Raw genomic sequence first — 57,671 nt, 5'->3', positions numbered from 1 at the left:
GCTTGAAGGAGAGCCGTTCTCGCGCGGAGCACGCAGCGGGCCCGAGCGGGCTACAGCCGAATGAAGTGAGCGCCGTATTGCATGTTGGCCCCGACGGCCGCAATCACTATCGGGTCGCCGGAGCCCAGGCCGATCACGCCGTTGCGCAGGTCCTCGGCGAGAAGGATGAGGACGCTGGCACCGGAGGTATTGCCGTAGCGGTCGACGTTGATCGACGTACGGTTCTCGGCAATACCGAGGGCGCCGATCAGCTGCTCGATGAGCCGGCGATTGGATTGATGCGGATACAGGCGTTGCAGGTCACCGACATTCCACTGCACCTCGGCCAGGACACGATCGATCGACTTCTGCATGACCGGCGTGTATGCATCCGCGACGCGCTTGCCGATGATGTGAACCGCATAGTCCGACAGCGCGGCACCGGGCAGTCCTGGCGGGCAGAGATTTCCGCCCGCGGGTTGGACGGCGATCTCGAAGTGTTCATTGACGGTTACCGCGGACACCAGCTCCGAACTGCTGTCGTCATCGGCAGCCTCGAGGATCACCGCGCCCGCACCATCGCCGAACAACAGGGCCGATAGGAAAGCCTCGCTCTCCTTGCCGTCGTACTCGATACCGCCGGTGAATACCTCGCGGTTGAGCAATGGCGAGGCAACTTGAACCATCACGACCGCGACGCGCTTGCGGACACCGCTGAGGATCATCTCCTTGGCCCACTGCAAACAGAACACCGCACCGCCACAGCCGATATCGGTCTGGAGTACTCCGGCGTCGGACCGCATCCCGAGCCGATGGTGGAGCAGCTGCGCATCGCTGCCGAAATGCAGCCGATCCGGGGTGCTGCCGCCGACGATCAGACCGTCGAGTTCGGTCGCATCGACGCCGGCGACGGTAAGAGCCTCTTGCAGTGCTGCTTCCGCCAGCACCCCTGCCGGGCCGGGCGCCTCACCGTATCCGGGCGGAAACAGCGGACGGCCGGTTTTGTCGTCGAGATCGAAGCTGAATCGCCGCTCGCGAATACCCGTCTTCTGCTCGAATTCCGCAGGCGTCCACGGCATCCTGCGCGGCCCCGGAAACATACCGAGGAGTCGCTCGTTGGTCATTACCAGCGGTGGGACCGACGCGCCTGCGCCGGTGATCCGTACTTTCATGATGTTCCATGCCTGTTCGCTGTTCCGACACGGTCGGAATACGCCCCGTCGACACCGCTGTCAGGTCACGCAGAACCGCCCGGAATCCGCTCGGGAACAGGCGTAGGTTCGTTGCGGCAGCGACGATGAGCCGAGTGGCAGTGCGACCGACGGATGAGAAACCTCATCTCGGCATATCGCCAGGTATCAGCCGCTCACATCCAGAGGTTTCTCAGGGGCACCGATCTCCGATCGGTCGCTTGGGTGGGATGTGCACGAGCGAACGATACCCACGGGTTTATTCGAGCCGGAACTCACAAACCCCCACAATTGGGAATATTCCACCTGAAAAGAACTGAGACTCGGACCGCTGTCGGTGGCGACCGATTTCAGGCGCGGCGGGCGTTTTCGGCCGCGGTGACGACGTGGCGCATCAGGAGGGCGGTGGTGACGGGGCCGACTCCGCCGGGGACGGGGCTGAGGGCAGCGGCCTTACCGCGCACGGAATCCGCTTCGACGTCGCCGACGATCTTGCCGTCGGGGGCTTCATTGGTGCCGACGTCAACGACCACCGCAGCTTCGCCGATGTGCTTGCCGGTGACGAGGTCGATGCGTCCCGCGGCGGCGACGACGATGTCGGCGGCAGAGGTCACCGAGGGGAGGTCGGTGGTGCGCGAGTGAGCAACGGTCACGGTGGCGTTTTCGGCGAGTAGCAGCTGCGCCAAGGGCTTGCCGACGATGTTGGAGCGGCCGACGACCGCGACATGTCGACCGGCGAGGGGGATTTCGTGATGCTTAAGCAGTTCGACGACGGCTTCGGATGTGGCGGGGACGAAACCGTCGAGATTGCTGGCGAGCAGGCCGAGCGACAGCGGGCTGACACCGTCGACGTCCTTGGTCGCGGCGATCGAGGAGCTGACGTCGTCGAGGCCGATACCGGCGGGCAGCGGTGTCTGCAGCATGATCGCGTCGGTGGCGGAGTCCGCGCTGCGCGCGTCGAGCTCGGCGCGGATTGCCTCGGCGCTCGCGTCGGCGCCGAGTTCGACGGTGTCGCACGTGATTCCGAGTCGCTCGGCAGCCTTGCGCAGCGAGTTCACATACCAGGCGCTCGCCGGGTCGTCGTTGGCGACGACCAGAGCCAGGCGCGGGGCGGGTCCGCCCGTAGCCAGCGTGGCGGCGCGCGCCTTGGTGTCGGCGTTGATGGCGGCGGCGAGTTCCTTGCCGGACAGCGAAACGGTATCCACGTTGTCACACCTTAATGGTCACGACGCGCGCACTGTCGCGCCGGTTGCGGCGGCCACCCGCAGCCGTGCCCGGTTTGCCCGGATGCCGGGAAGAAACCGCCGATTCGGCCTGGCAATTACGCGCATATGGCCTGTACCAGTCGTATTGTGATCAATGCTTGCCAACGGCTAACTGTCAGCTGACGTACCGAAAGCCCCGTTTTATGCGCGGAAAGGTGTCGACTGTAGTGAAGATCTCGAGGCATTGGAAAACCCTGATCGCGACCTTGTTCGCGGCCGTCACCATCACCGGTATCGCCAGCGCACCCGCCCAGGCCGCCCCGGACATCGACGCCCTCTACAACTCCGCCCAGCGCAACTTCACCGACGGCAACGACGCCGCAGGCCGTGCCGAGCTGCGCGAACTGCTCGGCGCGGCCCCCACCGACGCCGAGGCGCTGTCGTTGCAGGCCATCTGGTCCCACTACGCGGGAGATCTGCTCGCACTCGCCGACGCCATGGCACGCCTCTCCGCCGTGGATCCGGGGCTGGCGCAGGGCACCACCAACGTGCTCGGCGCGATCACCGCCGCCGTGGGCACCCTGCCGAATCCGCTGCCTGCCATTGTCGGCCCGCAAACCGGAATCGTCGCGCTCGGCTACGGCCTGCTGCCCGACGGCGCGTTGCGCCCCGAGCTGGTGAACCGGCTGATCGCGACCTGGTTGCAGGCCGTCGCCTCGCCGTTCTCACCGGTCATCGTCACCGGCGGCAACCCGCAGAACGGCATCACCGAAGCCGACGCGATGCGCAACTGGCTGGTCGGTAAGGGCTTGCCCGCGGACCGCGTCCATGTCGAAAGGCGGGCGGGCTCCACGGTGCAGAACGCCTTGTTCAGCACCACGATGCTGCGTGATCTCGGCGCGAGCAGCGCGGTGGTGGTGACCTCCCCCAATCACATTCGCCGCGCCGTCGCCGACTTCATCGTCGCTGGAACCCGCGTGGTCGGCGCCACCACCTCGCTGGAACAACTGGTTTCCCAACTACCGCCGCCCGCCAGGCAGGGTCAGCGCGGGATCTACCTCGACGCCACCCGCACGTTCCAGCTAGCGACCGCGCGCTAGCGCCGAAACGCCTGTCGGTCGGCACCGGCCGTGTACGACACGGCAGGATGTCCTGGTGATGTCAACGGAAAGTACCGACCTGGTGGTGCGGCTGCGGGCGGCCGGCTGCGTGTTCGCCGAGGAGGAGGCCGCGCTGCTTGCCGCGGCGGCCGCTGAGACAGGTGCGGACCTGGAGCGATTGGTCGCTCAACGGGTGTCGGGCATGCCGTTGGAGTATCTGCTCGGCTGGGCCGAATTCCATGGCCTGCGCGTCGCGGTGGCACCGGGGGTGTTCGTGCCTCGGCAACGCACCGGCTTCCTTGTCGACGAGGCCGTCGAGCTCGCTCGCGCACACGAGCGCCCCGTGGTCGTCGACTTGTGCTGCGGCTCCGGCGCGTTGGGGCTGGCGTTGGCGACAACACTGGCCGACGCGGGTCTGTCGATCGAACTTGCCGCCGCCGACATCGAGCCTGCCGCGGTCGAATGCGCCCGGCGCAACCTCGCACCGATCGGTGCGGCAGTGTACGAGGGCGACCTCTTCGAGCCACTCCCCCGCGAACTACGTGGCCGCATCGACATCCTGCTCGCGAACACCCCCTACGTCCCGTCCGAGAAGATTGCCCAGATGCCTCCCGAGGCACGCGACTACGAGCCACGCTCAGCACTCGACGGCGGCCCCGACGGCCTCGACATCTTCCGCCGCGTCGTCGAAGCCGCCGAATCGTGGCTGGCCCCCGGCGGCCACCTCCTCGTCGAATCCAGCGCAGCCCAAGCGCCGACTGCCACCGCCGTCCTGATCGATCACGGATTCGCCGCCCGCACAGCAGAATCCGAGGACTTCTACGCCACTGTCGTCATCGGCACCAGGCCATAGGAGGTCCGTTCGACGAACCGGACACAGTGGTGGGCGACTCGAGGTTTTGCCGCAGTCCGGCCCCGCTCGCCGAGCAGCGGATGAGGCCTCGGCCGGAGAGCCGTGTTACTTGTTGCGGCCGGTGAATTCATCCATGGAGTGGTACACACCAACGGTGTTGAGGAACAGGTCGCGCAATTTGATCGGCAGCAGACCGGAGATCGCCTTGTTGAGCCGAGAGGTCCACGGGAGGATTACCAACGGGTTGCCCGCCTTCATCTCACGCCACGAGGTGTCGACCACCTCGTCTTGCTCGAGGATCGGCGTGAACAGGAACCCTTTTGCGCCGTCGAACATTCCGGTGTTGATGTAAGTCGGACAGACCGTCGTGACCTTCACGTGCTCGTGACCTGCCTGCTCGAGCTCGATGCGCACCGAGTCCGACCAGCCGAGTGCGGCCCACTTGGACGCGGCGTAGACGCTCATCCGCGGGTTCGACACCAGTCCCGCCGACGAGGCGATATTCAACACCCGTGCCTGGCCCTTGCCCCCGACCATCGCGGGCAAGAACTCGAGCGTGATGTACATGGGGGCAAGGGAATTGATCGCCATCGTCTTGTCGATGTCGGCGCGATTCGTGGTTTCCCAGAAGTAGCTGTTGCCGCGGACAATGCCTGCATTGTTGACCAGGATGTCGATATCGCCGACCTCGTTGCGCACCACGGCGGCGGCTTCGCCGATGGCATCCTCGGAGGCCACATCGACGACGTACTGGTGGACATTGCCGCCGAGCACAGTCAGTTCGGCGGCGGTGTCCTTCAACCCGAGCTCGTTGACATCCCACAGCACCACCGCCGCAGCGCCCTCCCGGACGGCTCGCTCGGCGAACAGCTTGCCGAGGCCCATCGCCGCACCCGTGACGAGAACCTTCTTACCTGCGACCGTGTCCAATTTCATCCTTGCCTCTGTGTCGTCTCTCGTGAAAATTGTTGCCGGCGCAGTGGTTACTTCTGGCGCAGTGTTTTCATGACCCCGAAGTAGAGCGTCATCGTCTTCGCCCACAACTCTTCGGACATGCCGGGCAGCGGCGCGATGGGCAGCACCCGCTGCACAGCGATGGTTTGGGTATCGATGTACTTCAGCAAGCCCTCCGGGCCGTGCCTGCGGCCGGTCCCGGAGATACCGAGCCCGCCCGAAGGTGCATCGGCGCTGCCCCATGCCGCGATGAAACCTTCGTTGACATTCACCGATCCGGCATTGATGCGCGCGGCGACCTGTCGGCCGCGGGCGGCGTCCCTGGTCCACACGCTGGCGTTGAGACCGTAGGCGGTGTCGTTGGCCTGCTCGACGGCCTCGTCGTCACTGCCGACCCGATAGATCGAGACGACGGGGCCGAAGGTCTCCTCTCGGTACACGGTCATGCCGGGGCGGACATCGGCGAGCACGGTCGGCTCGTAGAAGTAAGGGCCGAGATCCGGCCGCGCGCGGCCACCTGCAAGCACCGTCGCACCTTTGGCCACTGCGTCGTCGACGTGCGCACTGACGGTGTCCAATTGACGCTGGAAGGTCAAGGAGCCCATGTCGCTGCCGAAGTTCAGATCCGCGCCGAGCTCGAGCGCGCGGACGTGCTCGACGAACTCCGTCACGAATTGGTCGTAGACCTTGTCGTGCACGTAGATTCGCTCCATTGATTCACACAGCTGCCCCGCCGAGGCGAAGCAGGCCCGAATCGCGATCTTGGCGGCCCGGGAGACATCGGCGTCGGCGAGCACCAGCAGCGGGTTCTTGCCGCCGAGCTCGAGGGAGTAACCGATCAGCCGTTCACCCGCCTGCTTGGCGATGGTGCGTCCGGTCGTACTGGAACCGGTGTAATCGACGTAGTCGGCGCGTGCGATCACCTCGCCGCCGATCACCGAGCCACGGCCGAGCACAGCTTGCCAGAGCCCGCTCGGCAGACCGGCCCGCTCGGCGGCATCGATGGCCCACAGCGCAGTGAGCGCGGTCTGGTTGTCCGGACGCGCGACCACGGCATTACCCGCGACGAGGGCCGGGAGTGCATCGGAGGCGGCCAAGGCCAAGGGATAGTTCCAGGGCGAGATCACAGCGACGACGCCCTTGGGACGGTGCCGCACATCGACCTGTGTCAGGACCGGAAGCACACCGCGCGGCTTGCGGTTGGCCAGCAGCTTCGCGGCAACCGATGCGTAATACCGGGCGTTCACCGCGACGTCGCCGACCTCGTCGAAGGCATGCGCACGGGACTTGCCCGCCTCCGTCTGCACGATGTCGAGGATGGTGCTCTGCTCCGCGAGCACGATGTCGTGGAAGCGGCGCAGCACCGCGATCCGCTCGCGCACCGGGCGCTGCGCCCACCCGCGCTGAGCCTCGCGGGCCGTTGCGAACGCGGTCTCGATATCGGCGGTGGAGGACTGCGGCAGATCGGCGATCTTGCGGCCGGTGGCGGGTGCGAACACCTCGACCGAGGGCGCACCGCCCGCGGCGGCACGTGCGAGCAATGGCTGTACCAGCGACTCCGGCAGCGCATCGGCGGGAGCCAGCTGTGGGGCGGTCGTCATTGTCGGACCTCTCATGGGACGGTCGGAGGCGGCGAATCACCTGCACGCATTAACTGAACACTAGTGTTAGATTAATAGGTATGCAGTGTCCCGTGTCAAGCTCTCCGGTGTGGACCACAGGCATGTCAGGCTCGCCGATGTGAGGCATCACCATGTCCACTGACGCCGCAGCCGCACGGCGAGGCCGACCGCCGCAGACCCAGGAGCAGGCCGAGGAGGTCCGCGCGCGGATCGTCCTCGCGACTGCGGAAGTGTTCACCCGCAACGGTTCGCGTGGTCTGAGCGTCGCCCAGATCATCGAGCAGGCGGGCCTGGCCCGCCCCACCTTCTATCGCTACTTCGGCAATGCGACCGAACCACTGCACGTACTGCTCGACGCCTCCAACGACGGCCTGGTCGGTGGCATCCGCACCGCGTTGACCAACACCGACAAACCCGTCGAGCTCGGTATCCGACTCATCGACGCCTATCTCGACTGGGCCAACGGCCATGGCGCGATGCTGCGCCCGCTCTTCGCGGAACTGCACGACCCGGCCTCACCGGTGTCGGCTTATCGGGAGCGCGCCCTCGACGACATTCGTGCTCTCGTTGCCCAGAAATTCACCGAACTCGGCCGCCCCGTCCCGACCCCGCTCGACCTCGATGCCGCACTGCACGTCTGCGAATATGTCGTCTACCGCATCTCCTCAGGGGCCGCTCCTGGCACCGAGCCCGATTCGGAAACCGTTGCTGCCGCACGTCTTACGATGATCCGCGTCCTGCTGACCACGCTCGGCACCCGCGTCGATCTCGAATATGCGATGGAGCTGCCGGGCATATTCCCGCCCGTGCCATGACCGAGTCGCGACACCACGGCCCGTCGAGCCACAATCGGGTCGATATCGGTGTCCCGCGCAACCGGCGGCACACACCGCTGCGGCACCGACACGCAGCTCTTCGGAAATAGGCGGGCGACAGCCACCGCAGTACCCGCCCTCGCTGTGCGGCACCCGCCCCATAGCGGGTACCGCACCAGCCGCGTCGTCGCTAGCGCGGCACCGGGCTCGGCTGCCGCCGCTCGACCTGCCGCTGTTCCACCCGATTGAGCAGGGCACGAACCCGCTCGTCGTCGGCGAGCAATTGATCGAGCACGACATTGACCGCACCGCGAAGCAAGGCGTACGGCTCCCACTGGGCGGGGGCCAGTGTCCGCGGGGCCCGGCGAGCAATGCCCTGTGCGATGGATTCGGCCGCGTCGCTGACGGAAATTCGACGATTGAGCGGCCACGGCAGCAATGCGGCGACTTCCTCGCCGAGCTCATCGTCGTCGAGCGTGCCACGGGTCATGGCGGTATCGACGATGCCGAAATAGGCGACGCCCGCGGTGGCGCCCACCGCGGCCAATTCCACTCGCAGCGCACGACCGAGCTGTTCGACCGCGGCCTTGCTCACCATGTACGGCGATCCCGCCAGGCCCGGCGCGAATGCGGCGGCAGAGGACACCACCACGACATGACCGCCGACCGCGACAATGTCGTCGAGCGCCGGATGCACCGTATTGAAGACCCCGGTGAGGTTGATGCCGATGACCCGGTCGAAATCGGCGGGTTTCATCGTCCTGATGGTCGCCGGTTCCGGGGCTACTCCGGCATTGGCGACCACGACGTCGATGCGACCGAACCGTTCGCGGACCCGGGACACGGCCTCCCGCATGCCGATTCGATCGGAGACGTCGGCGCGCACCACCAGCGCCCGCTCCCCCATCGATCGGGCGACCCGCGCTGCGGCGTTCTGATCGATGTCGATCAGCGCGACCAATGCGCCCGTGCGATAGAGCTTTTCGGCAAGGGCACGCCCGATACCGGCGCCGGCACCGGTGATCATGACGACCCGATCCCGCACATTCAGCTCGGCGACCGGGCTGGTCGAGAACGCCACCAGTTGACGGGCAAGACCCAACACAAAACTACTCATCAAACCCCCGCCTCATACGACTCAACGCCGAATTCCTTTCTCGGCGGGCCTCGTTGCCCGCCGAGCTCACGGATGCGGCCGGTTGCGGATACCGTCCCGGCCGACCGGTCGAACCGGGTTACATCTCCAGTGCGAGTTCGCTACCGCGCGCGCGTGATACGCAGGTCAGCATCGTATTGTTGCGTTCGCCGTCGAGCAGGAGCCGGTCGCGGTGGTCGACCTCGCCGGCGAGCACCCCCGTCCGGCAGGTTCCGCAGAAACCCTGTTGGCAGGAGTACGCGACACCGGGCAGCACCCGCCGGATCGCCGCGAGCGTGGATTCGTCGGCGGCAACGTTGAGGTGAATCCCGCTGCGCCGCAACCACAGATGAAACGGATCGCCGTCGCGGACCGGAATCGCGGAGAACCGCTCGGTGTGCAGCGACGCGGACGGATCGTGCATCGACAACACCTCACGCGCCGCCTCGGCCAACGCAGGCGGACCACAGACATAGACCGAGGCGCCGGTGGGCGTCTGCTCGAAAATCATCCGCGGGTTCGGCACTCCGAACTCGTCGTCCGGCCTCACCACCACGTCACCGCCGGTGAGCTGGGCCAACTCGCACAGGAACGGCATCCGCGAACGGGACCGACCCAGGTACATCAGCCGCCACGGGGTGCCCGCGCGCTCGGCGGCGGTCACCATCGGCAGGATCGCCGTGATCCCGATACCACTGGCGACGAACAGGTACTCCGAGGCCGCGACGAGCGGGAACGCATTGCGCGGACCACGCACCGACAGCCGGTCACCGGCGCGCAGGCGCTCATGGATCTCCCGGGAGCCGCCTTCGCCATTCGCCATGTAGCGCACCGCAATCCGATACGCACCTCGATCGGTGGGGTCACCGGTGAGCGAGTACTGCCGCTGTCGCCCCGAAGGCAGGAACACATCGATGTGGGCGCCCGGTGTCCACATGGGCAGCGGCCCGCCGTCCGGGTCATGCAGCGTCACGCTAACCACTCCGTCGGCTTCCTGCTCGATCCGATCGATCATCACATCGAAGTCGAACCCGGCGTGCCGCACCGGCTGGGGCCGGGAAAGCAGCTGCGCGGCTTCACCTTCTGCGAAGACGCGCCGATACGCGTCGACCGCAGACGCCAGCATCCGCAGGCCGGTGCCCGGTCGGAATTGGGCACCCAACTGCGCGGTCATGCGCCCGCCGCCCGCGCCGCGGGCGACTGTGCGAGGTAGCGCAGCGCGTTGTCCATCGGGCCGAGCTGTGAGGGGTGGAAGCCGGGCTCGAGGTAGCGCGGGATCTCGGTGAAGAAGGTGGTGAAGTTCGGTACGACGCCGCGGAGCGACGCGCTGGCCAGCTGTAGCGGCCAGAATCTCCCCTTGTTCCGCGAAGGGTCGCGCCGAAACAGGTAGCCGCTCGAAATGACGAACAGCGCAAGCAATCCCGTGCTCGCGATGATCGCCTGCCGCGCTTTGCGGGCATATCCGCCGTCGACGTACATGTACGCGTCATAGACCACGCTGCGATGCTCGACCTCTTCGGCGCCGTGCCAGCGGATGAGATCCAGCATCGCCGGATGCATCCCTTTGGCCTCGAGTTTGTCGTTGGTCAGCAGCCATTCCCCGATGACGGCGGTGTAATGCTCCATCCCTGCGAACAACGCCAGTCGCTCACACAGCCATTCGCGCTTGGCGCGGCCGGCCAGCCCATGATCGCCGAGCAACCGATCGACCAGCCAGCCGACCCGTTCCACCATCGGTGCGACATCGAGGCCGAGCCGTTCGAGCTGGTTGCGCGCCTTCTCGTGCGAGCTCGCGTGCATCGTCTCCTGGCCGATGAAGCCGCGGACCTCCTCGCGTAATCGCTCGTCATCGATCAGCGGTAAGGCTTCGGCGAGCGCCTGCGCCATCGCGCGCTCGCCCTCGGGCAATACCAGGTGCATCACGTTGATGATGTGCGTCGCCATGACCTCACCGGGGATGTAGTGCATTGGCACCGTGTCGAAATCGAAGTCGACGTCCCGCGCGTTGATGGCGTGCGCCTGATCGGCGTAGACAGAGCTCATCTGGGTGGTCCTCACGTCTCGGTCCTGCAAAACCGCACTATTAATGTATTTCTGCCATCAAGTGATGTCAACATCACATGATGTCAACTTCTCGGTCGTGCGAGGATCGACTCATGGACGACGAATCCGACGGATCGATACCGGGCATGCGCCGCTGGCGCGGCCGCCCGCCCGCCGACCGGATCGCCGCGCGCCGCGCGCAGCTCATCGAGGCCGCCATCGAGCTGATGGCGTCCGTCGGCGCATCGGAGACCTCCATGCGCGGCGTCTGCAGGCAGGCCGGGTTGACCGAGCGCTACTTCTACGAGAGCTTCCCCAACCTCGACACCCTCTTCACTACCGCGCTCGAGACAGTGGTCGTCGGCGCCCGCGACCGACTACTCGCCGCATTGGCCACCGCACCGCCCGAACCCGAAAAGCTATTCCGCCACGCCATTTCGGCGTTTACCGACTACCTGGTGGAAGATCGGCGACGCGGTCGGATCATGTTCGTCGAATCGCAAGCCAGGCGGGTGCTCGGCGAGCGAGGCAACGAGCTGATCGAGCAGTTCACCACCCCGATCGCCTGGACGATCGGACCGGGCACCGACGGACAGCCCGCGCCGGATTCCTTGGACAATGCCCTGAACTCGAACGCCATCTTCGGAGCGATGGCCTACATGTACCGCCCATGGCTGGACGGGACCATCGACATGCCGCAGAAACGGTTCGACGACCATGCGACCAGCGTGATTCGCAACATCGCTGCCGCCAGATCCTCGGCCGCGGTGTCCGATCCCTCCGCGAACTGACCTGACTACCCCTCGGTGGACACCACATCCAGCCGCTGCGCCCTGGCAAAGCTCATGGCGCTGTCGGTGATCTTGCCGTGCCGAAGGGCAACCACGTCACGCAGATAGTTCATCCGGAGCCGCCACGGCGCCCTGGTCCCTTGGATCGGAAACTGGCTTGCCGCGCGCTGCACATAGCCTGGGTTGAAGTTCACGAACAGCGGCGCGGCGCCGACCGACGGATCGCGCACCGGCATACATCTCGTGTAGCCGCTGGTGTCCATGTGACGTAGTAGGCGTACGACGTATTCGCAGACCAGGTCCGCCTTGAGCGTCCACGAGGCGTTGGTGTAGCCGATGATGTAGGCGAAGTTCGGCACATCCGACAGCATCATCGCTTTGTACGCCATGTGGTCCGACAGCGTCACCGGGCGGTCGTCCACCACCAGATCCATTCCGCCGAAGGCGAGCAAATTGAGCCCGGTCGCGGTGATGACGATGTCGGCGTCCAGGGTCGCGCCCGAGGCGAGCGTCAGGCCGGTCTCGGTGAAGGTGTCGACCCGATCGGTGACGACGTCGAGCTCACCGTTGCGGATGGCACGGAAGAAATCGCCGTTGGGAGCCAGGCACAGTCGTTGATCCCACGGGTTGTAGCTCGGGGTGAAGTGGGTGTCGATGTCGTAACCGGGGGGCAGCCAACGTTGCTGCCACCCTCGGATCCGTTTGCGCATGACCTTCGGATATCGTTGGCACAGTTGATAAATCGCCGTCGACAGCGCGATGTTCTTGCCGCGCGCGACCGCATAGGCGGCACGGGCGGGCAGGTATTTGCGCACCCGGACGGCCAGATCGTCGCGTGCGGGCGCGGAGAGGATGTAGCTCGGCGAGCGCTGCAGCATGGTCACGTGCGCGCCCTGCGCGGCGAGCGCGGGAGCGAGGGTGACGGCGGTGGCGCCGCTGCCGATCAGCACGATCCGCTTGCCTGCCACATCGAGTGTGTCGGGCCAGTGCTGCGGGTGGACGACCGGGCCCGGGAAGCGTTCGACGCCCGCGAAATCCGGCGTGTAGGCCTCGTCGTAGCGGTAGTAGCCGGAGCAGCACATCAGGAACCCGGCGGTGAACGTGACGATTTCCCGGGTGTCGGTGTGTTCGGCCTGCACCGTCCAGTGGTTGTCGGTCGAGGACCATTCGGCGCGGACCGCCCGATGACCGAACCTGATGTGCCGATCGATTCCGGCCTCGGTGGCGGTGTCGCGCACATAGTGGAGGATGTCGTCGCCGTCGGCGATCGCCTGCTCCCCCAGCCACGGCCGGAACCGGTAGCCGAGGGTGTACATATCCGAATCGGAGCGAATTCCCGGATAGCGGAACAGATCCCAGGTGCCGCCGATCGCGTCACGGCTCTCCAGGACGGTGTAGGTCCGTCGCGGAAATGCCTGCTGCAGATGGTGAGCTGCGCCGATGCCGGACAACCCGGCACCGACAATGAGCACATCGACGTGCTCGCCCGCGATCGTCATCGATCTCGTCCTCCGTCATCGGCGGTTCCGGCGCTACGCCCCGGCGCGCGCCGACAGTATTTCCAGCCTACGGCTGGACCGGCATCTTCGGATCAGTCGGCCCTGGGCGGAAACTCCCATCGTCCCAGACTCACTCCAGAAAGCAGTGGCGCCGACGCACAAGGGTGCCACTGCGCTTTTGCGCGCATGCGAGGGGGTCGGAGTTGGGTCCCGGAGGACCGCCTGCGCCGGTGCGGCGACGGGTTGGCTTCGGCCACAACGTAGTTGATGATTGAACAGCTGGGCAGTCGACCGAAACCGATCGGTCCGGATGTCGAGGACCCGTAGTGAAGTCACTCACAGTCGCCCCGCTACCACTCTCGTCGGACACCGCGAACACCCGACGAAACAGGCATTAGCCAACCGTTCGCCACCAAGTCCGGAGCGGAGCGGAATTCGCCCGATGCGTCAGCACACGCAGGCTCGAATGACGCGACGATCACCACGGTTCGCCATAGCCAGTTGAACGACAGTTGATGATACTTCAGGGTACAGACACTCTCAAAAACATACTGTCCCAGAAGGATTCGCGCACGGTGCAGATACCCATCGATAGTTACCGTCGGGTAATGTTCCGCAGCACCGAAGATCAGAGAAGATCCGGAACGTATCTGTCAACGATTTCCAGGAGCGCAAGTGTCGCATTCTCGGTTCGAATCCATAGGCGCGTATCTCCCTTCGAATATCGTCACAACCAAGGAGCTGATCTCACGGCTGAAGGAGCCACCTTCGTTCGATCTCGAAAAAATCACGGGAGTCAAAGAACGTCGCGTGCACGACACTCGACCGGAGAGCTATGAGGACTCCTTCACCATTGCCCTTAATGCCGTAGAAGACTGTCTTTCCAGGTCACAGCACTCTGCAGCGGACCTCGACATCATCATCTCGACGTCGATCACCCGTAGCAAGAACGCCACCCGCATGTACATGGAGCCATCGTTCGCCTCGGCGATAGGCAAGGGAATCGGCGCGAAGAAAGCGATTACTTTCGACGTTTCGAATGCCTGCGCCGGAATGCTCACCGGAACCTACATACTCGATCGAATGATCCGTTCCGGTGCCGTCCGAAATGGCATGGTGGTAAGTGGCGAGGCGATTACTCCCATCTCCGATACTGCGGTCGCCGAGATTTCCGAGAAATACGATCTGCAGTTCGCTTCGCTCTCGGTCGGCGATTCCGGCGCCGCCATCGTGCTGGACCAGGCGGTCGACGACGCCGACAAGATCCACTACATCGAGCTGATGACGGCCTCGGAATACTCACATCTGTGCCTCGGCATGCCGAGCGACAAGAGCCAGGGTGTCGCCCTGTACACCGACAACCGCAAGATGCACAACGAGGATCGGTTCCTGCTCGGCACCGACAGCCAGCGCAACTACCTCGAATCCCAGGGCCGCACCTTCGCCGACGAGAACTTCGACTACGTCATCCACCATCAGTTCGGCGCTGCCGCGATTCCGTGGATGAACGCGATCTGCGAGCGCGAGTTCGGGCACCCGATGCCACCGGATCTGCGGGTCATCGAGAAGTACGGAAATACTTCCACCACTTCGCACTTCATCGTGCTGCACGACCAGCTGAGCGAGCAGAACATCCCGGCGGGCACGAAGCTGCTGATGTTCCCCGCTGCCTCCGGCATCGTGACCGGCTTCCTGTCCACCACCATCTCCTCCTTGAAGGTCTGAGGTCAGCCATGGGCGTGCGCATTAAATCCACCGGAATCAGCCGGGCGGCCGACACCCACAGCATTGTGGAGAACAGCGGTCGCGCCGCGAAGCAGAGCCTCGAGCGGGTGGGGGTTCGGCCCGATCAGGTCGGCGTGCTCATCAATGCCGGCATTTTCCGTGACTCCAACACGGTGGAACCGGCGGTCTCCGCGTTGATCCAGAAGGCCGCAGGTATCGGCCTGGAATACGGCAAAGACGATCCGCGGACATTCTCCTTCGACCTGATGAACGGCGCCGTCGGCGTGCTCAACGCCGTCCAGGTGGCGAGCTCCATCCTGGAGTCCGGCAGCGCCGAACACGTGCTGATCGTCTCGGGCGACACGCACCCGTCTCAGACCAGATCGATCGCCGACGACGAATTCCCCTACGCCACCGCAGGCGCGGCGCTGCTGCTCGAGCACACCGACGAGCCCGACGGGTTCGGCCCGGTGCACACCGCCATGGGTGTGGGCGCCCCGGCCGTCGAGGCCTATGTGGACACCGCGACCATGGGCTCGGTCGGCCGCGGCCTGATGACGGTTGTGCGGGAGGAAGGTTTCGAGGATCGACTGCTCGAGACGGCGCTGGAGGCCGCGCGGTCCGCGCTGACCGAGGCCGGGCTCACCGATCTTTCCGGCATGGCACTCATCGCATCGACGCCGAGCGCGACTTTCCCGCTGCGCATCGCCGAAGACCTCGGTATCGCGGCGGATTCCGTACGGAGACCAGATCTCACCGATGGTGACCCGCATACCGCGGCACTACCGCTGGCCTACGACAAGGCCGTCGCCGAGGACACGCTGCGCGGATATACGTATCTGTTGTTCGTTGCGGCGGGCGCAGGCCCATCGGCAGCAGCGACGCTGTACCGGTTGCCCGCGCTGGTGGGGGCGCCCGCGTGACAATGGCGACCTATTGGGAAGCCATCGACCGGTTCCGTGCGTTTGCGCGCACGGAACCGGATCGTGAAGCGGTGATCTACCCCGACGGGCAGAATCCCGATGGCTTGCCCGCCTATCGGCACCTCACCTACCGTGAGCTCGACGACTGGTCCGACGCGATCGCCGAACGGCTGACCGTGGCGGGTGTCACGCACGGCACCCGCACCATCGTGCTGGTGCTACCGAGTCCCGAGTTGTACGCGATCCTGTTCGGACTGTTGAAGATCGGTGCAGTCCCGGTGGTGATCGATCCCGGCATGGGTGTGCGAAAGATGTTGCGGTGCTTGCGCGCGGTCGACGCCGAGGCGTTCATCGGCATTCCGCAGGCACAGGCCTTGCGTGTGTTGTTCCGGCGCAGCTTCCGGCGGGTACGTACCACCCTGACCGTCGGCAAGCGCTGGTTCTGGGGCGGCCCGACATTGCGGGACTGGGAGCGCAGGCCCACCGGGGTCGTGCAGCCGCGCACGCCCGCTGCTGCCGATGAAGTGCTGGTCATCGGATTCACCACCGGCAGTACGGGTCCGGCCAAAGCAGTCGAACTCACGCACGGCAACCTGGCCTCGATGATCGAGCAGGTGGATGCGGCACGCGGCCACATCGCACCGGACACCTCACTGATCACCCTGCCGCTGGTCGGCATTCTCGATCTGCTGCTCGGATCCCGTTGTGTCCTCCCGCCACTCATCCCGAGCAAGGTCGGTTCGACCGATCCGGCCCAGGTGGTCGACGCGATCGCGAAGTTCGGGGTGCGGACCATGTTCGCCTCCCCGGCCCTACTCATCCCGCTGCTGCGATATCTCGAGGAACACGCGGTCGAGCTGCCGACCTTGGGCAGCATCTATTCCGGCGGCGCTCCGGTGCCCGACTGGTGCATTGCCGGGCTGCGGAAGGTGTTGCGCGAGGACGTCCTGGTCTACGTGGGCTACGGGTCCACCGAGGCGCTGCCCATGTCCACCATCGAATCCAGGGAACTGTTCGACGGCCTCGTCGATCGCGCCCATCGCGGTGCGGGCACCTGCATCGGCAGGCCCGCCGACCGGGTGAACGCACGATTGGTCGCCATCACCGATGCACCGATTCCGACTTGGGCTCGGGTCGAGGAGCTTGCCGGTGAGCTCGAAACCTCCCGAGGCATCGGTGAGCTCGTCGTCTCCGGCCCGAATGTCAGCACACACTATTACTGGCCGGAGTCGGCCAACGCCGCGGGCAAGATCGTCGATGGCGCCGTGATCTGGCACCGCACCGGGGATTTGGCCTGGATCGATGACCACGGGCGAATCTGGTTCTGCGGACGCAAGAGCCAACGCGTGGTCACCGCGAACGGGCCGATGTTCACCGTTCAGGTCGAGCAGATCTTCAACACCGTTGCGGGCGTGGCCCGGACAGCTCTGGTCGGCGTCGGCGAGCGCGGCGCACAACGGCCGGTGCTGTGTGTCGAAACGACGCCGGGCACCGATGCGGTATCGGTTGCCTCGGAGTTGCGGATGTTGGCCGCGGAGTCCGAACTCACCCGGGATATCGCCGATTTCCTGGTGCACCCGGGGTTCCCGGTCGACATTCGGCACAACGCGAAGATCGGGCGCGAACAGCTGGCGGCCTGGGCGGCCGAGAAGGTGGGAGCTCGATGAAAACCGTCATGTTGCGGTCGATTCCGGTGCTCGGCTGGCTGTACCTCGCCGCCGGCGTCGTGGCGGCGGCCACCGACAGCGCACCACGCAACCGGCTGCTGCGGGCCGCGTGGTGGGTCGATCTGTTTCTCAGTGTCGTGGTGCACGCGGCGCAGATTCCGGCGGCGCTGCGGGCGGCAGCGGGTTCGGACCGATCCGCAGTGAAGACCGCGGTGCTGACCCAGATCTTCGGAATGACCTGGTGGGCGACACAGGAGGTGATGCAGTGAAAGTACTGGTGACCGGCGCGTCCGGATTTCTCGGTGGTGCGCTGGTACGCAGGCTGGTCGAGGACGGCGCGCACGATGTGGCGATTCTGGCGCGACGCACCAGCAATCTGGCCGATCTCGGCGACGCTCGCGCCGAGGTGGAGGTCATCCTCGGCGACCTCGGCGACCAGGCCTCACTGATCCGGGCGACCAGCGGTGTCGACGTCGTGTTCCACAGTGCCGCACGCGTCGACGAGCGTGGCACCCGGGACCAGTTCTGGGACGAGAACGTTCGGGCCACCGAGCGACTGCTCGATTCGGCGCGACGCGGCGGAGCCTCGCGGTTCGTGTTCATCTCCAGCCCGAGCGCAATGATGGACTACCACGGCGGCGACCTGATCGATGTCGACGAGTCGTTGCCCTATCCTCGGCGTTATCTGAACCCGTATTCGGAGACGAAGGCCGCGGCCGAACGCGCGGTATTGGCTGCCGACACACCGGGTTTCCGCACGTGCGCGCTGCGCCCACGGGCGATCTGGGGAGCAGGTGACCGGTCGGGTCCGATCGTGCGGTTGTTGAGCCGTACCGCGATGGGCACACTGCCCGATCTCTCGTACGGCCACGCTGTGTTCGCCTCGCTGTGTCATGTCGACAATATCGTCGATGCCTGTATCAAGGCTGCCGAGTCGGATACGGTGGGCGGCAAGGCGTACTTCATCGCCGACGCCGAGCAGACCAATGTGTGGGAGTTCCTCGGATCCGTCGCAACGGATCTCGGCTATCAGCCGCCTACGCGGCGACCGAACCCGCGCGTACTCGCGGCCTTAGTGAACGTGATCGAGACCGTCTGGCGTATTCCGGCCGTCGCGACCCGGTGGTCGCCGCCGTTGTCGCGCTACGCCGTCGCGTTGATGACCCGCTCGGCGACCTACGACACCGGCGCCGCTGCACGCGATTTCGGCTACCGGCCGATCGTGGACCGCGAGACCGGACTCGCCGGGTTCCTCGCCTGGCTCGAAACTCAGGGTGGGGTCGTCGAACTCACCAGAACATTGCGATAGCGTCGCGAACTTTGTCGTCAATGGAGGCAATCATGGGCAACGACAGCATCTTCCGCCGGCCGATCTCTCCCACCGAGCGGATGTACTTCCCGATGCGGCAATTGGCACCACCGTTCCTCATGCAGGCGATGATCCACGGGGAAGGGACCATCGACCGAGAAGCCCTACGCCAGGCAGTGGCCGTGGCGTCCGATGCATGCCCCGGCGCACGGTTGCGGCGCATGGGCGGCGAGTGGGTCGACAGCGGCATCGCTCCGGCGGTACGGGTCGTGGACCGCCATACCGTTCAGTACCCCGACCTCGAAACCGATCACGTGCTCACCAGCCCGATCGGGCCGTATCCCGGGGCAACGGCCGAGGTGGTGTTGCTGACGGCCGAGCCGGTCACACTGCTATTCCGCGCCTTCCACGGGGTCATGGACGGCATGGGCATGGTGCTCTGGATGACCAACGTGCTCAAAGTACTGCGCGGCGAGACACCGGACGCAATGCCGGACCCCGTCGCCGACTACCAGCTGGTAGCCCGGATCGGAACGCCACCGGGCAAGGCGACACTGCCGCTGCCGAAGTATCGGAGCGCGGTCGGGCGCGGCCGCCAGGAACCGGACCGACCACGACATCTGCTGCGACACCGGACGATCGACGCGACCGGGTCGGGTGGCGTCGCGCGCGTCGCGGCCATCCTGGCGGAACAGACCGAGGGCCCTTCCCGAATCATGATGCCGGTCGATCTGCGCAGGCACGATCCGCAACTGCGCTCCACCGCGAACCTGGCGCTGCCCCTGTTCCTGGATCTCGAACCCGGCCAGGACTGGACCGTCGCCAAGGCGCAGCTCAAGGCCGGTCTTGCGCAACGGCGCGAATTGAACCAGATGGACAACAGCGGTCTGGTGCGGATACCGGACCTCGTCGGCCGGGCGATCCTGCGCACCACGAACTGGCTCGGTTCCCAGTACGGCCGAAATCTGGCCTCCGCCATAGTCTCTCATGTCGGCGTGTTCGACCTCGACGCCCTCTCGCCGCCGGGCTTCCGGCCGACGACCATTCGCGTGGTGCCGCAGCACAGCGTCGCGATGCCATTGCTGTTCGGTCTCGTGGAGTCCGGTGGCAAGACCGAGCTGTCGGTGTCGTGCCGCAACGGCGTCGGCATCGAGGCCCGGCTCGAGGCACTCCTCGACCACATTGTCGCCCGGCTCGAGCAAGAGCTACCGGTCAGGGAAAAGCTGTGATCACCTCGGCCCGCTTCATCATCGCGCGTCCACGCGCGGTGCTCGCCGTCGTCATCGGAGCGATGCTGCTGTTCGGTGTGCTCGGCACGGGTGCGGCCGACAAGGTCAGCGCGGGCGGATTCACCGACCCGAGCAGCGAATCAGCGCTGGTCGATCAGGTGGTTCGCGAACATTTCGGACCGCAGAACCCCGACGTCGTCGCGCTCTACACCGCACCGGAGGGCCAGACCCTTGACGACATCGGCCCGCGCATCCAGGAGGCGCTCGGCCGGATCGATCCGACGCTACTCGAGCGCCCGATCCAGTCCTACTGGAACAGCGTGCCACCGCGCAAAGGGTTCCTGCGCTCCGCCGACGGCAAGAAGGCGCTGGCCGTGGTGTTCACCGCAGGCGACGAAACCCGGCGCGTCCACACCTACCCCGATATCGAAGCGGGACTGCAGGTTCCCGGGATCCATACCCAACTGTCGGGCTACAGCGCGTTGGCGACCGAAATCAACGGTCAGTCGCAGCACGATCTGGTGGTGGCAGAATCCATTTCGCTGCCGATCACGCTGCTGATCCTTGTTCTGCTTTTCGGTGGTGCGGTGGCCGCATCGCTTCCGGTGACCGTCGGGCTGCTCGCGGTACTCGGCTCGATGGGCGCGATTCGTGTGCTCGGCGAGGTCACCGAGGTCAGCACGTTCGCGGTCAATATCGCGTCGCTGCTCGGGCTCGGCATGGCGATCGACTACGGGCTGTTCATGGTGACCCGGTTCCGTGAGGAAGTCGCCGAGGGACACACCGTCGCAGCGGCGATCGAAAGGACCTGCGCCACAGCCGGTCGCACCGTCGCCTTCTCCGCCCTGCTGCTGATCTGCGCCTTCGCAGGCACCTTCATTTATCCCCAGGCGGTGCTGCGGTCGCTCGGATTCGGTGCTATCGCGGCCGTCACACTCGCGGCGGGCTTGTCGCTCACGGTGCTGCCCGCGATGCTGGCGCTGTTCGGAGCTCGGATCGGGCAGACCACACCCGAGCAGCGGACCGAACGATTCTGGGGTCGCGTCGTGGACGGTGTGCTGCGGCGGCCCGGTCTTGTCGCGGTCGCCGTCGGCGCCGTGCTGCTGGTGCTCGCGGTGCCGTTGACGGGAGTGCGGCTCGGCGACATCGATCAGCGTGCCCTGCCTCCTGACAATGAAATGCGCAGTGTGGTAGAAGAACTCACCGCACGATTCCCGGCGGCGAGCAGTGGCGTCACCGCGGTGCTGCGCGGTCGGGACGGGACTGCGCCGAACGCGGCGGCGGTCGATGCGGCCACCCATGACATCGGCGCGGTGGACGGTGTCGGTCAGGTGTTCCAGGTCGGGCGCGCCGAGGACTTCGTCGTCCTGCACGCTTTCCTGTCCGCCGCAGATCGCAGTGAAGGTGCCGCCGCGACCGTCGAAGCCATACGGAACCTGAATCCCCCAGCGGCGACCACACTTCGCGTCGGTGGCGATACCGCGGCGACCGTCGACAGCGTCGATTCGATCGTGGCAAGGATGCCGTGGATGATCCTGATCATGGTGACAGCCACTGTGCTGCTGTTGTCGGCCGCGTTCCGCTCGATCGTGCTGCCGTTCAAGGCGGTCGTCATGGCATTTCTCAGCCTCGCCGCAACATTCGGCGTGCTCACCTGGATCTTCTACGAAGGCAATCTCTCCGGCGTCCTCGGCATCAGTCCCGGCCCACTCGTGGCAGGCATGCTGGTGTTGATCATCGCCGTGGTCTTCGGATTGTCCACCGACTATGAGGTTTTCCTGCTCTCCCGCATGGTGGAGGCACACCATGCGGGCGCCGACACCGCCGCCGCCGTTCGCATCGGCACGGTCAAGACCGCCAGGGTGATCACCGCGGCCGCCGCCTTGCTCATCCTCGTCACCGGCGCGTTCACCCTCTCGCCACTGACACCGATGCGCTTCCTCGGGCTCGGCATGATCATCGCGCTGATCGTGGACGCAACCCTGGTTCGGATGCTGCTGGTCCCGGCGCTGGTCAAGCTGATGGGTCGCGCGAATTGGTGGATGCCCGGCGCGGGCGGACCACCTCGACCGAGCACCATGGTCACCGAACATGTCGAGCAGCCCGCGCCCACGCTGTCCTGATGGCCACTCGCGAACACCGGGTCATACCAGCGCGGCGAGCACCTGGGTGAGGTGCTCACGTGCCGGGCCACGCACCACGAATCGGGTGAATGCCCGGCGCTGTCGGTAGCTCGATGACCAGCTATCGAGCATGCTGAATAGGACATACGGCGCAGTCGCCCACGGCAACCCGCGCCTCCAGGAACCGGTAAGTGGTTCCGCCGGGAGCGAATTCGCCGGTCGACCGTAGCCGCCACTTGTCTGTTTTGCGCCACTCGAGCCGGTGATTTCTGTGCTTCGATGGAACCGGCTCGCGATCAGGTACGTCTTATTGATCAGACGGAGCTAGTGGAAAGGGCGACCGCCATGGCTGCTGACAGTCCGTTCAGTGCGTACATCGAGGACGCGAAGGCGGGGGCGCTGAAGGTGCGGATGGCGCCGCAGGCGTTCCTCGACATCGACAGGGCCTGCCGAGAGCTGATCATCGACCTGTCCTCGGCCCAGAACGACGCGCGCGCACTCGGCGAGCGCGAGTACTGGGGTCTCGGCGAGGACAACCCTCGGCTGTGGTCGGCGATGGAGCTGGTCCAGCTATTTCGGGAGAAGGCATTCGGCGGGCCCAACAACGCCTATGACACCCTCGGGGACTACATCGCGGCCGCCACCGAGATCCAGACCCTGTTCACCACCATTCGCGAAGCCTTCGAGCGCACCGACGCCGAGTTCGCCAGGCAGATGCGTGAGATCACCACATGAGGCGCGGCGCCGGTAGCCGGTCGGCCGGTGTCGCGGCGGTCGCGCTCGTGGTGACCGTGCTCAGCGGATGCGGCGGTGAGCCACGGCCTTCGGCAACGTCGATGACCGCCAGACCGTCCTCGGCCGCGCTCGGCGCGCCGACGAGCGGATCGGGGCAGAGCACCTCCTTCGATCCGTGCACCGCACTGACACCGTCGTTCCTGGCATCCCATCAGTGGGACGCGCGTCCCCCTGCCACCAGACAGGAGAGCACCGGCGACGCGCGCTGGAAGGGCTGCCTGTTCGTTGCACAGAGTGCCTATACATTCCGTGTGCAGACCACCAACGGCACTCTCGCTCAGGTTCGTGAAAAATTCACCACCGCAACAGATTTGACCATCGCCGGCCGCCGAGCGCTGCGCTATGAAGCCCGCCCCGACGTGCCGGGCGGCTGCACGATCAACGTCGACATGAAGACCGGATCGCTCTACATCCTGGTGGACGACCCGCGCGGACTGCACCCACGCAAACTCTCCCCCTGCGCCGCCGCCACCGAGATCGCGGAAGCGGTTGTCCCACTCTTGCCGCCCGGAAGCTGATCGCGGCAGCGCATCCCTGTTCCCGATGGCTTGCCAGGTCCCGGGGTCACTATCGTCGTCGAGCATGGCATCACTGTTTCTCCGCCCCGCGGAAACCGACGACGAACCGTTTCTCTGGACCATGCTGTACGAGGCCTCGCACGCCGCGGAACAGGGCACACCCACCCCCGATGACCTGCGTGCGGTTCCGGAACTTGCCCGCTACGTCGAGAAGTGGGGCACCAAGGGCGATCTCGGCGTCGTCGGCGGCGCTTCGGCCGAGCAGCTGCAAGGGGCCGCATGGATTCGCCTGTTCGACAAGGAGAACGCCGGATACGGCTACGTCGCCGACGACATCCCCGAGCTCGCCATCGCCACCAGCCCCGCCGCGCGCGGCACCGGCCTGGGCACCGCGCTGCTGGCCCGCCTCCTCGACGACACCCACACCCGCTACGACGGCATGAGCCTCAGCGTCCGCGCCGACAACCCTGCCCGCCGCCTCTACACTCGCCTCGGCTTCGTCGAGGTGGCGGGCTCCGAGATCATCAACCGAGCGGGCACCACCAGCCTGGCGATGCTCCTACGCTTCCGCTGACCCGCGCTGCGTGGTCCGGGGGTCATGGCGTCGCACTCGCCTCGCGATCGAGCAAGCTGTCGAAATCTCGGAGTCGGACTTCCGACCCGACGTCAGCACACTCCGCGGTCACGGTCGTATCCAGCTGCGTCGTTGTAAACCTGTTGACTGCCTGCGGCGCGCCAGAGGAGCCTCGACACTGTGAACGAACTTCCGCCGTCCGTCACGCTCGAGGAGCTCAGCGAGGAAAACCTGCGACCGCTGCTCGACGCGGCGGTCGCCGATGCCGACCCGTTCGAGGTGATAGCGGCTGTCGACGGACCACCGGGATGGACACCGCAGCGCAGGCACGCGTTCGTCGAATTCCATCGCGGACGCGCCCTGCATCCCACCCGCCCGAGCGAACGGACCTTTGTCGTCACGGTCGACGGCGAGGCGATCGGAGCTGCCCGGCTCGAACCCCGTGGGAACGACCTGGAGGCGGGAATCTGGATCGGCCGGTCGCACCGCGGCCGCGGAATCGGCAGCATTGTCACCGCGCAGCTACGCAGACTTGCCGCCGAGACCGTCGCGTGCCGTATCACGGCGACGACGACACCGGGCAATATCGCGGCCCGTCGACTCATCGACACCGGACTGCGAGCCCGGGTACACGTCGATGGCGACGCGGTCACCGGCATCTCCGACCTCACTTGACCATCAGCGGAATCCCAGCTGCGGCCTTACCACCGTTTCGAGTCTCGATCGGCGTGATAGGTCCCCGGCGTATGCCCGAGCATCCGGCGGTAGACATCGATGAACGCACTGGTCGACGCCCATCCGCAGTGATGGGCGACCGCCGTCACCGCGACTCCGTCGGCGAGCAGTTGCACCGCCCGATGCAAGCGCAGCTGGGTTCGCCACCGCGCCCGCAGCATCACCACGGAACTGATCTACCGGCCCCCGCGCTCGGCGGCTTTCCACACCGCGTATCGCTCCTTCATGCAGCTGGCGCAGGGGCGGTAGCCTGCGCCGATGGCGGTGTCTTCGTCGGCGAAGAAGACGCGATGGGGGTGGTAATGGCCGCGGGTGAGAGCGCGCAGAGCGGAGGGACAGTCGAGACGGCCGTAGATCTTGGTGCGGCGGTGGCCGCCGAACCGGCCCGGTACCGGCGTACGGTACGGGCGGCCGTCGGCGTCGATGAGCGTATGCATCCGCTCGGACATGGTGTGGGACTTGACTATTCGGCGTCGTGCAGGACCAGGCCGAGGGTGTGGCGGATGCCGGTGCGGATACGACTGACGCCATGGCGCATAGGGGCTCTCGACCATCCTCGGGCGCTCGGGGTAGGGCGGTCGCGGGTAGTGAAGATCAAGCCGTGGCCCTGTTCGAGCACTGTGACAGTGCCTTTCGACTGGGCGCGCGGTCGCTGCTCGACGAGGAGGAACTCGCCTCCGGTGTGGTCGACGCGCGGGCGGTCCAGGCCGATCACCACCTGAAGCGGAAACACCAGATCGCCATAGAGGTCGCGGTGCAGGGCATTCCAGTCACCGCTGGTGTAGCGCAACAGGATCGGTGTCGGTCTGGTCTGTCCTGAAGCGTGGCAGGCGTCCAGCCAGTCCGCGAAGTCGTCCGGCCACGGTGCGTGGTCGCCGAGACGTGCCGCCCAGGTTCGGGCGATGGGCAATAGATTGCGGTAGAAGGCCGCACGCAAGGCGGTGATCGGCTCCGGAACCGGGTGCGCGAAGTACCGGTAGGTGCCCTCGCCGAATCGATGGCGCACCATATCGATGGTGGAGCGGAAGCGGGCGCGCTCGTCCCACATGGATACGAACTCGGCGCATTCGCCGGGGGTGAGCAACGGTCCGGTCTGCGCGCTGCCATGCGCATCGATCTCGGCGGTGAGCTCGGCCCACTGTTGCGCGTCGACCCGATCCGACAGTGAAGCAATGGTTTTCGATGCAGTCATTGAATTCTCCTTCTTTCTGCACGACGCCCCTACGCGGTCCGTCGGGCGTCCGCCGGTCGACCGAACTCGGCACCGGCACAGACGTCCGAGGCCGACGCTCGACGACCTATGCTGCTTCGAGGCTGAGCAAGGTGTTCTTGGCTGCGGTGCCGCCGACGTACTGCCCGATGGTGCCGTCGCTGCGCACGACGCGGTGGCACGGGATGACCACCGGGAGGGGATTGTGCGCGCAGGCGGAGCCGACGGCCCGGACAGCGCGCGGGTTGCCGACGGCGGCGGCAACGGCGGCATAACTTTCACGACGGCCGTAACCGATGTCTCGCAGGTGCTGGATGACCTGACGACGGAAGCCGCCGGTGAGCTGTAGGTCGAGCGTGAGGTCGAATTGTGTTCGGGCGCCGGTAAAGTACTCGTCGATCTCCCTTGCCGCGGCGTCGAGGCGCGCGGGTGCGGCGAGGACTCGTGGACTGACTCGCTCGGCGAGGGTAGCGAGGACGGTGTCGTGGTCCTCGTTCGGATAGGCGACGCGGACCAGGCCTGCGGGGGTAGCCGCGAGCAGCAGAGTGCCGACGGGTGTGTCGAGTGTGCGGTAGGCGACGTCGAGCAGGCCGGCGGACTGCGCCTCGGCCGCCAGGCGACGATGCAAGGCGGACAGGAGCTCGGCGCTGCGGGGGGTCAGCCCGTCGAAGAGGGGGTCCCCGCGGTCGATGGTGGCCATCATGATCGATCCTTCGGGTAGAGCTTGCGTAAGGATTTCAGCCCGTCGGCGGCGGCGCGGCGAGCTGCGTCGGTGGAATTGCCCAGCAGCTGGGCGATTTCGGCGTGCGGCAGGCCTGCCAGGTAGTGGTAGGCGACTGCTTGGCGCTGCTTGGTCGGCAGCGCCGCCAGTGCGGCCCACAGATCGGGGTCGTAACCGGCCGGGTCGGCGTTGGGGGCCGGGCGCTCGGGCAGAGTGTCGGCCGGGACGGGCGCGCGGGTCAGCGCTCGCCCGACATCGATGGCGCGCCGATGCGCGACGGTGACCAGCCACGCCTCGATGTTCGTCTCCGGGTCGAGGTCAGGATAGGCACGCAATGCCGACAGGAAGGTCTCCGACCAGGCGTCGGCGGCATCGGTCGGACCGAGGACCGCCCGGCACACGCGTAACACCATCGGGCCGTATTCGGCTACGACTTCCTCGAACGGAGGCAAACTCACACTGGGTAGACGGCGGCCGGTGGGAAAACGTGAGATTCCGAAGTCAGGAGCTCACGGATGCCCCCGCGGCCGATCATGCGGGCACCACGGAACTGCGCGAGAGACCGCTGGCGCGCAGCACGCGGCGGGCGATACCGGCGCGAATGGAGTCGTCGGTGCCGATGATCCGCACGTGTTGGCGGGCCCTGGTCACGGCCGTGTACAGCAGTTCCCTGGTCAGCAGGGTGGATTCGGGTTCGGGCAGCACGACCGAGACCGTGTCGTACTGGCTGCCCTGGCTGCGGTGGATGGTCATGGCGAAGACCGTCACCACCGCAGGGAATTGCGTGGGGTGCACAAGGTAGGGCTCGCTGCCGCGTTGCAGTGCCGCGCGCAGGGAACCGTCGGGCATGCGGACGATCACACCGGTGTCGCCGTTGTAGATGCGAGCCTCGTGGTCGTTGGCGGTGACCAGCAGGGGCTGCCCGGGATACCAGGGAGCCTGATAGGTGTCGGGGCCCGCGCCGCCCGCGGCTGCCCATTCGGCGGCCATGCGGTCCCAGCGTTCGACACCGAACGGGCCTTGTCGGTGCGCGCACAGGAGTCGATGCGATTCGAGGGCCTGCAGTGCGCCCGCCGCGTCACCGTCGAGTGCGGCCGCGGTGACCTCTCGTGCGGCCCGGGCTATATCGGCGCGGACCGCCACCGTGTTGTCGGGTGCACTCAGCGAGAGTTCCCGGCCACCCGCACGCAACAACTCGAGCGCTGTGTCGGCCTCGCCCGCGCGGATCGCGACGGCGAGTTCGGCGATCTTGCCGCCGAAGCGGCGACCACGGGTCAGGCGCACGATGCCGCCCTGCAGCCGGGTTCGCTCCAGGCTGGTCAGCGCTTCCGGATTATCCTCGGCCGCAGCGGATTCCAGTGCATCCGCGCCGAGTACCGTGTCCAGTACCGGATTCGGTTCGCCGACAACGGGTCCCGCCACCAAGTCGGCGAGGACGGCGCCCGCATCGACCGAGGCGAGCTGATCCGGGTCGCCCACCAGCACCAGCCGGGTATCCGGGCGCAGCGCGGCAAGCAGTCTGCTCATCATCGTCAGTGACACCATCGAGGTCTCGTCGACGACGATCACGTCGTAGGGCAGCCGGTTGAATTCGTGATACCGGAACCTGGTGGTGCGGCCGCGCTGCCAGCCCAGCAGCCGGTGCAGGGTGGCGGCGGTGAGTTCCGGCAGGTCGAGCGCGTCGGCCTGCTCGCGCACCGCTTCCTGCAGGCGCGCAGCCGCTTTGCCGGTGGGTGCTGCCATGGCGATCCGGAGCGCGGGCAGTTTCGGATTCGCCCGCTGATGTGCATCGAGCAACGCCAGGATCCTGGCGATGGTGTGGGTCTTGCCGGTGCCGGGCCCGCCCGCGACCACGGTCGTCCAGTGCGTCGCGGCGAGCGCGGCGGCCAACCGCTGCCGGTCCGGGGCCGCACCGACCGACAGGTCGAAGAGTCGGTCCAGCTCACGCCGCACGATGGTCGGATCGACGACCGGATGATCACTCGAACGCTCGGTGAGCACCCGCCGAATGGTCTGCTCCTGCTGGTAATACCGGTCCAGGTACAACAGCGGACCCGCATCGGTGCTGCGCTGTGCGTCGACAAGCCGCAAGGGCTGCAACGGACCCGCCGGTCCACCGCACACCAGCGGACTCACCCGCAACGCCGCGACAACGGCATCGATCTCCGGCCACGGCAACGTCGCGGGATCGACACCCGCTCCGGCATCCCAGGTTTCGTCGGCTTCCACGCCGATCTCCCGCATCCGATGCAACTCCAGACACACCGACCCGGACCGCACCGCCCGCACCGCGAGCGCCGCCGCAAACAGCACCTCCTCCGACAACTCCCGCCCCATGCGCCCCAACCGCAGCGCCACGTGCACGTCGGCCGCCGAAAGCACCCCCGCTTCATTGAAGGTCCGCAACAACCCGGTCCCCCGCTGCGCCAACTGAATCGATGTCATCGCCCCGCCTTCCCCCTCGCCATCGCCGGGCGGTCGCACTCAGTGCGCAATACCGCCGACGAATCCGTACACGGAGCATCCACCTGCGCCCGTACGACAGCCGCACACATCTGCACCGCGCCTACCCACACGAAGTGGCCGCGCGCCCCTTGAATCGCCATCTGCGAATTCGCCCGCGGGACAGCCGCTTGCACACACGACGGGGTGGGCAGCGCCGAGCGGTCGCGCTCCTTGCAACCGGTCACCCACGAATTGGCGGATGCCGAGTCCCATCGCATGCAATGGACGGTGGTCGCCCTCATCGGTCGGACTCGCCAGCGAGCAGAGCGGAGAGGGCGATGATCAGTTCGGTCGGTGGGTTCCAGTCGAAGACACCACAACCCGAGGGGGTTTCGGGGCCGATCATGCCGCGGACGAAGAGGTAGCGGGCACCGCCGAGATGGCGGACCGGGTCGTAGGCGGGCAGGCGCCAGCGCAGGTAGCGGTGCAGCGCTGCCGAATAGAGCAGCGCCTGCAGGGGGTAGTGGGACCGCAGCATTTCCGCGGCCATCCGGTCGTGGGTGTAATGATCGGCAGTGAGGTCGCCGGTGCCGAGGCGGTTGGTTTTGTAGTCGACGATGACGAATCGCGGTTCGGCGCCGGGTGATTCGGTGACGCGCAGCACAGCGTCGATGCTGCCGGTGAGGTAGCCGCGCAGGGGGACGTCGTCCAGGGCCGCCAATTGGTCTGCGTAGGAGGCGAAGTCGTCATCGGATGGAAGGTGCTCGCGCAGCAGGTCGGCGATGCGACCCAGCGTAGCCGCGTGCGCGCCGGGGGCGTCGCCGCCGGACAAGGGCAGCTCGAATTCGAGCTCGTTCAGCTTGTCTGGTCCGGAGATGTCGGCAAGACAACCGAATCCGAGTGGCGTGCGCAGCACCGCCAGCAATGCGGTACCCAGGATTTCGGGATCCGCCTCTGCCATCAATTCCTCGGTCGCCGCGCGGCAGCGAGTGTGCACCTCGGTAGCCAGGTCAGCCGCGTCGGTATCGATCAGCTCGAGTACGCCGTGCACGAGGGTGCCGAACTCTGCTCCGTAGGGCAGGGCGTTCATCAGCGACGCGACCCCCTCTACCGGCGGGTCGGTCTCCTCCAGCACCGGTGCGCTCGGTTCGTCGGCCGGACCTCGCTCGTCCTCGGGTTCGGACTCGGCGACAGCCGCATCGTGGGCGCCTGCGGTCAACGCCGAGTACGAGGTGCGTCGCCATTGCTGATCCACAACGCGGGAGAACTGCGCGGCCGCAAGCGCTCCGGTCGCGGATTCGCTGCGCACCCGCCGGATCTCGACGGCGTCGGATCCTTCGACACCCGTCACCGAAATCGCCGCGGGCGAGCCCGCACCCCATACCGAAAGTAGTTGTACCGCAGCAGCATCCGCGGGCACGGCGGCGCGGCCGGGAACAATGCCGCCGCCGTCGGGGCGGCCGAGGATCATCCGGTGCAGCGGCGAAGCCGCCGTGGTGATCGCCGGAGCCCACCAGGTGACGATCTGGCACATCGCCCGGGTGAGGGCGACATACAGCAGGCGCAGTTCCTCACCCGCTTCCTCGGTCTCACTGCGCAGCTTGCGTTCGGCGTACCCGGCGGCGTCCTGGCCGCCGACATCCAACACGCGGGCACCATGGTCGTCGTGATACAGCAGGGTCGCCGGATAAGGGTTCTTCGCGTTGTCCCACGCGAAGGGCAGGTAGACGATAGGGAATTCGAGGCCCTTGCTTGCATGCACTGTGGCGATCTGCACCGCCGCCGCATCCCGATCGAGCCTGCGGCTGCGGTCGGCCACCGACCCGGAAGCGGGATCGCGCACCCGGTCGGCAAGCCAGCGGGTCAGCGCCGTCAACCCGAGACCTTCGGTCAACGCCACCTGATCGAGCAACTGCGCGATGTGCCGCAGATCGGTCAGCTGCCGCTCGCCGTTCTCGATCGTCAGCAGTCGCGGTGCCAGATTCGCTTCGGCGGACAGCTTCTCGAACACCGCCGCGAAACCGGCCCGCGCGAACAACCGAGCAGACTCACGCAGCTGCGAACTGATCCGCCCCACCAGATCGGCTCCGCCGCTGTCGATTTCGACGGCAGTAATCCCGAGCAGAGGTGTGCACGCGGCCAACCGCACCCGATCGGACCGATGCGGCTGTTCGAGCGCACGCAGCAGCCAGAGCCAATCGGTGGCGCTGCTCGTCGCGAACACACTGGTGCCGCCCGCGAGAACGGAAGCGACTCCCACACGATCCAGAGCCGCCCGCACCACATCGATCTGAGACCTGGTGCGCACCAGCACCGCAATGTCGCCGGGCCCGATCGGCCTGCGCACCACGCCTGGAACGTCGACCGCGCCATCCGAGGTGATACCGGCGGCGGCGCTCGGTTCGACCGTGGCACTCGCGCCGCGCGAGGTGGCCGCGGCTGGTGGTCCGGCCTTCACTTCGACCAGGACCCTCGATTCCAGCAGCCCGACGATGTCGGCTGCCAAGTCTTCGGCGACCTTGGCACGCATGCGGCCGACGGCAGGGAAGCCCGACTTGTTCAGTGGCCCCGCACCGGTTCGGGGCAAACAGCGCAGACGCAGCGGTGTGATGAGATCTCCTGGGCCCGACAGCCGGGACCACGGTCGGGTGGCGGCCACCGGATAAACGGCGATTTCCTTGTGGCCCAACGCCGCTCCGCCGTGCAGGTGATCGAGGGCCGCCAGTAGGCCTGCGTCGCTGCGCCAGTTGGTGGTGAGTTCTTTACGGGTGTCGGCGTGTTGGACGGCGTCGAGATAGCTGAGCACCTCCGCGCCGCGGAAGGCGTAGATGGCCTGTTTGGGGTCGCCGACCAGAACGAGGGTCGAGTGACCGTGGAAGGCGAGGCGCAGGATGTCCCACTGCAGCGGGTCGGTGTCCTGGAACTCGTCGACGAGGGCGACTCGATAGCGATTGCGAATGCGGCGGCAGGCGCGCGGACCGTGCGCGGGATCGGCGAGGACATCGTGCAGCAGCACCAGTAGATCGTCGAAATCGCGCAGACCGGCCAGGCGCTTTCGGCGTTCGGTCTCGGCGCGGACAGCGGTCGCGAAGGCGACCCGCTCCCCCGCGGCGCCGTCGCCCTTCGGGACGAGCACCGCGTGCCGGTCGCCGACGGCGGCCAGCGCCAGCGTGTGCGCCTCCTTCAAGGAGAACGGCGGTTCGGCGCGGGCGTACCGGTTCAGGAACAGATCGTCGGCGACGGTCCCCACCAGGTCGTCGACGGTTTCCACCAGACGCGAACCGGGGTCGTGCTCACCGGCCAACCCGAGCTCGTCCAGCATGCGCTGGCAGAAGCTGTGCGTCGTGGCGATGGTCCCCGCATCGAAATCCGAGAGCGCCGTGAGCAATCGATTGCGACGTATGCCCACCTCACTCGAATCTGCCTGGGCAACATGGCGAATCAGCTCATCGGAGTGCGCCCGCGCCCGCTCCGGATCGGCCAGCGCCGCGGCAACCGCCACGAACCGATCCCGAGTGCGTTCCCGAAGCTCCTGCGTCGCAGCCCGACTGAACGTCACCAGCAACAGCTGCGAGACATCGATCCCGGCCTCCGCCACATACCGCACCGCGAGACCGACGATCGCGTGCGTCTTACCGGTCCCCGCACTCGCCTCCAACACCGTGGTACCGGTCGGCAACGGCCCATTCGGATCGAACCGGTCGACCGCCGCCATCTCCGGGATGGCGAACGCCGTGTCCTGAACGGTCACGCCCACCACCCACTTCCGCTGTCCGACAACGACCCCGACGGTCGCATATCCGAACCCCGGCTACCACCCGGCCACCCAGGATTCGCCACCATCGTCACCCGCCCGGCCCCGCTCCCCCGACATGCCACGCCGACAACCCCGCAAACCATGCCACCCCATGATGCGAAACGAGGACCGGCGGTCACGGCTGACCCTGGCTTTCGGCGGCCAGCAGCGGTGCCCACATACGGCGGGCCAGGGCACCGAAGCGGGTGATTTCGCCGGGTTCGCCGGGGGGTGCGGGGGCTTCGGTGAGGTGTTCGAGACGGGGGGCAGGGCCCCAGACATAGCGGAGGTGGCGGTCGGTGTGGTCGCCGAAGGGGCCCGGACCGTTAGGGCCGCCGTTGAATTCGCGTTCGGCGGCGGCACAGGCTTCGTCGACGGTGGAGCCGCGGAAGCGGCGGTCGGCGTAGGCGGCGGTGGCTCCCGGGGCGATCGGGAGAGGTTCGGTGAGGCCGGCGTCGCGCAGTTTCACCAGTTCCCGCAGCACCGTCAGAGCGGCAGGCGCGTCGGGGGCGGTGAGCACGGAACGCCATGCGGGGCGGCCGAATTGGCCGCGGCCGGTGGTCACCGCGCGCCACGAGCGGTCCTCGCTGACCGCCAGTGCCAGCAGCGACACCCATGCAGCGATGCGGTGTTTCGGTGCGAGCCGGGAGAACGTGGTGCGGACCAGGGTTTCGCCACGCACCTCCGGCACCGTCCCGGTGAGCCTGCGGCCGTTGCCGAGATCGATCGCGATGTCGACAGCACGCGCCGATCCCTGATATTCCGGCAGCGATGCGCGGACCAGTTTGTCGACGGTGTTCTCGACCTCGTCGAGAACGGCGGCGCCGAAACCGAACGGTGGCAGCGTGCCGCGCCGCCACTCCGCAGCACGAAGACCGGCCAGATCGGCGCCGGTCAGCCGGGCGGCAAGCAGGCGTTCGCCCAGTTCCCATTTCGTGAGTCCGTCGAGTTCGATGGGCAGCCGATCGGCGATGTCCTCGTCGTGCTCGGGCACGCGCAGGCCGAGACGCTGCCACAGGAACGCGCGGATCGGGTGTTCGACGAACGAAATCAGGTCCGCGAGTGCGACATCGGTGAAATCGACAGCGGGCAGCGGTCCGGCGAGGAACGCCGGGCGCGGCTGCGCGGCACCGCCTGCGGCCTGCGCGCCGGCCAAGGCGACCGTGTCGAAGCTGAAAGGCTGCTCCGCCAGAAAGTTACGTCGATCGAAGGCCTGCAGTGGATGCCGGGTCACCACTGACGACATGCCGTCGACGCCGACATACGCCCGAATCGCGTCGAGCAGTTCGGCAACCGGAATCGCAGGGGGCCGGTACGCGCCGGTAACCGGGTCGGCGCCGGTGTGGAACACCAGCAACCGCTCGCGTGCCGCCATGATTGCGTCCAACAGCAGCTGGCGGTCTTCGCTGCGCGGATCCCGTTCGCCGAGTAGTGGATTACGGGCAAGCACGTCGTCGCCGTCGACGCCGCTGGTCCGCGGGAACACCTCATCGTCCAGGCCGAGCAGCACCACAACGCGGTGCGGCACCGACCGCATCGGCACCAAAGTGCAGACCGTCAGTTCGCCGGTGCGGAAATTGGCACGCGTCGGCCGGGCCGCGAGCCGTCCGGCCAGCAGTACGCCGATATCGGCCAGCCGCAGCGACACACCGCCGGCATACTCGGTGGCGGCGGCCAGCTCGCGACGCGCCTCGGTGCGCACCCACGCCTGGCTGTCGGGCACATCGGTGAGCAGGTCGAGGCAGCGACCGAGCACCGTCGCCCATTCGTGGGCGGGTCGAGGCCCGCGCAGGTCGCGCAGACAGACGGCGAGCCGGTCGATGAATTCCGCGAACCGGCCCGCGAGATCGATGTCGTTGCTGTCCACGTCGTCCAGCGGCAGCGCCAGATCCAGCCAGTCCTCCGATGATTCGTCCGCGGTGACGCCGAGCAGGATCCGGTCCACCGCGCTGTTGAGGGTGTTCTGCGCGAAGTCGGCAAGCCCGAACGCCTGCCGCTGCCGCTGCCCGATCCCCCACCGCGCTCCCGATTCCGCCGCCCACTCGCGCAACCGCTCGATATCATCGTCGTCGAATCTGCAACGGCGCCGGACGGTTTCGGAAGCGGCCAAGTCCAGCACCTGAGTCACCGTCACCCGCCCGTCGGCCAGTTCGAGCAGCACCTCGATCACCGCGAGCAGCGGATTGGTGACCCCGCGCCCACGATCGGCGAGCCGCACCCGCAACCGGTGCGCCGGATGCGCCGAATCCGCAACCGTCTCACCCGAACCCGACGTCCGCTGCCCGAACGCGGCCCGAACCAATGGCGCATACGCCTCGACTTCGGGGCACATGATCAGCACGTCGCGCGGCTCCAAGGTGGGATCGGAGGCGAACACCCCGAGCAAGCATTCCCGCAGCACCTCCACCTGACGTGCGGGGCCGTGGCACGCATGCACCTGGATGCTGCCGTCGCCGGCGACTCCGAGACCCGAGGTCGGTGGCCAGACATCATCACGAATCCCGGCCTGCATCGCACCCAATAGTGTCAGTGGTGCGGTGTCCTCCGGGTGGTGGACATCGGTGGCGACGACGCCGGCCACCCGCTGCTGGAGTTCACGCACGTCGCGGGCGAGCCCCGCCAGCAGCGGATGCCGAGTGACCGTCGCGCCGACATCGTCGACGCGGGCAACGGCAACCGGCCGCTCGGCCACTTGCGACCACATGGCCGGACTGGGGTGGGCCAGCCACAGATGGATGTCGCGCCCGGCGGCCAATGCCGACAGCACCGCGAGCTGATCGCTCGGCAATCTGGTCACGCCGAACAGCGACAGCCGGACCGGAAGATCGACCAGTTCGGGCTGCGCACGCAACCGGTCGCACGCGGCCGCAAGACGCTCGGCGGGGCTGAGCGCACCGACTTCGGCCCGCAACCGACGCCACAGCGCCGGCTGCCACACCAGATCGTCGGGCACCGGATCGCCGGCGCCGTCGGTGTCGGCACCCGCCGCCCACTCCGTGATGAGCGCCGGGCGCTGTGCCGCGTAACTGTCGAACAGCGCGGCCAAGTGCGCGGCGGTGGCGTAGCGGCGACCCACGCGATGGTCGCCTCCGACGGGATCGTTGGCACCCAGGTGCCGGGCAAGCACCGCCGACCACGGTTCGGACAGCGACGCGTCGATCACCCGCAGCAACGTCCACACCACACGCTCGGACGCCCACGGATCGTCCTCGGGTCGCACTCCGCTCGCTGCGGCAAGCGACGCGGCGACCAGCGCGGCAGGCGACGGGAATTCGATATTCGCCGCGACACCATCGGTCCGCGCCGATCCGCCGACGCCGAGCACCGTCGACAACCGCTGTGCCAGCCAGCGCTCCACCCCTTTGGCGGGCACCGCGACCACCTCTGCGGCGAACGGATCGGGCAGCGGCACGGCCAGCATCGCAGCCAGCGAATCCGCCAGGGCGTCGGAGCGCTCGGCACGGTGGATGTGCAGCGGCATCTACGCCCTCTCGTCGGGTCCGGATTCTGTGTCGAAACGCCTCGGGCTTCGTGCACTTTTATACGCCCAGCGATCGGTACGCAATTTCGGCACCCCAGAAGCCCGAGAGTGAAATAAGCCACACACGAACGATTTACTTCGCCGTGTCACCTCGGATCGAGTGCCTCGATGTGCAACAGTGCTCAACCGGGGAGGAACGGGAGACTGCACGAAAGGCTGGTTCGCGTTTCATGGTTGCGATGGTGATTCCCCTTGTTCCGAGAGGCGGGTTCACAGTCCGCCGAGTCGGAGACAGATGGGAGCTGGTCAACTCGCGCTCATATGGCCGCACCTGTGTCTTACATTCCTGGCCACGCGATAGTCACTCCGAGGCCTTTGCGCACTGCTACCGGCTCAACGGACGAACCGTCGAAGAATTGCGCGCAGCCTTCCGCTGATCGACCCGCTGCGAAAGACACTGCACGGCAAGCGCGCAACGTTCGCAGTAGCACAGTCGCCAGCCCAGCTCAAGACGTGCGCCCAGCGCGCCGATGTGCCATCGTGTTCCCTCGTGCGTTACCCCTTGGCCGTCACCCGGGCCGTTCCCCGCGTGGCCGCATCAACCTGTGTCCTTGCTGCCGCGGCGATCTTGATACCGAGCGTACCTGCGCTGTTACCGATCGCGAACGCCGCGCCGCCCGCGCATATGCAAGGCTGCCTGCCCGGCTTCGACTGCGATATGAGCAACCGGATCGCGGCCGTGGACGCCTACTTGAGCGGTCGGCCCGGCGTCACCGGCTACGTGGTGCGCGATCGAGCCAGCGGCGGGGTGTACGCGAACGAGAATGCCGAGAACTCGGTCTGGACCGCCTCGACCATCAAGCTCGCGATTGCCGAGGACCTGCTCAATCGCGCGCGGGTCGGCGCGATCGACCTCACGCCAGGCGATCGCGGACTGATGGAGTCGATGCTGGCGACCTCCAACGACGCCGCCGCCGATTTCCTCTGGAACAAGTACGCGGGCTTCGACCGGATGGCCTACAACAATGCCTTCCGCGCCAACGGCATGGTTACCCTCGTCCCGCTACCAACAACCACCGCGTTGTTCCCGGACTGGTCCTTCCAGAAGTGCACGGCTGCCGACCTGGACCGGTTGATGGACAACATTTTCACACGTATGCATCCCGACGACCGCAACTATCTCTTCGACCGGATGCGCTCGGTGGATATGAACCAGCACTGGGGTGTGTGGGGCGCAGGTCCGAAGATGCAACCGGGGCTGAAGAACGGCTGGTCTGCCGAGCAGGGTGGCTGGGTGGTGAATTCGGTCGGCTTCGCAGGCCCCGGCGAGCGCTACACCCTGGCGATCATGAGTTCGCTCGGCGACGCCGGCGGCTACACCGAAGGCGCCGAGACCGACACCAAGGTTGCGGAGCTCCTTTTCTCCGGGCGCTGACCACCCCCAACCGCGCAGCAGCCGACGACCGCTGCTTGCTGCTGCGCGGTCCCGTCACAGGCGGCGTAGATCGACCGGAGCGCCGTCTCTCGGAAACGGAATGGTCGAGAAACCCCAGGGCATTCGATAGTCCTCGGGGATCGTCCACTCGTATGCACGCACCAGTGCGGCGATGATCGTTTTCACCTCGAAGGTGCCGAAGTGCATGCCGATGCACTTGTGTGCGCCCGCACCGAACGGCAGCCAGGCGAGGCGGTGCGACTTGTCTTCCCGGCGATGTTCGGCAAAACGCTCGGGGTCGAACCGCTCGGGCCTCGTCCACAGCTCCGGCAGCATATGGTTGACGCTGTAGGCGAGATCGCAGGGCGTGCCCGCCGGAATGTAGCGGCCCGCGATTTCGGTGTCGCGCACCGCCCGCCGCACCAGACCGGGCACCGGCGGCACCAACCGCAGACTCTCCTTGATCACCAGGTCGAGATCGTGCATCCGGTCCAGATCCGCGATCGTCGGTGCGGCACTGCCGGTTTCGTGATCGATGGCCAACACTTCGGCACGCACGCGCTGCTGCCATTGCGGATGTTTACCCAGGTAGTAGGCGACCGCTGTGGCCGTCGTCGTGGTGGTGTCGTGGGCGGCCATAATCAGGAAGATCATGTGGTTCACCACATCGGCGTCGCTGAATTCCGCGCCGTCCTCGGTGCGCGCATGGCACAGACCAGAGAAGAAGTCCGGTGATTCGGTGCGCCGCTTCTGCGGCAGCATCGCCGTGAAGTAATCCGCCAGCACCTTGCGGCCATGCAGACCCGCACGCCAATGCCCGCCGGGGACCGGATGACGGATGATCGAGAGCCCGGCGTGCGTGCAGTCGAGGAAGGCACCCAGCAGCATGCGGCGTTGGGCTCCCACATCGACGGCCATGAAGGTCTCCCCCGCGATCTCGAGGGTCAGTTCCTTGATCGTCGGGTACAGCTTGACCGTCCTGCGGGTCTCGCCGTGCGGAACCCAGCGCCCGATTGCCTCGCTGGCCACCGGCGTCAGCGCGGTCAGATGGGCCTCCAGCCGGTCCCTGGTGAACGCCTGCTGCATGATCCGGCGATGGAACATGTGCTCCTCGAATTCGAGCAGCAGCAGACCGCGCCCGAAGAACGGGCCGATGAAGTAGTTCCACCCCTGACCGAAATCGCGGCGGCGCCTGCCGAGCACCTCGTCGATCGCATCGGGTCCGCAGACCAGCACCCGATCGATACCGAGGGAGCTGTTGAGTGACACCGGGCCGTAGCGGCGATAGCGGTTCATCATCTCCGCCGGACCCCAGCGCAGATAATGCAGTCCGCGCCCGAAATAGGGCAGACCCGCGTCGCCGTCGACCGCGGTGGTCGCGCTGCCGCGGGGCGGTGAGGCGAGGACTCTGCGGCGCTCCGGAACGCGTCGCAATGCGCGATCGATGAGGTGCCCATCAGGGATATCGATCAACGAAGCATTCTCGGATTCAGGCTGTGCGCTGGGCTTTCGGCCGACGACACGGTCGCGGGCAACCATGGCATACCTCCCTGAACGACAGCATCTATCGTATTCTCTTTCTCACATTCATTCGGTCGGTTCGCCCCATCAACGCTCCACCCGGCGGATCGGCGGCAGGGTGGTATCGCTTCGCAGCACAGCAGGAACCGGGATCTCGCCGTGACGGTCGAGTCGGCGCCGACTACCGTAAGGCGGGTCAACAACGTTCGTGGGGCCAAGCCCAGGTCTGTCGAGGAGCAGGACGATGAGCACTGAGTCTGTCGAGAACCGTCGTCATCGGGTGGTGGTTATCGGCTCCGGCTTCGGCGGCTTGTTCGGAACCAAGCACCTCAAGCACGCCGATGTGGACGTCACCCTGATCTCCAAGACCTCCACCCACCTCTTCCAGCCGCTGCTCTACCAGGTGGCCACCGGCATCCTCTCGGTGGGCGAAATCGCGCCGGCCACCCGCCTGGTCCTGCGCAAGCAGAAGAACGCGCAGGTGCTGCTCGGCGATGTCATCGATATCGACCTGCAGGCCAAGACGGTGACCTCGCAACTGCTCAACCAGAACACCCTCACCGAGTTCGACAGTCTGATCGTGGCGACCGGCGCGCAGCAGTCCTACTTCGGCAACGACAAGTTCGCCACCTACGCGCCGGGCATGAAGACCATCGATGACGCACTCGAGCTACGCGCGCGCATCCTGGGCGCGTTCGAAGGGGCCGAACTGGCCACCACGCAGGAAATGCGGGACCGGCTGCTCACCTTCGTGGTGGTGGGCGCCGGACCCACCGGTGTCGAATTGGCGGGCCAGATCGCCGAGCTCTCCGATCGCACGCTCGAAGGCACGTTCCACAACATCGATCCGCGTGACGCGCGAGTCGTCCTGCTCGAAGGCGCGGGCGCGGTGCTCGGCCCGATGGGCCCGAAGCTGGGCGGCAAGGCGCAGCGGCGGCTCGAGAAGATGGGCGTCGAGATCCAGCTCAATGCCATGGTGACCGATATCGACGCGCACGGCGTCACGGTGAAGGACTCCGACGGCACCGTTCGCCGCATCGAGTCCTCCTGCAAGGTGTGGTCGGCCGGCGTCCAGGGCAGCCCGCTCGGCAAGATGCTCGCCGAACAGTCCGAGGGCACCCAGGTCGATCGCGCCGGGCGGGTCATCGTCGAACCCGACCTCACCATCAAGGGCTACCCGAACGTTTTCGTCGTCGGCGACCTGATGTCGGTGCCGAACGTGCCCGGCATGGCGCAGGGCGCGATCCAGGGTTCGACCTATGCGGCCAAGCAGATCAAGGCCGGCCTGAAAGGCCAAGCGCCGCAGGATCGCAAGCCGTTCAAGTACTTCAACAAGGGCAGCATGGCGACGGTGTCGCGGTTCAGCGCCGTCTGCCAGATCGGCAAGCTGGAGTTCGGCGGGTTCATTGCCTGGCTGGCCTGGCTCGCGCTGCACCTCTACTACCTGGTCGGCTACCGCAGCCGGATCATCACCGTCATCCAGTGGTTCGTGACCTTCCTCGGGCGCAGCCGCGGCCAGATGGCGGCGACCGAGCAGTGGGTGTTCGCCCGGCTCGCTCTCGAGACGGTCAACGCCGACGAGGAGGATGCCGACGAGCTCGCGGCCGCGCTCGGCGCGCCGCCTGCCGAGAACGGCAAGACCGTGGAGAAGGCCAAGGCCCTCGACAAGGCGGAGAAGGCGGCAGCCGACCGCAGGGCAGGCTGAGGGGATGGCCGCGGCCGATCAGCGTCACTGTTCGGCTCGCCCACGTTTTTGCTTTCACGATCTCCGCGGCAGCCGTCGGTGCGGCAGCCGGTGCCGCAATGGATGCGATCAACGCCTTCCACGCACCCTCACGGATCGTCGGCGACTGATCGAGCTCGAACCGGAAGGGTGGGAACTCGACGACGCTGTCGAGTTCCCACCCTTCTCTTATGTCCCATCTCGCGCTCGGCTAACCACATCGACCGCACATTCTTCGCGCGGGGATATCGGCGACTCTCGCTCGGCTGGAGGGGAACACCGCCAGAGCCGGCACCCGGACGAGACCAGCACGTCGAGCAGCGCCGCGCGATAGCAACTCTTCAGTAATCAACGGACTCCAGTCCGCTGCGCGGGATTCATCAGTCGGCGAGCAGCGACCCGACTCGGGTGAACAGCGTGCCGCCGGCGGCCAACGGTAGGCGGCACGCGGTCAAACCGGTTGTCTCGACCGGACGATCGTCGGGATAGACGAGCTCACTGTCCAACGCGCGCGGCGCGGCGAGTCCATCGTCGGCCGCGCCACCCGCGCCGAGTGCCAAGCGGTGCCGAAGTAGCGGAAGGTCGCCGATGTCGGCGATCACATCGCCGCGCCAGCCACCGCCGTCTTCGCCGACCCTGCCGATCTGCACCCGTTCGCGCAACCGCAACCAGGCACCGGTCGCCAAACAGACGGTGGTGACAGCGTGATGGTGTGCGCCGCCCGCCACGATCGTCGGCTCCGGCTCGAAGTCCAGCTCGCCCCCCGCCGCGACCTCGAAACGCCACCGCGCGTTCGATCGCGGGGTCGCGGCGCTGGGCAGCGCGATGGTCGCCGCCACGGAGCGGACCACCAATCGTGCGCCGGGGCCGACCGTGATCGCAATATCGAGCTCGTCACCGCCGAGTGGGGTGGCGGCGGTACCGATCATGTGCACCGTGTCGGGACCGGTGCGCCGCGCCGTCAGCCCGCCGCTGGCATGGATCTCCGGCAGCGAGCCGACGGCCGCGACGATGCGCAATTCAGTGCGCAATGGCCGATTCGGCAGCGCCGGGCTGGTAATCCTGTTCGGCGATCCCCCGTAATTGCTCGCGCACCCAGGCGAGCACCGGGGTTGCCGCCGGATCGTCGGTGAGCGAAATCATTGCCGTCCGGCGTCCCTCGCGCACCTTCGCCGCGTCGCGCTCCATGACGCCGAGGTCGGCGCCGACCAGCGGGGCGAGATCAGTCTTGTTGATCACCAGCAAGTCCGAGAAAGTGACGCCGGGGCCGCCCTTGCGCGGCACCTTGTCGCCGCCCGCGACATCGACGACAAAGATCTGCACGTCGATCAGGCCGGAGGAAAACGTCGCGGTGAGGTTGTCGCCGCCGGATTCCACCAGGATCAGATCGAGCGGCGGGTTCGCCGCGATCAGATCGTCGATGGCATCGAGGTTCGCGGTGATGTCGTCGCGAATGGCGGTGTGGGGGCAACCACCGGTCTGCACCGCGGCGATCCGCTCGTCCGGCAATACCGCGTGCCCGCGCAGGAAGTCCGCATCCTCGGTGGTGTAGATGTCGTTGGTCAGCACCGCGAGCGACAGCTCGTCACGCAGCTGCCTGCACAGCGCGGCAACCAGCGCGGTCTTGCCGGAACCGACCGGTCCTCCGATGCCGATGCGCAGCGCCTCCCCCGCCGTGCGGGCACGCTTGGGCCGATCGTGGGTGTGAGCGTGCGGTTCGCCATCGATCAGATGTGGGGGCATGAGTAAGGATCTCCTTGTCTCGGGTACGGCGCGTTCAGCTGGCGAACAGCGGCATTTCCCGTTGCGCGTGGCGTTGGGCAAGCACGTCCTGCAATGGATCCGACAGTGCCGCGAGTCCGGTCGCGGCCTCGGCGGCGGTTCGATCGCACAGATCAGCGAGCCGGACCGTGCATGCGGCAATGGCAGCCGGATCCAAGGCGAGCAGTCGCTGAGCGGCGGTAGCCGCGCCGGTCAGTGTCGTGTAAAGGACGACACCCGCAGTCTCCAGCGGCGTGACCTCGCAGGCCGCACCGACCATGCCGAACACCGTGGACAGATGCGGACGCGACCCGACGGCGACCCAATCATGTTGCGGCCAAATCTGTTTGGCTAGACGCAGGAGACCGCGGCCCTGTGCGCGCGAGGCCGTGCGTGCACCGGGCGCGGGCGTCCTCGCATCGGCCTCGGCCTCGGCACGCACCGGCTCGAGCGCACCCGAGCACACCGCCGCCGCCAACGACGCGGCAACCAGTCCGGCGGTGCGTATCCGACGACATAGGTAAAGCTCCACCGTCGCGACATCGCGCACGAGCCCGGAAGCAACCGCCTCCTCGACGCCGCCGGAGTGCACATGCCCGCCGATCGGCAGCCGTGAATCGGCGAGCGTGAAAAGCATCGCCAGGCTGGTAGCTCGCTCGGCGGATCGTGGCATTCGTCGATCCTATGCCTCGCGTGTCGCAGCCGACTCCCGGCGCTTTCCACACCGACGACGGTCAGCGGCGAAAGGCGCGTTCCATGAACCGCTGGGCTCGGCCACGGGTCAGGTCCGACCAGGCTTGCACGCCGGACGACCACCATGGAGCGATCTCGCGGGGCTTCGTGGTGATCGCGTGACAGACGAGGTCGGAGGCTTCGTCGACAGTGAGGCCGGGGACGCGGCTGAAGTCGGTGGGTGCGCTCATCCGGGTGTGGACGAGGGGCATGTAGATCGAGGTGATGGTGACCTTGTCGGCGGCGATTTCGGCGGCGACGCTGCGCAGCCAGACGTCGAAGGCGGATTTCGAGGCGCCATACGCCGCCCACCTCGGTGCGGGCGGCATCAGCACACCCCAGGTGGAGATGTTGACGATGTGGCCCTGCCTGCGTTCACGCATACTCGGCAACAGCGTCAGCAGCAGCTTCACCGGGCCGAGGTAGTTCACGTCGATGGTGCGGGTGAAATCGTGAAAGCGATCATAGGATTCGTCGATCGAGCGGCGAATCGACTTGCCCGCATTGTTCACCAGCACGTCGATGTGCCCGTGCGCGTCGAGCAGTTCGCGGCCGAGTCGCTCGACAGCGTCCATGTCGGTCATATCCGCGGGGTACACGTGTGCGGTGCCACCCGCTGCGGCGATCTCGGCGGCTACCTGTTCGAGGTCCGGGCGCGAACGCGCCACCAGCAGCACGATCGCACCTGCCGCTCCCAGCTTGTGGGCGCTGGCCTTCCCGATGCCGTGCGACGCGCCGGTCACCAGGACGATCCGGCCGGAGACCTCCGCACGCAACGTCGTCTCGCGCGGCCGTGAGGTCGGGTAGAGCAGTCGGCTCGCGATCCGCTCGGCGAGCGGCCGTCCATTGCCGGTGGCCGGTGTCTCGTTCACACACTCGACTGTATTGGCCGAGGGGCCACTGCACATCCGGTATCGACGGCCGACATGATCAACCGCCGTTCCGATCCGCTGCGGCAGGCCCTATCGACTCACTCCCGCGCGCGGGCAGTCGACGGAGCCGCGCCATCCTTCGGCGTGATCAGCGATGCTGCCGCGGAGCGAAATAGGCCACGATTGCCATGACAACCAACAGCACAGCACCGACCGACGTCGCCACATGCATGCCGGCGACGAACGACTCGCGAGCGGAGTCGATCAGGGCGGTGTTGCCGTCGGACCGCTGAATGGTCTCGCCCAGCGTGGCGGAGTAGTCCCCACCCGACCGGAAGACCAGGGCCGCAACCGAACCCAGCAGCGCGAGGCCGAGGGCATTGCCCAGCTCGAAGCTGGTCTCGGAGATGCCGACAGCCGAGCCGGCCCGCTCCGGCGGCACCGAGGAGACCGCGACCTCGGACACCATGGTGAAGGCAAGGCCGTAGCCGATGCCGGCAATCGTGGATCCGATGAGATACCACGCGAGGCCGCTGTCTACGCCGACACCGAGCAGCAGCAGATTACCGACCGCCGAGGCCAGCAGGGCGAATACGAAGGAACTCCGGACACCGAAGCGCCGGGCCACACGGGCGCCGCCCATCGAGAACACGAACACCGCCACCGCCATGGGGATGCCGAACATGGCTGCCGCCAGGGGGTCTCGCCCGGTGACCGACTGCAGATAGACGCTGGTGAGGTAACTCATCGCGGCCAGCGACATCATGCCGGTCAGGCTGGAGCCGATCGCGACAGAGAACTGGGCACGACGGAACAAACGCAGATCGAGCAGCGGTTCGGCCAGCTGCCGCTGCCGCCGCACGAAGATGGTCAGCAATGCCACGCCGACCACCCCGATGGCGAGTGCCTTTACATCCAGACCTTCGGCCGCAAGGTGCTTGATCGCGTACACCATCGGCAGAATGCCGCCGATCGACAGCACGACGCTCGGGATGTCCAGCGGGCCGAGCACAACGGCGCGGTGCTCCGGCAGCAGGAACGGGCCGAAGGCGAGCAGGATCAGCAGCACCGGGATGTTGATGAGAAAGACCGAGCCCCACCAGAAATGGTGCAGCAGCAGGCCGCCGAGGATTGGCCCGACGGCCGAGCCGCCAGCGAAGAAGGCGGTCCACACGCCGATGGCGGCGGCGCGCTCACGAGCATTCGGGAAGAGGCTGGAAATCAGGGCGAGGCTCGAGGGCAGCAGCGTCGCGCCACCCACACCCATCAGTGCGCGCGCGGCGATCAGCACACCCGCGCTCGGCGCGAAGGCGGCGATGATCGATGCCACGCCGAAGACCGAGGCGCCGACGAGCAGGATATTGCGCCGTCCGATTCGGTCGCCGAGATTGCCCATGGTGATCAGCAGGCCCGCGATCAAGAAGCCGTAGATATCGAGGATCCACAGCTGCTGAGTGGCCGACGGGTCGAGGTCGAGGGTGAGGGTCGGCATGGCGAGGAACAGCACCGAGATGTCCATCGACACCAGCAGCACCGGCAGCAAAAGCACCGCAAGACCCAGCCAGGCTCGGCGCGAGCCGGCCGGTAGCGGCGCCGTTGCCAGCCGCACTGCCTGCACCTCTGTCATTCCAACACCTCAGTCGATTCGATTCCCGTGTCGCGTACGCCGTACGCACAAGCTCGGGTACAGTGTACGCAACCGAGCCGGGAACTGGAAGCGAGTCATAGGATGACTGAGCCGAAGCTCACCAAATCCGCCATCGTCGACACCGCCATCACCTTGGCCGACGCCGGCGGTTTGGATGCGCTGTCGATGCGCCACATCGCCGAGCGCATGGGCGTCGGCGCCATGTCGCTCTACCGGCACGTCGCGAACAAGGACGAGCTGCTCGCCGCAATGACCGACGAGGTCGCACGCCGCAATCCGTACCCGTCACCAGAAGGCAGGAACTGGACCTGGCGCGACCGGGTCCGCATCGCCGCCGAGATCGATTGGGCGCTCTACCAACAGCATCCGTGGGTGCTACTCACCTTCGCGATGCCCCGCTACAGCTTCGGCCCACAGAGCCTGGCATGCCTGGCGTGGCTCGTCGAGGGGCTGCGCGAGCTGAACGTCTCGGCCCGCGAGGCAACCACCATGGCCTTCACGGTGTGGAACTACATCTCCGGCGCAACCTTGCCGCAGATCAGCGGCGCCCTGTTCGCCCGCGACGGAATCAACCCCGAAGGGGACAACGGACTGCGCGCCTTGCTGCAAGGAAAGTCACAGCAGCCGGTTCCGCCCGCACTCGCCGAACTGGACGGCATCGGCGTGAGCGACCTGACCTCCGAGGACCTGCTCTACCTCGGGCTATCCGCACTCTGCGACGGCTTCGAGGCGCGCGCCAAGAGGTGACACTGCATGTCGGACGCCACCTGGTAGACCCTCGCCGGCACCCCTTATGCATGCACCATCGAGGCCCCCGTAGTAGTCACCCTCAGCTGCGCACACGTGTGCACCCACTCGAGAGCCAGCATCTTCGCCCATGCGCGCACTTCACTACCCGAGCGGCGAACACGGACCTCCCCGTCCTTGCCGCGCCCGGCTCGGCCGGGCGTTAGGCGGGTTGCCCGACAATTAAGTGCGTTGATGCGCATATCTACGTATGGTGATCAATTTGATCACGCTTACCTGCCTACGCCGCCAGCGGCTCGTCGTCGCACGGCGCATGTGCAATTGACCTGAACCACGGTTGATGTTGAAGAGTGGGTCGCGACCACCCCGCGAACAGGAGTCCCCGTGCACGCCATCCAACTTCACGCCTTCGGCCCCGCCGAGAACCTCCGCTACGAGAAGGTCCCGGATCCGGAACCCGGACCGGGCCAAGTGCGCATTGCGGTGGCGGCAGCCGGTGTCCACATGATCGACACCGCCATCCGGAGCGGTGCGCAAGGCCCGGTCCCCCTCCCCGAATTGCCTACTGTCCCTGGGCGCGAGGTCGCCGGGACCGTCGACCAGATCGGTCCCGACGTCGACACCGCATGGCTCGGCAAACAGGTCGTCGCGCATCTCGGCACTGTGCCCGGCGGCTACGCCGAGTTCGCAGTGACGGAAGCCGCTCGGCTGCACGAGATTCCCGAGAATATCGATCCGGCGGCGGCGGTCGCCGTCATCGGCACCGGCCGCACCACGATGGGCATCCTACAGTTCGCCGAGCTCGGCCCGGACAGCGTTGCAGTGGTGACAGCCGCCGCGGGCGGCATCGGGACACTGCTGGTCCAGTACGCCCGGAACGCCGGGGCCACAGTGGTCGGACTGGCCGGCGGGCCCGCGAAAGTCGAATTGGTGCAACGCAATGGCGCGGACATCGCCGTCGACTACACGCAGTCCGATTGGGTCGAGCAGGTCCGCGCACTGCTCGGCGACCGCAGTGCCACCATCCTTTTCGACTCGGTCGGCGGCGAAATCACCCGTGCCGCAGTAGATCTACTCGGCAAGGGTGGACAGCATCTCGTCTACGGCTGGTCCAGCAGAAAGCCCGGTGACCAGCCGTTCGCGTTCAGCGAGGAGGAGCTGGCCGAGCGTGGCATCACTTCGCAGATGGTCATCGGACCGCCGATGCTGCAGAGAGTCGGCGGCACCATCCGCATCCTCGAAGACCGCGCCCTCGCCGAGGCCGCCGCGGGCCGCCTGCGCCCGGCCGTCCAGCGCTTCGCGCTCGCCGACGCCGCGAACGCCCACCGCGCACTACAAACCCGCGCCACCGTCGGCAAAGTAGTCCTGATCCCCTGACCGCAACCCGCCTCGCGCGCGAACGGGACCTGACTGCGGCATCTTCCGAGAAGCCCTCCACCAGGTCCCGCTCGCGACGCTGCGACAGGGTTAGGTGGGTATTTGGGCGTTGACGACTGCGTAGACGAAGCCGTCCCAGCCTTTGGAACCCACGGTCTGCAGGACGGTTGCGTCCAGCTGCGGGTTGTTCGACAGGAGATCGATCAGATCACGGCTGGCTTGGACCGCCGGTTCGGTGGAGGCCCCGTCGGCCACCGCACCGTTGCGGACCACATTATCGACGATGATCACCGAATCGGGGCGGGTCAACCGCAGCGCCCACTGGACGTAGTTCGAGTTGTTCACCTTGTCGGCATCAATGAATACCAGGTCGAAAGGCTCAGGATCCTCGGCAGCCAGCACCGGCAAGCTGTCGAGTGCGGCACCGACCCGGATGTCGACCTGATCGCCCACCCCGGCGCGGTTCACGTTCCCGCGCGCCACCTCGGCATGGCGGGGTTCGAATTCGAGGGTGACCACCAATCCCTTCTCCCCCACCGCACGGGCCAGCCAAATCGTGCTGTACCCGCCGAGTGTGCCGATCTCGAGCACCCGCCGCGCACCGATCGACCGCGCGACCAGGTGCAGAAATTTCCCTTGCGCGGCGGACACATCGATGGCGGGCAGCCCTTCCGCCGCGTTCGTCGCCAACGCCGCCGCATCCCGGTCTCCCACCAGCCTGTCCACGAGATAGGTGTCAACATCGGCCCAGTCGAATGTCGTCATAGTCGCAGTCTGCCACCGCAACAGGATTGTCGCGGCTCGTGAACCCGGCCTGCCGATTTCGCGGCGCATGGTCTTGCGAGAGCCGCTGCGCAGCGAGTAACCTGCGTCACAATCGAGACTGCTGCGTCTCACTTTCGAACCGGCTCGCCGTGGCGTTGCCGGAATCCGACCGATCGGGAGTACAGCCATGACAACCCGCCGGATCCGTTGGCGCGCTGCCGCAATCACCGCCGGCCTTTTCGCGCTCGCCTCGACATTCCTCACGCCCGCCGCCGCAGCGCCCGTCGACGGCGGTGCGGAGTACGTGGCGCTGGGCGATTCCGGCGCGGCAACGACCGGAGTACAGAACTTCGATACCAGCGCTCCACCACAATGCGCCCGCTCGACCACCAACACCCCCAAGCTGGTCGCCAAAGACCTCGGCCTCCGGCTGGACGACCGGACGTGCAGCTCGGCCAAGATCACCGATCTCACCAACTCTCAAGGCCCCGGCATCACACCGCAATTCGAGGCCCTCGGCCCCGACACCAGACTGGTGACCCTCCACATCGGCGCCAACGACGCCCAGATGACCAAGCACGTCGTCACCTGCCACCTGGCCGGGATCGTCGGCGGAGCCTGCGTCGACCCCGCATGGGACGCCGACATCGACGCCATCGCGGCACCGTATTCCGCTGCCCTGCAGCAAATTTCGAACCTCGCCCCGAAGGCCGCCATCTTCGTGGACGGCTGGCCCCTTTATGTCCGCGACGGCGGCTGCCCCGAACTCCCCGGCCTGCGCCCCGCCGACGCCCGCTACGTCCAGGCCGAATTCGACCGTCTCAACACCGTCGTTTCCCGCGAGGCAACCGCCCGATCGGCGACCTATATCGACACCAAATCCCAAGCCGTCGGCCACGATATGTGCGCCCCCACCGGAGTCCGCTGGTTCGACCCCGTGCTCGCCACCGAAACCCTTGTCCCCTACCACCCGACGCTGCAAGGCATGCGCGGCGTCGCCGACATCATTGTTCAGGCGATCCGCTCGGCACGGTGACATCGGCCGCAGGCGTTGGCCCGGTTCTGTCGGGCCGTCACCGCAGCCGCGAGGTCGGGTCGGCACGGATCACGACCATGCCAGTGTCCACGAGCCGACAACGGACGACAGTTCTCGCCCCCGCCAGCCGGATCCTCGGAATATGTGGATCCGCGAGTTCAGCCGGACCGGCTCACTCCAACCAGGACTTGCGCTGGTAGTACAGGTCCTCTTCGCTGGGCTCGTCGGGGACGACGATGTCGTCGCGGTTGGGCTTGCGCGTCCCAGCAGGTGGGCGGCCCGACACCGACCCGGACGGTGATGGTGGGGCGACATCGAAGGTCGGCGATGGGGCGGGCGGCACAGGCGGCGGGATGTACGAGGGCGGCGCGGCGGTCGGGTCGGGGTCCGGGAACTTCTCGGCATACTGACTGATGATCGCTTGCCCTGCGCCATCTGCACCGACGGCGTTGTGGATCAAGTCGGTGACCTGGGTGCGCAGTTTCGCCTGGGCGCGACGGGTGCAGGCCATGAGTTCGGTGGAGAGGACGGCGGGGTCCATGCCGCGCGAACTGGGGGCGAGGTAGATGCCGGTGGTGACACCGTTGGCATCGACGGTGACACTGACGCGCTTATCCGCGGAGGTATCCGTCACGCTGACAGCGGCCATCCTGCCCTGCAGGTCCTGGTACTGCTGCGCTTTGCGCTCCAGATTCTCCGCCCACCGGGCCAGCTCATCGACCGCGCCACTGAGATCGTTGCTCACCGATGTCGTCCCCTTCGCTATGCGCCCGACCGCGCTGTTGGATGGGAACGAACTCGGAACGCCCCCGCCCCCACTCTGATTCGCCCGACCTTACCTATGCGCGCGAGTGGTGTGCAACCGACCGGCTACCGGGATCGGCTCAGAAAAGGAAGTAGCGCTGTGCCATCGGCAGTTCGGTGGCGGGCTGTTCGGTCCAGACCTCGCCATCAATGCGGACGGTGAAAGTATCGGGGTCCACTTCGATCCGCGGCATGGCATCGTTGTGCGGCATATCGGCCTTGGTCCGCTTGCGAACGTTCTTGACGGGCAGCAGCTTTCGTCGCACATCGAGACGATCGGCGAGCCCGTCCTCGATCGCGTGTTCGGAGACGAAGTGCACGGAGGTGGACGCGGCGACGGCGGGCGCGGCACCGAACATGGGACGCGGCAGCACCGGTTGCGGCGTCGGTATGGAGGCGTTGGCGTCGCCCATGGCCGCCCAGGCGATCATGCCGCCTTTGAGCACCGCGTGCGGGCGGACACCGAAGAAGGCGGGGTCCCAGAGAACCAGGTCGGCGAGCTTGCCGACTTCCACCGAGCCGATCTCGTCCTCGAGGCCGTGGGCGATCGCGGGGCAGATGGTGTACTTCGCGATGTAGCGCTGGACGCGGACATTGTCGGCAGTGCCGTCGCCGGGCAGCGCGCCACGGCGACGTTTCATCACATGCGCGGTCTGCCAGGTGCGCATGACGACCTCGCCGATGCGGCCCATGGCTTGCGAATCACTGCCGATCATGGATATCGCGCCGAGGTCGTGCAGGAGATCCTCGGCGGCGATGGTGGATGGACGAATGCGGCTCTCTGCGAAGGCGAGATCCTCCGGAATGGAGGCACTGAGGTGATGGCACACCATCAGCATGTCCAAATGCTCGTCGAGAGTATTGACGGTGTGCGGTCGAGTCGGATTGGTGGAGCTGGGCAGCACGTTGAGATGCGAAGCGACGGTGATGATGTCGGGCGCGTGGCCGCCGCCCGCGCCCTCGGTGTGATAGGCGTGGATGCCGCGGCCCGCGATGGCGGCGAGCGTGTCTTCGACGAAGCCCGCCTCGTTCAACGTGTCCGAATGCAAGGCGACCTGGACCCCCGCCGCGTCGGCGACGGTGAGGCAGGCATCGATGGCAGCCGGGGTAGAGCCCCAATCCTCGTGCAGCTTGAAACCCGAAGCGCCGCCGCGCAATTGCTCCCACATCGATTCGGCGCTGACAGTGTTGCCCTTGCCGAGCAGCACAATGTTCATCGGCCAGCCGTCGGTGGCCTCCAGCATGCGCGCCAGATGCCAGGACCCTGGCGTCACTGTGGTCGCCTTGCTGCCCTCGGCGGGGCCGGTGCCCCCGCCGATCAGTGTGGTGATGCCGCCGCCGAGTGCCTCGTCCATCAGCTGCGGGCAGATGAAGTGCACGTGGCAGTCGATGGCGCCCGCGGTGACGATCCGGCCGTTGCCTGCGATGATCTCGGTGCCCGGTCCGACCACCAGGTCAGGATGCACCCCTGACATGGTTTCGGGGTTGCCCGCCTTGCCGATGGCACAGATCCGACCGTCGCGAATACCGATGTCGGCCTTGATGATTCCCCAGTGGTCGACGAGGACCGCACCGGTGATCACGGTGTCCGGCGTCCCCTCGGCGCGGGTGGCACGGGCCTGCCCCATGGATTCGCGCAGCACCTTCCCGCCGCCGAACACCGCCTCGTCACCCGCCCGTCCAGGCCCGCCGCTGCGGTCCTCGGTGATCTCGATCAGCAGATCGGTGTCGGCGAGGCGAATCCGGTCACCGGCGGTGGGTCCGAACAGCTCGGCATAGCGGGCCCGGCTCAGTTCACCCATCGCGTCCTACCTTCCGGAATACGGCATCGCACACGTCGAGCCCGCACGGCGTCGCGTTAGTCATCGAGACGGCCGGGTGGGGACGGGCTGATGCCGTAGACCTCACGGGTGCCGCCGAGCGGTACCAGCGAGACACGTTGCCCGAGGCCGGGTTCGAAGCGAACGGCGGTCCCGGCTGGTATGTCGAGCCGACGCCCGTGCGCGGCGGCCCTGTCGAACCGCAATGCGGCATTGGCTTGCGGGAAATGCACATGGCTGCCGACCTGGACCGGTCGGTCGCCGGCATTGACGACGTCGAGCTCGATGCGGTCCGCGCCTGCGTTCAGTTCGATAGTGCCTTCGGCACAGAGGTATTCGCCGGGAATCATGGCGCTCACCCGATCGGGTGGTGGACAGTGACGAGCTTGGTTCCATCGGGGAAGGTGGCCTCGACCTGCACATCGTGGATCATCTCAGGAACACCCTCCATGACATCGGCACGCGCGAGGACCGTTCGCCCCGACGACATCAGCTCCGCGACCGATCGCCCCTCGCGCGCGCCCTCCAGCACATGGTCGGTGATCAACGCGACCGCCTCGGGATGGTTCAGTTTGAGCCCGCGGGCCTGCCGACGCCGGGCCAGCTCGGCCGCGTAGCTCAACAGCAGCCGTTCCTGCTCGTGCGGCGAAAGACGCATACGGGCTCCTCAGCTGGGCGGATCGATGGGTGACGGCCATTCTGGCACGGTCGATCCGACCATGCCCGACGAGCGACCCGTCAGTCCCGCGCGGGCAGGTTCTGCAGGCGGACCTGCCCACGTGCCACCGTGCGACCGGCGTCGTCGGTGAGCACCACCTGCCAGAGCTGCTGCAGTCGACCGCGGTGCAGCGGCGTCGACTCGCCGTAGACTTTGCCCTCACGGACCGCGCGCAGGAAGTCGGTGCTGTTGTTGACACCGACGACGGTCCCCTTGTTACCCTGCGCGGCGAACCAGACACCGGCGCCGACGCTCGCAAGCGTTTCGACGATGGTGCAGTACACGCCACCATTGATGATCCCGGCCAGCTGGAGCAGCTGGGGACCCGCGGTCAGCTCACCGCGCACGACGTCCGGGGTCACCTCGGTGAACTCGAGGCCGATCAGATCGGTGAAGGAGCCCTTGCTGAGCTCGGTCATTTGCTCGGGCGTGACATCGGCCAGCGATTCGATCGCCGTCGCATTTTGCTGCGTCATACGTTCACCTTTACACCACACAAATGCGGCGACCCCGCCGGGGCGTGCGGCGCGCACCTTCCCATGAGGGTTTACCGCCCGACCGCGTGCCAGTTGTCGACGACATGATCCGGGGTTTCCGTCGCCTCCAACCCGGCACGCGCCACACCAGTTGCCAAGTTAGGTAAGCCTGACCTATACTAGGTTCGGCGTTCGGATCGAGCGAGCCCCGAGGGCTGCGGCGGCCCCGATCCTTTGCCGGCGGCGGGTTTCAGATGGCAACCACCTGAAACCCGCCGCCCTCTCTTCGCACCGAGAGCTTCTCCCCCAGCACGCTTGTGCGGAACAGCCCTCGAATGGAATTCCGGCAACGCATTTCGCCGATCCTCGAGGCAACATCAGCCGATGGTTTGCCTTGCCCAAACCCGACCTGCCCGCGGCATCTATTCCCTTAATCGTCGCTGCAGCATGTGGACGTACTCGGCCAGGTCCTCGAACACCTCGCACATCTGTGGATGCCTGGGTGCGCGTACATCCACCTCGCTGCGCTCGCAATGGAAGAGCTGCAGCATGGTCCCGGGTACTCGCATCAATGGACTGCCTTGGTCGGGCACCTACGCGACCGCATTTGCCTCGCCACGCTGAATATGTTGCGGAACACCGTGATCCGCCGGGACAAGTGGCGATAGCGGCTGCGACGCCGCCGTGGCAGCGCCACGGGTACCCACTTGGTTCGGCTCGTCGAACGTCGCCTCGACATAGAGTGAGGCCGTGGGCGTGGTGTTCGTTGTCGTGATGGCCGTTGTCGTAGGACTCGTTGTTGTGGGGGTGTTCGGCGGGCTGCACTGGTATCTGTGGCGGCGGCTCGTGCGCGATACGACGGTGCGCGGGTCGATCGCCCGCCAAGCGGGTACCGGGGTGATCATCGCGGGGCCGGCGTTGTTGGTCGGTGCGTTCGTGGCCGAATCTGCCGGGATTCCGTTCCTGATCATCCAGATCATCGCCTGGCCCGGCTATATGTGGGGGGCGCTGTTGGTCTATCTCGTGCTGTGGCTGCTGGTGGGCGAGCTGGTCCGGCCGCTCTTCCGACGGTGGATCACCCGCGCGAACAGCTCCGCGACGATGGTCCCGGTACCCGGGGACGTAGTGGTTCCCGCAACCGGGGTGTGCGACGCCGCGACGCGAGATCGCCAGGAGCAGCAGGAACATCCCGCGCCGGTTTCGCGGCGGCTCTTCGTTTCTCGTGCGGCGAGCGGTGCGGCGGCACTGGCGGCGGTGACCACCGTCGGCTATGGCAGCTACGGCGTGCTGACCGGTCCGCGGGTAAAGCAGTTGACGGTGCCGCTGGCCAATCTGCCGCGCGCCGCGCACGGATTCCGGATCGCCGTGGTCAGCGATATTCATCTCGGTCCGATTCTGGGCCGCGGGTTCGCCGAGCGGGTGGTCGAGACGATCAACGGCACACAGCCGGATCTCATTGCCGTGGTGGGCGATCTGGTCGACGGTAGCGTCGAACACCTGCGGTCAGCGGTCGAACCGCTGTCGCGGCTACACGCGAGACATGGCGCCTATTTCGTCACCGGCAACCACGAATACTTCTCCGGCGCCGAACAATGGACCGAACACGTGCAGGAACTCGGACTGCACCTGCTGGCGAACAGCCGCACCGAACTGCCACATTTCGACCTCGCAGGCGTCAACGATATTCAGGGTGCACGCATCGGGCAGGGGCCGGATTTCGTCGCGGCGCTCGGAGACCGTGATCTCGCGCGTACCGCGGTGCTGCTGGCGCATCAGCCGGTGCAGATTCACGACGCGGTCGAGTTCGGCGTCGATCTGCAGCTGTCCGGCCACACCCACGGCGGCCAGATGTGGCCGGGCAATTTCCTAGCTGGCCTGGCCAATCCAACCGTCGCCGGTCTGGAACGCTACGGCGACACCCAGCTCTACGTCACCCGTGGCGCGGGCGCGTGGGGACCTCCGGTCCGAGTGGGCGCCCCCTCCGATATCACCGTGATCGAGCTCGCGTCGAAACAGGCGTGACGATCCAGGAACCCGGGAACGTCCAGCCGTCCAGGCCGCACTCATTTCAGCCGTCCACGCCTGCCTTACTCCGCACCGCCGCGGCGACGCAACTGCTGGACACGCGGCGCGCGGACTGAGGGCATCGGTCCGACCGTGAGGTGGGCGGGCTGTCCCGCCCACCTCGCTACGCCGACTGTTGATTCCCGGCCTGGATGGGTGTCCCGGTTTCGGCGAGTCCGGTCAGGGCCTGCGGCAATGGGCCCTGGTGCAGCACGCCGAGGCGTTGGGTGGCACGCGTGAGGGCGACATAGAGCTCGGCCGCGCCGCGTGGGCCGTCGGCGAGGATCCGTTCTGGTTCCACGACCAGGACGGCGTCGAACTCCAAGCCCTTCGTCTCCGACGCCACCACCGCGCCCGGCACACCCGGTGGCCCGATCACGATGCTGGTGCCTTCACGACCGGCTTCGTCCCGTACGAATTCCTCGATGGCAGTGGGCAATTCGTCCTCGGTGACCCGCCTGGACCATGGCCGGACGCCGCACGCGCGGACCGACTCCGGTGGCTTGACCCCGGGCGCGAACTCGGCGAGCAACGCGGCGGCGACGGTCATGATCTCCGCCGGGGTGCGGTAGTTCACCGACAGCGACCGGTAGGCCCAGCGGCCGGGCACGTACGGCTCCAGCATCGTGTCCCACGAGGTCGCTCCGGCCACCGACCGACGTTGGGCGAGATCGCCCACCACCGTGAAGGATCGGCCCGGGCAACGCCGCATCAGCACCCGCCAGTCCATTTCGGACAGTTCTTGGGCCTCGTCGATCACAACGTGCCGGTAGGTCCAGTCCCGGTCCGCGGCAGCGCGTTCGGCGAGTTCCCGGGTGTCACGCTCGAGGAAGCGATCCGCCAGGTCCTCGGCGTACAGCAGGTCCTGGGCAAGCAGATGGTCCTCGTCGTCCATCAGGTCCTCGCGGCTGATCATGATGTCCAGCACGCCGGCGGCGTACTCGGCCTCGGCTTTCCGTTCCCGCTCGGCGCTCTGGTCGGCGGGCTTGTCACGGCCGAGCAGGTCGACCAGTTCGTCGAGCAGCGGCACGTCCGACACCGTCCAGGCGTCGCCGTCGGCGCGCAACAGCGCCGGGTCGGCGCCTGCCGCTCGCAGCCGTTCGGGAGACGTGAACAGCTGTGCCAGTAGTGTTTCCGGCGTCAGGATCGGCCAGAATTCGTCGAGCGCGGCGGTGAACGTGTCGTGGTCGGCGAGCTCCTCGATCAGGTTCTCCCGCAACTGCTCCCATGCTTCGCGGTCCGCCCGGGTCAGCCAGCCCCGGCCGATCCGAGCTATCGCCCGTTCGGTGAGCGCCCACGTGACGATCTCGCGGAACACCGCGCGGGATTCGTTGTGCGGCAGCCCGCTCGCGCGCGCCTCGGTCCTGGCCCACTCCGCGGTCTCGGCGTCGATCCGCACCGTGACGTCCGTCAGTTCGATCGTCACCGGATCCTCGGGCAGTCGCTGGCGATCGGCGACCGCCGCCGCGAGCACCTCCAGGATCTGCAGCGAGCCCTTGAGTCGCGCGGCCGGCGGGGTGTCCTCGGCGGTGACGCGCAGCCCGGGCACGAGGTCGCCGGTGGTCGTGAACACCACATTGGTCTCGCCCAGCGACGGCAGTACGCGGGCGATGTGGTTCAGGAACGCCGGGTTGGGCCCGACCACGAGCACACCCTGGCGTTCCATCCGCTCCCGCTGGGTGTAGAGCAGGTACGCGACGCGGTGCAGCGCCACCACGGTCTTCCCGGTGCCCGG

At 66.8% G+C, this 57,671-nt stretch carries 49 protein-coding genes and 1 pseudogene (1 of these 50 only partly in view); 21 read left to right on the top strand and 29 right to left on the bottom strand.

Annotated elements, in window-relative coordinates; genetic code table 11:
* Positions 1–50: 50 nt before the first annotated feature.
* Both OHA42_RS21850 and OHA42_RS21845 read right to left on the bottom strand, forming a co-directional pair.
* Complete coding sequence (locus OHA42_RS21850; protein WP_406229738.1) at positions 51–1,151, bottom strand: 3-oxoacyl-ACP synthase III family protein; 1,101 nt, start codon at positions 1,149–1,151, stop codon at positions 51–53.
* Positions 1,152–1,519: 368 nt separating this feature from the next.
* The gene (locus OHA42_RS21845; RefSeq protein WP_406229737.1) at positions 1,520–2,374 is read right to left on the bottom strand and encodes a bifunctional 5,10-methylenetetrahydrofolate dehydrogenase/5,10-methenyltetrahydrofolate cyclohydrolase; all 855 of its coding nucleotides are present in this window, start codon (positions 2,372–2,374) and stop codon (positions 1,520–1,522) included.
* Positions 2,375–2,601: 227 nt separating this feature from the next.
* Between OHA42_RS21845 and OHA42_RS21840 the strand changes: the two genes are divergently transcribed.
* Positions 2,602–3,474: a YdcF family protein gene (locus OHA42_RS21840; RefSeq protein ID WP_406229736.1), complete on the top strand. Its 873-nt coding sequence runs from the start codon at positions 2,602–2,604 to the stop codon at positions 3,472–3,474.
* Between the two features lie 58 nt (positions 3,475–3,532).
* Positions 3,533–4,327: a putative protein N(5)-glutamine methyltransferase gene (locus tag OHA42_RS21835; protein WP_406229735.1), complete on the top strand. Its 795-nt coding sequence runs from the start codon at positions 3,533–3,535 to the stop codon at positions 4,325–4,327.
* Positions 4,328–4,432: 105 nt separating this feature from the next.
* Here the strand turns inward: OHA42_RS21835 and OHA42_RS21830 are convergent, their stop codons facing one another.
* Together OHA42_RS21830 and OHA42_RS21825 are read right to left on the bottom strand one after the other, a co-directional pair.
* On the bottom strand, positions 4,433–5,263 hold the full coding sequence (locus tag OHA42_RS21830) for an SDR family NAD(P)-dependent oxidoreductase (RefSeq protein ID WP_406229734.1): 831 nt from the start codon (positions 5,261–5,263) through the stop codon (positions 4,433–4,435).
* Between the two features lie 47 nt (positions 5,264–5,310).
* Entirely contained in the window at positions 5,311–6,882 is a 1,572-nt protein-coding gene (locus tag OHA42_RS21825; protein WP_406229733.1) for a succinic semialdehyde dehydrogenase, read from the bottom strand.
* A 152-nt stretch (positions 6,883–7,034) separates the two neighbouring features.
* On the opposite strand from OHA42_RS21825, the gene OHA42_RS21820 reads away from it, so the two are divergent.
* Entirely contained in the window at positions 7,035–7,718 is a 684-nt protein-coding gene (locus tag OHA42_RS21820) for a TetR/AcrR family transcriptional regulator (RefSeq protein WP_406229732.1), read from the top strand.
* 190 nt (positions 7,719–7,908) lie between these two features.
* Here the strand turns inward: OHA42_RS21820 and OHA42_RS21815 are convergent, their stop codons facing one another.
* The 3 genes from OHA42_RS21815 to OHA42_RS21805 all read right to left on the bottom strand — a co-directional run bounded on the left by OHA42_RS21815 (position 7,909) and on the right by OHA42_RS21805 (position 10,896).
* Entirely contained in the window at positions 7,909–8,835 is a 927-nt protein-coding gene (locus OHA42_RS21815) for a short-chain dehydrogenase/reductase (RefSeq protein WP_406229731.1), read from the bottom strand.
* Positions 8,836–8,953: 118 nt separating this feature from the next.
* Positions 8,954–10,027, bottom strand: coding sequence for a PDR/VanB family oxidoreductase (locus OHA42_RS21810; RefSeq protein WP_406229730.1), 1,074 nt, complete (start codon positions 10,025–10,027; stop codon positions 8,954–8,956).
* Positions 10,024–10,896: a metal-dependent hydrolase gene (locus OHA42_RS21805; protein ID WP_328400238.1), complete on the bottom strand. Its 873-nt coding sequence runs from the start codon at positions 10,894–10,896 to the stop codon at positions 10,024–10,026. Before OHA42_RS21805 ends, OHA42_RS21810 begins: the two co-directional genes overlap by 4 nt.
* Before the next feature lie 113 nt (positions 10,897–11,009).
* Between OHA42_RS21805 and OHA42_RS21800 the strand changes: the two genes are divergently transcribed.
* Complete coding sequence (locus OHA42_RS21800) at positions 11,010–11,687, top strand: TetR/AcrR family transcriptional regulator (RefSeq protein WP_406229729.1); 678 nt, start codon at positions 11,010–11,012, stop codon at positions 11,685–11,687.
* A 5-nt stretch (positions 11,688–11,692) separates the two neighbouring features.
* Here OHA42_RS21800 and OHA42_RS21795 read toward each other — a convergent pair whose 3' ends face one another.
* Positions 11,693–13,186, bottom strand: coding sequence for a flavin-containing monooxygenase (locus OHA42_RS21795; RefSeq protein ID WP_406229728.1), 1,494 nt, complete (start codon positions 13,184–13,186; stop codon positions 11,693–11,695).
* A 675-nt stretch (positions 13,187–13,861) separates the two neighbouring features.
* On the opposite strand from OHA42_RS21795, the gene OHA42_RS21790 reads away from it, so the two are divergent.
* From OHA42_RS21790 to OHA42_RS21740, 11 genes are all read left to right on the top strand, one after another.
* A complete protein-coding gene (locus tag OHA42_RS21790; protein WP_406229727.1) occupies positions 13,862–14,911 on the top strand; it encodes a 3-oxoacyl-ACP synthase III family protein in 1,050 nt (349 codons plus the stop codon).
* An 8-nt stretch (positions 14,912–14,919) separates the two neighbouring features.
* On the top strand, positions 14,920–15,834 hold the full coding sequence (locus tag OHA42_RS21785; RefSeq protein ID WP_406229726.1) for a hypothetical protein: 915 nt from the start codon (positions 14,920–14,922) through the stop codon (positions 15,832–15,834).
* 2 nt (positions 15,835–15,836) lie between these two features.
* Complete coding sequence (locus OHA42_RS21780) at positions 15,837–17,501, top strand: fatty acid CoA ligase family protein (RefSeq protein WP_406239520.1); 1,665 nt, start codon at positions 15,837–15,839, stop codon at positions 17,499–17,501.
* The gene (locus OHA42_RS21775; protein ID WP_406229725.1) at positions 17,498–17,770 is read left to right on the top strand and encodes a hypothetical protein; all 273 of its coding nucleotides are present in this window, start codon (positions 17,498–17,500) and stop codon (positions 17,768–17,770) included. The genes OHA42_RS21780 and OHA42_RS21775 overlap by 4 nt, the downstream gene beginning before the upstream one ends.
* Complete coding sequence (locus OHA42_RS21770) at positions 17,767–18,810, top strand: NAD-dependent epimerase/dehydratase family protein (protein WP_406229724.1); 1,044 nt, start codon at positions 17,767–17,769, stop codon at positions 18,808–18,810. The genes OHA42_RS21775 and OHA42_RS21770 overlap by 4 nt, the downstream gene beginning before the upstream one ends.
* Positions 18,811–18,842: 32 nt before the next feature.
* On the top strand, positions 18,843–20,039 hold the full coding sequence (locus tag OHA42_RS21765; protein WP_406229723.1) for a peptide synthetase: 1,197 nt from the start codon (positions 18,843–18,845) through the stop codon (positions 20,037–20,039).
* Positions 20,036–22,162, top strand: a complete 2,127-nt coding sequence (locus OHA42_RS21760; protein ID WP_406229722.1) for an MMPL family transporter — start codon at positions 20,036–20,038, stop codon at positions 22,160–22,162. The genes OHA42_RS21765 and OHA42_RS21760 overlap by 4 nt, the downstream gene beginning before the upstream one ends.
* A 345-nt stretch (positions 22,163–22,507) precedes the next feature.
* Positions 22,508–22,897, top strand: coding sequence for a hypothetical protein (locus OHA42_RS21755; RefSeq protein ID WP_406229721.1), 390 nt, complete (start codon positions 22,508–22,510; stop codon positions 22,895–22,897).
* Positions 22,894–23,475, top strand: coding sequence for a DUF3558 domain-containing protein (locus OHA42_RS21750; protein ID WP_406229720.1), 582 nt, complete (start codon positions 22,894–22,896; stop codon positions 23,473–23,475). The genes OHA42_RS21755 and OHA42_RS21750 overlap by 4 nt, the downstream gene beginning before the upstream one ends.
* Before the next feature lie 64 nt (positions 23,476–23,539).
* Entirely contained in the window at positions 23,540–24,049 is a 510-nt protein-coding gene (locus OHA42_RS21745) for a GNAT family N-acetyltransferase (protein WP_406229719.1), read from the top strand.
* 180 nt (positions 24,050–24,229) lie between these two features.
* Positions 24,230–24,724 (top strand): GNAT family N-acetyltransferase, encoded by a 495-nt coding sequence (locus tag OHA42_RS21740; RefSeq protein WP_406229718.1) that lies wholly within the window; start codon positions 24,230–24,232, stop codon positions 24,722–24,724.
* Positions 24,725–24,750: 26 nt separating this feature from the next.
* On the opposite strand, the pseudogene OHA42_RS21735 reads toward OHA42_RS21740, so the two are convergent.
* The 8 genes and pseudogenes from OHA42_RS21735 to recC all read right to left on the bottom strand — a co-directional run.
* Positions 24,751–24,945 (bottom strand): annotated as a pseudogene (locus OHA42_RS21735) (helix-turn-helix domain-containing protein); the annotation flags it as partial.
* Positions 24,946–24,960: 15 nt separating this feature from the next.
* On the bottom strand, positions 24,961–25,221 hold the full coding sequence (locus OHA42_RS21730) for an Ada metal-binding domain-containing protein (protein ID WP_406229717.1): 261 nt from the start codon (positions 25,219–25,221) through the stop codon (positions 24,961–24,963).
* A gap of 26 nt (positions 25,222–25,247) precedes the next feature.
* Entirely contained in the window at positions 25,248–25,976 is a 729-nt protein-coding gene (locus OHA42_RS21725; protein ID WP_406229716.1) for a 2OG-Fe(II) oxygenase, read from the bottom strand.
* Positions 25,977–26,082: 106 nt separating this feature from the next.
* On the bottom strand, positions 26,083–26,694 hold the full coding sequence (locus OHA42_RS21720; protein WP_406239518.1) for a methylated-DNA--[protein]-cysteine S-methyltransferase: 612 nt from the start codon (positions 26,692–26,694) through the stop codon (positions 26,083–26,085).
* Positions 26,694–27,167, bottom strand: a complete 474-nt coding sequence (locus tag OHA42_RS21715) for an RNA polymerase sigma factor (protein ID WP_406239516.1) — start codon at positions 27,165–27,167, stop codon at positions 26,694–26,696. The genes OHA42_RS21720 and OHA42_RS21715 overlap by 1 nt, the downstream gene beginning before the upstream one ends.
* Positions 27,168–27,246: 79 nt before the next feature.
* Complete coding sequence (gene recD, locus OHA42_RS21710) at positions 27,247–29,160, bottom strand: exodeoxyribonuclease V subunit alpha (protein WP_406229715.1); 1,914 nt, start codon at positions 29,158–29,160, stop codon at positions 27,247–27,249.
* Positions 29,161–29,458: 298 nt separating this feature from the next.
* On the bottom strand, positions 29,459–32,875 hold the full coding sequence (locus OHA42_RS21705; RefSeq protein WP_406239515.1) for a UvrD-helicase domain-containing protein: 3,417 nt from the start codon (positions 32,873–32,875) through the stop codon (positions 29,459–29,461).
* Positions 32,876–33,092: 217 nt separating this feature from the next.
* Positions 33,093–36,437 carry an exodeoxyribonuclease V subunit gamma gene (gene recC / locus OHA42_RS21700; RefSeq protein WP_406229714.1) on the bottom strand — a complete coding sequence of 1,115 codons (3,345 nt, stop codon included), beginning with the start codon at positions 36,435–36,437 and terminating at the stop codon, positions 33,093–33,095.
* A gap of 550 nt (positions 36,438–36,987) precedes the next feature.
* Between recC and OHA42_RS21695 the strand changes: the two genes are divergently transcribed.
* Positions 36,988–37,872 (top strand): tat pathway signal sequence, encoded by an 885-nt coding sequence (locus OHA42_RS21695; RefSeq protein ID WP_406229713.1) that lies wholly within the window; start codon positions 36,988–36,990, stop codon positions 37,870–37,872.
* A 54-nt stretch (positions 37,873–37,926) separates the two neighbouring features.
* Here the strand turns inward: OHA42_RS21695 and OHA42_RS21690 are convergent, their stop codons facing one another.
* Entirely contained in the window at positions 37,927–39,411 is a 1,485-nt protein-coding gene (locus OHA42_RS21690; protein WP_406229712.1) for a cytochrome P450, read from the bottom strand.
* Positions 39,412–39,637: 226 nt separating this feature from the next.
* Between OHA42_RS21690 and OHA42_RS21685 the strand changes: the two genes are divergently transcribed.
* Positions 39,638–41,098, top strand: a complete 1,461-nt coding sequence (locus OHA42_RS21685; RefSeq protein ID WP_406229711.1) for an NAD(P)/FAD-dependent oxidoreductase — start codon at positions 39,638–39,640, stop codon at positions 41,096–41,098.
* 398 nt (positions 41,099–41,496) lie between these two features.
* Here the strand turns inward: OHA42_RS21685 and OHA42_RS21680 are convergent, their stop codons facing one another.
* The 5 genes from OHA42_RS21680 to OHA42_RS21660 all read right to left on the bottom strand — a co-directional run bounded on the left by OHA42_RS21680 (position 41,497) and on the right by OHA42_RS21660 (position 46,108).
* Positions 41,497–42,147, bottom strand: coding sequence for an urease accessory protein UreD (locus OHA42_RS21680; protein ID WP_406229710.1), 651 nt, complete (start codon positions 42,145–42,147; stop codon positions 41,497–41,499).
* Positions 42,137–42,859, bottom strand: a complete 723-nt coding sequence (ureG, locus tag OHA42_RS21675; protein WP_406229709.1) for an urease accessory protein UreG — start codon at positions 42,857–42,859, stop codon at positions 42,137–42,139. The genes OHA42_RS21680 and ureG overlap by 11 nt, the downstream gene beginning before the upstream one ends.
* A 34-nt stretch (positions 42,860–42,893) precedes the next feature.
* Positions 42,894–43,550, bottom strand: a complete 657-nt coding sequence (locus tag OHA42_RS21670; protein WP_406229708.1) for an urease accessory protein UreF — start codon at positions 43,548–43,550, stop codon at positions 42,894–42,896.
* Between the two features lie 61 nt (positions 43,551–43,611).
* Complete coding sequence (locus tag OHA42_RS21665; RefSeq protein WP_406229707.1) at positions 43,612–44,481, bottom strand: SDR family NAD(P)-dependent oxidoreductase; 870 nt, start codon at positions 44,479–44,481, stop codon at positions 43,612–43,614.
* 148 nt (positions 44,482–44,629) lie between these two features.
* A complete protein-coding gene (locus OHA42_RS21660) occupies positions 44,630–46,108 on the bottom strand; it encodes an MFS transporter (RefSeq protein ID WP_406229706.1) in 1,479 nt (492 codons plus the stop codon).
* A gap of 102 nt (positions 46,109–46,210) precedes the next feature.
* Here OHA42_RS21660 and OHA42_RS21655 point away from each other — a divergent pair, with 102 nt between their 5' ends.
* Positions 46,211–46,876 (top strand): TetR/AcrR family transcriptional regulator, encoded by a 666-nt coding sequence (locus tag OHA42_RS21655; protein WP_406229705.1) that lies wholly within the window; start codon positions 46,211–46,213, stop codon positions 46,874–46,876.
* 384 nt (positions 46,877–47,260) lie between these two features.
* Positions 47,261–48,253: a zinc-binding dehydrogenase gene (locus OHA42_RS21650; RefSeq protein WP_406229704.1), complete on the top strand. Its 993-nt coding sequence runs from the start codon at positions 47,261–47,263 to the stop codon at positions 48,251–48,253.
* A gap of 90 nt (positions 48,254–48,343) precedes the next feature.
* Here OHA42_RS21650 and OHA42_RS21645 read toward each other — a convergent pair whose 3' ends face one another.
* Positions 48,344–49,018: an O-methyltransferase gene (locus OHA42_RS21645; protein ID WP_406229703.1), complete on the bottom strand. Its 675-nt coding sequence runs from the start codon at positions 49,016–49,018 to the stop codon at positions 48,344–48,346.
* Positions 49,019–49,205: 187 nt separating this feature from the next.
* Between OHA42_RS21645 and OHA42_RS21640 the strand changes: the two genes are divergently transcribed.
* Positions 49,206–50,054 carry an SGNH/GDSL hydrolase family protein gene (locus tag OHA42_RS21640; protein ID WP_406229702.1) on the top strand — a complete coding sequence of 283 codons (849 nt, stop codon included), beginning with the start codon at positions 49,206–49,208 and terminating at the stop codon, positions 50,052–50,054.
* Between the two features lie 172 nt (positions 50,055–50,226).
* Here the strand turns inward: OHA42_RS21640 and OHA42_RS21635 are convergent, their stop codons facing one another.
* The 5 genes from OHA42_RS21635 to OHA42_RS21615 form a co-directional block, all read right to left on the bottom strand.
* Positions 50,227–50,799 (bottom strand): YbaB/EbfC family nucleoid-associated protein, encoded by a 573-nt coding sequence (locus OHA42_RS21635; protein ID WP_406229701.1) that lies wholly within the window; start codon positions 50,797–50,799, stop codon positions 50,227–50,229.
* A 139-nt stretch (positions 50,800–50,938) separates the two neighbouring features.
* Positions 50,939–52,660 carry an urease subunit alpha gene (locus OHA42_RS21630; protein ID WP_406229700.1) on the bottom strand — a complete coding sequence of 574 codons (1,722 nt, stop codon included), beginning with the start codon at positions 52,658–52,660 and terminating at the stop codon, positions 50,939–50,941.
* Positions 52,661–52,716: 56 nt separating this feature from the next.
* Positions 52,717–53,028: an urease subunit beta gene (locus tag OHA42_RS21625; protein ID WP_406229699.1), complete on the bottom strand. Its 312-nt coding sequence runs from the start codon at positions 53,026–53,028 to the stop codon at positions 52,717–52,719.
* Positions 53,029–53,033: 5 nt separating this feature from the next.
* Complete coding sequence (locus tag OHA42_RS21620; RefSeq protein WP_406229698.1) at positions 53,034–53,336, bottom strand: urease subunit gamma; 303 nt, start codon at positions 53,334–53,336, stop codon at positions 53,034–53,036.
* Between the two features lie 80 nt (positions 53,337–53,416).
* Positions 53,417–53,815 (bottom strand): PaaI family thioesterase, encoded by a 399-nt coding sequence (locus OHA42_RS21615; protein WP_379064274.1) that lies wholly within the window; start codon positions 53,813–53,815, stop codon positions 53,417–53,419.
* 807 nt (positions 53,816–54,622) lie between these two features.
* On the opposite strand from OHA42_RS21615, the gene OHA42_RS21610 reads away from it, so the two are divergent.
* Positions 54,623–55,894 carry a metallophosphoesterase gene (locus tag OHA42_RS21610; RefSeq protein WP_406229697.1) on the top strand — a complete coding sequence of 424 codons (1,272 nt, stop codon included), beginning with the start codon at positions 54,623–54,625 and terminating at the stop codon, positions 55,892–55,894.
* Positions 55,895–56,060: 166 nt separating this feature from the next.
* Here OHA42_RS21610 and helR read toward each other — a convergent pair whose 3' ends face one another.
* Positions 56,061–57,671: the 3' portion of an RNA polymerase recycling motor ATPase HelR gene (gene helR / locus OHA42_RS21605; protein WP_406229696.1), read on the bottom strand. Its footprint extends 591 nt past the window's final position; only the last 1,611 of its 2,202 coding nucleotides appear in the window; its start codon lies off the right edge, out of view — the gene reads right to left on this strand; it ends in the stop codon at positions 56,061–56,063.

The organism is Nocardia sp. NBC_01009 (genome assembly GCF_045208035.1).
Classification (GTDB): Bacteria; Actinomycetota; Actinomycetes; order Mycobacteriales; family Mycobacteriaceae; genus Nocardia.
The sequence above is the reverse complement of the archived record's forward strand: the minus strand, read 5'-3'. Positions and strand labels throughout refer to the sequence as shown.

Bases quoted from the DNA above. Each gene is read 5' to 3' on its own strand.
- OHA42_RS21725 (WP_406229716.1), bottom strand. From the start codon at position 25,976: ATGACTGCATCGAAAACCATTGCTTCACTGTCGGATCGGGTCGACGCG.
- OHA42_RS21825 (WP_406229733.1), bottom strand. From the start codon at position 6,882: ATGACGACCGCCCCACAGCTGGCTCCCGCCGATGCGCTGCCGGAGTCG.
- OHA42_RS21805 (WP_328400238.1), bottom strand. From the start codon at position 10,896: ATGAGCTCTGTCTACGCCGATCAGGCGCACGCCATCAACGCGCGGGAC.
- OHA42_RS21780 (WP_406239520.1), top strand. From the start codon at position 15,837: ATGGCGACCTATTGGGAAGCCATCGACCGGTTCCGTGCGTTTGCGCGC.
- OHA42_RS21615 (WP_379064274.1), bottom strand. From the start codon at position 53,815: ATGACCGAGCTCAGCAAGGGCTCCTTCACCGATCTGATCGGCCTCGAG.
- OHA42_RS21810 (WP_406229730.1), bottom strand. From the start codon at position 10,027: ATGACCGCGCAGTTGGGTGCCCAATTCCGACCGGGCACCGGCCTGCGG.
- OHA42_RS21775 (WP_406229725.1), top strand. From the start codon at position 17,498: ATGAAAACCGTCATGTTGCGGTCGATTCCGGTGCTCGGCTGGCTGTAC.
- OHA42_RS21670 (WP_406229708.1), bottom strand. From the start codon at position 43,550: ATGCCACGATCCGCCGAGCGAGCTACCAGCCTGGCGATGCTTTTCACG.
- OHA42_RS21690 (WP_406229712.1), bottom strand. From the start codon at position 39,411: ATGGTTGCCCGCGACCGTGTCGTCGGCCGAAAGCCCAGCGCACAGCCT.
- OHA42_RS21660 (WP_406229706.1), bottom strand. From the start codon at position 46,108: ATGACAGAGGTGCAGGCAGTGCGGCTGGCAACGGCGCCGCTACCGGCC.
- OHA42_RS21745 (WP_406229719.1), top strand. From the start codon at position 23,540: ATGGCATCACTGTTTCTCCGCCCCGCGGAAACCGACGACGAACCGTTT.
- OHA42_RS21835 (WP_406229735.1), top strand. From the start codon at position 3,533: ATGTCAACGGAAAGTACCGACCTGGTGGTGCGGCTGCGGGCGGCCGGC.
- OHA42_RS21795 (WP_406229728.1), bottom strand. From the start codon at position 13,186: ATGACGATCGCGGGCGAGCACGTCGATGTGCTCATTGTCGGTGCCGGG.
- OHA42_RS21785 (WP_406229726.1), top strand. From the start codon at position 14,920: ATGGGCGTGCGCATTAAATCCACCGGAATCAGCCGGGCGGCCGACACC.
- OHA42_RS21630 (WP_406229700.1), bottom strand. From the start codon at position 52,660: ATGGGTGAACTGAGCCGGGCCCGCTATGCCGAGCTGTTCGGACCCACC.
- recC (WP_406229714.1), bottom strand. From the start codon at position 36,437: ATGCCGCTGCACATCCACCGTGCCGAGCGCTCCGACGCCCTGGCGGAT.
- OHA42_RS21820 (WP_406229732.1), top strand. From the start codon at position 7,035: ATGTCCACTGACGCCGCAGCCGCACGGCGAGGCCGACCGCCGCAGACC.
- OHA42_RS21645 (WP_406229703.1), bottom strand. From the start codon at position 49,018: ATGACGACATTCGACTGGGCCGATGTTGACACCTATCTCGTGGACAGG.
- OHA42_RS21655 (WP_406229705.1), top strand. From the start codon at position 46,211: ATGACTGAGCCGAAGCTCACCAAATCCGCCATCGTCGACACCGCCATC.
- OHA42_RS21815 (WP_406229731.1), bottom strand. From the start codon at position 8,835: ATGAGTAGTTTTGTGTTGGGTCTTGCCCGTCAACTGGTGGCGTTCTCG.
- OHA42_RS21750 (WP_406229720.1), top strand. From the start codon at position 22,894: ATGAGGCGCGGCGCCGGTAGCCGGTCGGCCGGTGTCGCGGCGGTCGCG.
- OHA42_RS21850 (WP_406229738.1), bottom strand. From the start codon at position 1,151: ATGAAAGTACGGATCACCGGCGCAGGCGCGTCGGTCCCACCGCTGGTA.
- OHA42_RS21730 (WP_406229717.1), bottom strand. From the start codon at position 25,221: ATGCATACGCTCATCGACGCCGACGGCCGCCCGTACCGTACGCCGGTA.
- OHA42_RS21800 (WP_406229729.1), top strand. From the start codon at position 11,010: ATGGACGACGAATCCGACGGATCGATACCGGGCATGCGCCGCTGGCGC.
- OHA42_RS21620 (WP_406229698.1), bottom strand. From the start codon at position 53,336: ATGCGTCTTTCGCCGCACGAGCAGGAACGGCTGCTGTTGAGCTACGCG.
- recD (WP_406229715.1), bottom strand. From the start codon at position 29,160: ATGACATCGATTCAGTTGGCGCAGCGGGGGACCGGGTTGTTGCGGACC.
- OHA42_RS21705 (WP_406239515.1), bottom strand. From the start codon at position 32,875: ATGGCGGCGGTCGACCGGTTCGATCCGAATGGGCCGTTGCCGACCGGT.
- OHA42_RS21830 (WP_406229734.1), bottom strand. From the start codon at position 5,263: ATGAAATTGGACACGGTCGCAGGTAAGAAGGTTCTCGTCACGGGTGCG.
- OHA42_RS21720 (WP_406239518.1), bottom strand. From the start codon at position 26,694: ATGGCCACCATCGACCGCGGGGACCCCCTCTTCGACGGGCTGACCCCC.
- OHA42_RS21625 (WP_406229699.1), bottom strand. From the start codon at position 53,028: ATGATTCCCGGCGAATACCTCTGTGCCGAAGGCACTATCGAACTGAAC.
- OHA42_RS21640 (WP_406229702.1), top strand. From the start codon at position 49,206: ATGACAACCCGCCGGATCCGTTGGCGCGCTGCCGCAATCACCGCCGGC.
- OHA42_RS21755 (WP_406229721.1), top strand. From the start codon at position 22,508: ATGGCTGCTGACAGTCCGTTCAGTGCGTACATCGAGGACGCGAAGGCG.
- OHA42_RS21685 (WP_406229711.1), top strand. From the start codon at position 39,638: ATGAGCACTGAGTCTGTCGAGAACCGTCGTCATCGGGTGGTGGTTATC.
- OHA42_RS21765 (WP_406229723.1), top strand. From the start codon at position 18,843: ATGGGCAACGACAGCATCTTCCGCCGGCCGATCTCTCCCACCGAGCGG.
- ureG (WP_406229709.1), bottom strand. From the start codon at position 42,859: ATGCCCCCACATCTGATCGATGGCGAACCGCACGCTCACACCCACGAT.